Below are 55121 nucleotides of genomic sequence, written 5' to 3'. Positions count from 1 at the left end.
TGGCGGGGCTGGCCGCTTTTCTGAAAACGGCTCACCTTGAACATCCGAAGCTGTACGGCCAAGTCATCCAAGCCGATCCGGACGAGTCAGCATCATCGCTTCTTGCCAAGCTGAAAGAAAACCGGACGCATCCTGAACAAGCGGAAATCCGTTATGAAGACGGCAAACGTCTCGTCAGAAACTGGCGTCATCTGCCGGCGCCTCAAAGCGGCGCCGTTCCGTGGAAAGACGAAGGGGTCTACCTCCTCACAGGGGGAGCGGGCGGCATCGGCCTGATTTTCGCTGAAGAAATAGCCTCCCGCGTCAAAAATGCCGTCCTCGTATTAACGGGGAGGGCGGAAGCGCTTGATGAAGACCGCTCCGCCCGCTTACGGCGCTTGGAAGCGTCGGGTGCCCGCGTACTGTATCAACCGGTAGACGTGACAGACAGGGCGGCGGTCATCGCCCTCGTCCGCGGCATACAGGAGGAGCACGGAACACTCGACGGGATCATTCACGGCGCAGGCGTGATCGCTGACAACTACATTCTGAACCAGACAGAAAACGAACGGAAGACCGTCATGGCGCCGAAGGTGAAAGGGCTTATCAATCTTGATGAAGCAGCGAAAGATGTGCGGCTGGACTTTTTCATCCTGTTTTCTTCCTTGGCGGGAGGCATGGGAAATCCGGGGCAGGCCGGTTATGCGGCAGCCAACGCATTTATGGATGTTTATGCAGCCCGCCGGAACCGTCTCGTGCGGGACAACGAGCGGAGCGGGCAGACCCTCTCCGTCAACTGGCCGCTTTGGGAAGAGGGCGGTATGCGCGTGGACAAAGAGACAGAACGGATGATGTATGAACAGACCGGGATGAAAGCGATGCGATCGGCCTCAGGCATCCAAGCGCTTTACGCCGCTTTTGCCTCCGGAGAACACCAGGCCATGGTGGCAGAAGGCGACGAAAAACGGATTCGCAGCCATATTTTCGATCTGGGCGAAGAACAAAGCGCCGCCGGACAAGCTCCGGCAGTGGCAGATGCAAGAGATCTGAAAGATCAGGTTCAAGAGAAACTAAAGCGGCATGTATCAGATCTTTTAAAGGTAAGCATGAAAGATATTGAGGCTGACAGCGAACTGACGGAATACGGATTTGATTCGATCATTTTCACTGAATTTACCAATCTATTAAATCGGTCTTATCAGCTTGAGCTCAGCCCGACTATCTTCTTTGAATTTCCGACATTGCGCAAACTGAGCGGCCATTTGATATCTGAATGGAAAGAAGCATTCAGCGGCTTAGAAAGAGAGAGTTTAAAAACCGCTCCAAAAGCCGGAATAAGAAAAGCTGAAGCTCCGGCGGCCGTTCATGTCAAGCGGGAAACGCCCGTATCCGTAAAAGGAAAATCAGAAGAAAAAACCGAACCGATAGCCATTATCGGAATCAGCGGTATTTTTCCGCAGGCGAAAGACATAGATGAATTCTGGACACGTTTACAAAAAGGAGAGCATTGCATCACAGAAATTCCCCGAGATCGCTGGGATTGGCGCGAATATTACGGCGATCCGGCAGCGGATGCAAATAAAACGTCAATTAAATGGGGCGGTTTCATAGATGGAATCGCCGGGTTTGACCCGCTGTTTTTCGGGATATCTCCGAAAGAAGCTGAAATGATGGATCCTCAGCAGCGTCTATTAATGATGTATGTGTGGAAAGCCATTGAAGACGCGGGGTACTCAGCAAAACGGATTGCCGGAACAAAAACCGGCATTTTCACCGGCACACTGGGAAGCGGATATCAAACTTTAATCAATAAGGCGGGTCTTCCTGTCGAGGGGTATACGATGACCGGAATCGTGCCGTCCGTCGGGCCGAACCGGATGAGTTATTTTCTTGATATTCACGGGCCGAGCGAGCCGGTAGAAACCGCTTGTTCAAGCTCTTTAGTCGCCATTCACCGCGCGGTAAAAGCCATTGAAACGGGAGATTGTGATATGGCGGTCGCAGGGGGCGTCAACACGATCGTCACGCCTGAAGGGCATATCGGTTTTCAAAAAGCAGGCATGCTCAGTGAAGACGGGCGCTGCAAAACATTTTCCGATCAGGCTGACGGTTATGTCAGAGGAGAGGGTGCCGGCATGATTGTCTTGAAAAAGCTTTCAGAGGCTGAGCGTGACAGGGATCACATCTACGGCCTCATCCGCGGTACAGCGGAAAATCACGGCGGACGCTCAGCGTCACTTACCGCGCCGAATCCGCAGGCTCAGACGGATGTGCTGAAAAGCGCTTATCAAAAAGCCGGTATTCACCCGTCAACCATCACTTATATAGAAGCGCACGGAACCGGAACGGCACTCGGAGATCCGATTGAGATCAATGCATTGAAAAAAGCTTTCCAAACAGACGGGGCGCCGGGCGGATATTGCGGGATAGGCTCAGTGAAGACAAATATCGGACATTTGGAGCTCGCAGCAGGTATTGCGGGCGTTATCAAAGTATTGATGCAGCTGAAACATCGGACGCTCGCCAAAAGTCTGCATTGCGAGAACATCAATCCCCATATCAAATTGAAGGACAGCCCGTTTTACATTGTGACAGAAACAAAGGAGTGGGAAGCGCTGCGTGATGAAAACGGCCGGGTCCTGCCCCGCCGGGCGGGTGTAAGCTCATTCGGTTTCGGAGGTGTTAATGCGCATATCGTTATTGAAGAATACATGGGCAGAAGTGAGACGGAACAGCAGGAAACCAGTGAGAAAGCGTCATCTCTTTTTGTTTTGTCAGCTAAAAATGAAGAGCGGCTGAAAGAAAGAGCGCGTCTCCTTCGAGATTTTATCCAGAACGGATCATCCCGCGATATCGATCTTGCAGATGCCGCATACACACTGCAGACCGGACGGGACGCGATGGAAGCGAGGCTGGGAATCATTGCAGGCTCCGCAGAGGAACTGACTGAAAAACTGAACGCGTTTCTGTTGGGAAAAAACAGCGAAGATATCATCAGCGGCCGTAAAAAACGCGAGAATAACACGATTTCCATGTTCTCAGACGATGAAGACGCGGCTGACCTCGTCAGCGCCTGGCTTGAGAAAAAGAAATACAGGAAAGTGCTGCGGCTCTGGACAAACGGATTTGACACAGATTGGGAGCAGCTGTATACGGACAGGAAACCGCGCCGCATCAGCCTGCCCTCCTATCCGTTCAGATCCGACCGCTATTGGGTGCCGAAACGGGGACAGCTGCCGCTTTCGAATCAAAAAACAGTATTATTGCAAAAAACATGGGAACCGTGCGAGGCAGTGTCTTCATCCGAGCCGTTCAACAACAAAATAGCGCTCATCGTCTCTGAAGATACAAAAGACCTTGCCGCCGAGGTGAAAAAACAGCTGAATGATGCTGACATTGTGCAGGAAAATCAGCTCATCTCTTTCTTACAGGGTCCGAACGCGGCCATCTATTCCGGGTTTATTGACTTCACCGGCTGCGGCTCCCGACAAAAGCGGCAGGACATCAGCTGGGTGGCATCGCTGCAGCAGCTGATTGAATACGGCCGCGGACAAGGAAACATGAAAATGCTTTATCTTACAAAAGGGCTTGAAGCCTTCAAAAATAAGGCGGCCGTTATGCACGGTATTGAAAAAGCGGGGCTTTATCGCATGCTGCGGCATGAATACAGCCATATTCTCACCTGTCACGCCGATATTGATCCTGAAGAGCCGCTGGAGCAGACAGCTGCTTTTATTAAACAAGAAATTGAATCAGACTTAACGGAGTCTGCTGTTTGCTATAGGGACGGCATGCGCTTCAGCTATGTTCTTCGGCAGACTGATCAGATTGAACCAGAAGCCATGCAAACAGACCGGGCTGCGTTTCCAAAAGACGCCGTCCTGATGATAACCGGAGGAACGCGCGGACTCGGCGCTTTATGCGCCAAGCATTTCGTTTCCGCATACGGTGTGAAGAAACTGCTTCTGACAGGCAGAAAGGAGCTGCCGCCGAAAACCGAGTGGGATCTTGAGCAAACAGACCCTGTCGTTTCGGAAAAAATACAGCTTATCCGGCAGCTGGAATCACAAGGTGTAAAAGTGTGCGTCTCAGCAGTTGATCTGACGGATAAGCAGGCCGTCGGACGGCTTATAAAAGAGGTAACCACAACGCTCGGACCTGTCGGAGGCATTCTGCATTGCGCGGGAATTGCGGACCGTGAAAACCCTGCTTTTCTCCGCAAATCCAAAGACAGTATCGCGCGGGTGCTCGCGCCGAAAGCAGACGGCCTTCACAGTCTGTATGAGAGTGTAAAGGATGATGCGCCGGCATTTTTCGTCCTGTTTTCATCTGTCTCAGCAGCCGTCCCGATTCTTGCGGCGGGACAGAGCGATTATGCGATGGCTAATTCTTACATGGACTATTTTGCAGAAAACAATGAGAGCGGCATCATTAGCATACAATGGCCGGCATGGGATGAGACGGGCATGAGCAGGGATATAAAAAGCGGGATTTATGAGCAAACGGGATTGCTGCGGCACTCTGACGCTAAAGGTCTCAAGATGCTTGATTACATTTTAAGAGAAAGACCCGGAGCTGTCGTGCTGCCGGCACAAGTGAAACATGATTGGGACGCCAAAGCGCTGGAAAATGCCAAGCCAGCCGCCCATAAAGGAATGAAAGCAGCTTCCAAACCTCCTGAAACAAAAAAACGGGAACATAACCGGACTGATATTCAATCTTGGCTAAGGTCGCTTTTGGCAAAAGAGCTGAGTATCGATGAAACGCATATGGATATCGATGTGCCTTTTCAGGAATACGGAATGGATTCTATCTTTCTGGCGCAAGTGCTGACAAAGATCGATCAAAAACTGCCGTCCGTTTCAATTGATCCGACTGTCCTTCTGGAACACCCTACCATAGAACAGCTCGCGGATTATTTAGCCGTACATTGTCCGGAAGCTTTTTCGGCAGATGCAGCAGTTCCCGCGGAGAAGTTCCCTTTGCAGAAGACGCCGAAACGGGGCAAAAAAAAGGCAGATAAGCCTGGGAAACGGGGAAAGGTTGCGATCATCGGCATGGCCTGCCATTTTCCGAAAGCGGGAGATATAAAAGAATTTTGGAAGAATCTCCGCAGCGGAACGGATGCCGTCACTGAAGTTCCGCCGGACAGATGGAACGCCGGGGAACACTATCAGCCGGGTGAATATCAAGAAGGAAAAAGCATCAGTAAATGGGGCGGTTTTATTCACGATATTGATCAATTTGACCCGGAGTATTTTAATATTTCAGAAACGCTGGCACCGATGATAGACCCGCTGCAAAGGCAGTGGCTCGAGGTGAGCGCGGAAGCTTTGGCCGATGCCGGTTATCAAAAAGAGGATCTCTGGGGCCGCCGTATCGGCGTTTTTGCCGGTGCAAGGGCAGGTGCGTTTCATCAGAAATTCCAATATTTGCAAAAAGATGCGATTATTGGCGCGGGGCAAAATTTTATTACCGCACACATGGCGCACATTTATAACTTTACAGGGCCCAACCTGGTCGTAGATACGGCCTGTTCCAGTTCGCTAACGGCAATTCATTTGGCCGTACAGGCCATTCAAAATGGAGAAGCGGAAGCGGCCTTTGCGGGCGGGGTTGACATTTTGCTTGATGAAAAACCTTTTCTCACAATGAGCGCGGCGAGAATCTTATCGCCAAATGGCCGTTCAAAATCTTTCGATGCCGATGCGGACGGAACAGGAATCGGAGAGGGCTGCGGAGTGCTGATGCTGAAGCCGCTTGAAAAAGCGATAGAAGACGAAGATAAAATATACGGCGTTATTGACGGCTCTGCGATTAATAATGACGGCAGCACAATGGGCGTGACGACGCCGAATCCCCGGGCGCAGCAGGACTTGATTGAGCAGGCGGTTCAATCAGCGGAAATCGAGCCGGACACCATGACATACGTAGAGACGCACGGAACCGGTACATTGATCGGCGACCCGATTGAATTAAAGGGATTAACCAATGTCTTGTCTGCTTATTCCGATGAAAAACAATTTTGCGGTGTAGGAAGCGTCAAAAGCAATATCGGCCACTTGCTGAGTGCGGCGGGCGCGGCGGGAATCATCAAAGTTTTGCTGGCGATTGCCAATGAAGAACTGCCGCCGACTTTGCATTGCCATAAACCGAACCCCCGCTTCCAATTTAAAGATTCTCCGCTTTATCCTGTGCTAGAGCTGAAGCGATGGAACGGAAAAAAAGAGATACTCAGGGCCGGGGTCAGCGCATTCGGTTTGGGCGGGAATAACGCCCATATCATTGTCAGCAACGAAGGAATTCCGAAAGAGCGAAAAGCGGCCATGGAACCGAAAGGCGGCCAGACAGTATACCGAAAACAACGGTATTGGCCTGAAAAAGCACAGTTGTCCGAAGCGGAAGAAAATGAGGCGGGCACAGAAGCAATGTTTGAAATAAGCGAGGTGTGATAGATTGGCAGTTGCCACCGATCAAGTCAAAACGTTCCTGCAGAAAATCAGCCATACGAATTATATCGTCCGGGATCATCGCGTTCATCAAATCCGCGTCCTCCCGGGCGTGACTTTAATAGATATGCTGTATCGGCTCGCCGCCGGGTATCTCGGTGAACGGCCTATAGAATTAAGACAGATTATTTTTAAGCAGCCTGTTGTCACATCTGAAGAGTTTGATAAACACCTGTATGTGACCTTTACGCCGGCGCGTGACAGCTGGAAAGTTGAGATTACTAGCGAAAAAGCAAAAAACGGCACACCGCTTGGCGGAAACCGGGATGAGAATATGGAATGCCAGCTTTATTTGCAAGAAGACACGCCCCGGGCAAAAGAACTGAATATTGAAGCGTTCATGAAAAACGCAAGCCGAAAATGGGACATGCATGACATTTACGGAATTGCAAGAAGAAGCCATATTGAGCATGGCGAGTTTATGAAAAATGAAGGGGCCGTTTATCAGCTTCAGGATAAAGAAGAATTAATGGAGCTTACTCTGAGTGATTTGGCTGAAGGATTCCGGGAGAAATTTAAGGCGCATCCGGCTTTTTTGGATGCGTCCACCCTTGCCGGCTCTTCCTTTGCATTGTCGGCCCAAAAGCAGAATGACACACCTTATATTCCTTTTATGATCAATCGTTTTTGCATGTATCAGCCGTTTCCGAAAACGATTTACACTTATTCTGCGAAAAACAGCCGCACTGAAAGCGGCGTATCAGATAGCGAACCTGATGTTTATTCGGCCGACTTCACGATTTACGACAGGGCAGGGAACGTATTGGCCGAATGTGAGAAACTGACAGTAAAAAGGGTCAGACAAGCGAATATGATTACCCATCTGATAGACAAAGAGAAGCCGCCTCAGCAGAACAGAAGCGGCCGTGGTGAGTCGGAAAATTCTGTGGCCGCAGAAGACGTGTCTGAACAGCAAACGCCGGAACAAAACATGGTGACTTACATAAAGTCGGAAATCGCCAGGTTGATCAATCGTCCGGCACAGGATATTGATGTGCGGAAAGGCTTTTATGATATGGGGCTTGACTCGGCGCATTTGCTGAAGCTTGTAAAGATATTAGAGCAGACTTTTCAACAGCAGTTTTATCCGACACTGCTTTTTGAATATTCGTCTGTCCGCCGCCTTGCGGATTACCTTATCAATGAAGCGGGCTGTGTGCTGAAAGATTCGGCCGAAGAACGGCATACATCAGACGCTGACATTGCTGATGAGGTTCTGTTTTTTGAACCCGCCTGGAAAGATCATCCGCTGGAAACGGCGGTGCAGAACGGGCAAAAACACACCCGTCATCTCATTATCGCTGCCGATGCAGAACCCCGTCTCACCGGTGAACTCGGCGCACATTGCCCGGAAGCGGAAGTGATAGAACTGAAAAGGGAGCATGAGGCTGCAGATGAGCAGTTTGGAGCAGATGCCGAGCGCATATTTCGTATGCTCAAACGGGAACTGACAGACCATCCGAAAGAACATACATTGATTCAGCTTGTATGCGCCGTCGAGAATGGAGCGGCATTGTCTTCCGCTCTCGGGGCTATGCTGAAAACGGCACATCTTGAAAATCCGGCTCTTCGCACTCAGGTGATCACCTTCTGTGACAAGAATGAGAGATTGCCAAGTGAGACGGCCGCAATCATTAGAACAGAAGCAGACTGCTCTCATGCAGGCTGCACAGACATTCGGTATAAAGACAATATACGGCAGATCAGATTGTTCGAACGTATTGAGAAACTGGACGGGCAGACACAGTCTCCCTGGAAACAAAACGGCGTATATGTCATTACAGGAGGTCTCGGCGGTCTTGGATTTCTGCTTGCTTGTCACCTTGCAGAAAAAGAAAAGGTGAAGCTCGCACTCATCGGCCGTTCGCCGGAACAGTCTGAGAAGATCAGCAGACTGAAAGCATTGGGCGCAGAAGTTCTTTACGTTCAAGCGGACATCGGCAGCAAAGCCGAAACAGAGCGGGCATTTGCTCAGATTACAGAAACCTTCGGCCGGCTGACGGGTATTTTTCATTGCGCCGGTGTTTTAAAAGATCAATTTATCATCCAAAAAGACAGTTCTGACTTGAAGCAGGTGTTCCTGCCGAAAATCAGCGGCCTGATTCATGCGGACGAAGCTTCACGGAATGAACCGCTTGAGTTTTTCGCCGTATTTTCCTCATTCTCGGCGTTGGCCGGAAATGCGGGCCAAACAGATTATGCCGCAGCGAACGCTTTTATGGATGAATATATGAAATATCGCGATTGCAGAGCGGAAAAAGGCGAACGGACCGGGGCTTCTATGACGATCAACTGGCCGCTTTGGGAAGATGGCGGCATGCAGGTTGACAGCTTGATGAAAGAGATCATGAATGATGCAACGGGCACCAGCCCGCTTCCGGCCGGGGAAGGGATGGCTGCACTTGAATATATGCTGCGTCTCGGCAAGCTGCAATCTGTTATTTTATACGGGAAGGAGCCGGCTGTAACTGAAAGCATGGCCCGATTGGTTCCGATGGCAGACAAGAACCGCTCTTCATTATCCCATGCAGCTGTAAAGAGAAGGAGCGAAAAACAAGAGAGACATACAGAAGAGCACGATATTGCGGTAATCGGATTGGCGGGAAGATATCCGCAGGCGGGAAGCATCGAAGAACTTTACCAAAATCTGCGCTCAGGGAAAGATTGCATCACAACAATGCCGAAAGACAGATGGAAAGGTTATCCTTTCTCATATGAAGCAGATCAGTTCTACCGTTACGGAGGATTTTTAGATCGCATAGACAGCTTTGATCCGCTGTTTTTCAATCTGACTCCTCGCCAGGCTGAAATGATGGACCCGCAGGCGCGGCTGTTTTTAGAGACGGCTTGGGAAGCTTGTGAAGATGCCGGTTTTTATCAGGACAGAACGGCGCGCGGGCCATCTTCACAAAAAAGAAAACGCGTCGGGGTATTCGCAGGTGTGTTTTGGAGCCATTATGAGCTGTTCGGCGCTGAAATCACACAGCGGGGCACACCGCTGTCTATGGGCGTGACGCCTGCCTCTGTTCCGAATATCGTGTCTCACTGCCTGAACTTTACGGGACCGTCAATGGCTGTTGATACGATGTGCTCTTCTTCGCTCACATCCATACATTTGGCATGTGAAAGCATTAAAAGAGGGGAGTGCGAATTCGCCCTTGCCGGCGGTGTGAATGCGGTCACACACCCGCATAAATATGCGTTTTTGGCGAATGCCGGATTTCTGTCTTCAGAAGGCGTCTGCAAAAGCTTCGCCGACGGCGGTGACGGTTATGTGCCGGGAGAAGGCGTCGGCGCGGTGTTACTGACAACCGTTCAAGAAGCGGAAAGAATGGGCTGTCCGATATATGGCGTCATAAAAGGCTCCGCTTTAAACCATGTCGGAAAAACATCCGGTTTGACAGTGCCTGATCCGGCATCACAGGCGGAAGTCATTACAGATTCTTTTCAGAGTGCCGGCATTGATCCGGAGACATTGAGTTATATTGAAGCCCACGGAACAGGTACGTCTCTGGGTGATCCGATTGAAATTGAAGGGCTGAGCCGCGCATTCCGCAAATGGACAAACAAGAAGCGGTTTTGCGCCATCGGCTCTGCCAAATCAAATATCGGCCATTTAGAAGGAGCAGCCGGGATCGCCGGATTAACAAAGGTGCTTTTGCAGCTGAAGCATGGAGAAATCTTTCCGTCATTGCACGCGGACACGCTGAATCCCCATATTCCGTTTCCGGACACGCCGTTTTATGTGGCGGACCGGCTGGAAGAATGGGAACGGCCGTCACATCCTGACCAGCCGAGAAGAGCGGGTTTAAGTTCTTTTGGCGCCAGCGGGAGCAATGCCCATTTTGTCATAGAAGAATATCTGCCGCCGCAGGCTGAAAAGAAATCGGTAAATATACGGGAAGACGAGCCGGTTCTGTTTCTGCTTTCGGCAAAAAATGAAGAACGCCTATTAGAATATGTCAAACGGTATGACCGCTTTTTACGGGAAAAAGAAGTCAACCTTAAAGACCTGGCCTACACGCTTCAAGCTGGCAGAGAAGCGATGCCTGAACGGCTGGCATTTATCGTTACATCCGTTTGCGGTCTGCAAGCGAAACTGAAGGATGTGCTTGAACGGAAAACAGAAATTGAAGGATGTTTCCGCGGACGTGCTCAAGATGATATTTCATCAAGTGGAATGGCCGAGCTGCTGAAAAACAAGCAATATTCCAGATTGCTCACTGAGTGGGCAAAAGGAGCCGCCGTTGACTGGAGCCTGTTATACGAAGGAGAGAAGCCGAAACGGGTCAGCCTTCCTGTATATCCGTTCGCGAAGGAGCGGTATTGGGTGCCTGTGCCTGCGGATATCCGGAAACAGACAGACGAACCGGCGGAAAACCAAAAGATCATTCTTCAAAAAGACTGGAAGCAGCAAGATCCGGCGGAGTCTGAAGCATTATCAGGAACAGTAATGATACTTGCAACGGATAAGACGAGCCGATTGGCCGATGCTCTTTTTAAAGGAAACGGCCATATTGAAACGATCTGCTTCATCCATCAGGCAAAAGACGGCGCTGATTATTACGCCGCCGCATCGGGGCGAAACCTTTACGGCAGAGTGCGGGAGTCTCTTCAAAACAAACAGATACTCGGGGTCGTCGACATAACCGCATATGACGCGGAATATGAACGGCAGGAAGAGATAGAACACGGAAAGCTTGCCTTTTTACAGCAGGCTCTTGAATCATTCCGTCATAGCGGCGCTGTGTTCAGCCAAGTGACACACCGCCTCCAGCCTTTCAAGGAAAGTAAACCTCTGATGCAAGGGGCGAAAACGGCGGGGCTGTACCGGATGCTGGGCGCTGAGTATGCCAACATTCAATCTTTTACGATAGATAGCGATTGTGAGATTGAGCATACAGAAGAATTAAGCAGACAGATTGAGACTGAATTTTTACAGCCGCGGGCCAAAAGCGGCAGTGAATGCTGCTACAGGCTGAATCGCCGTTATGTGCCGTTTCTGAAGCAGGGTGTGAATGTTTCGGCGGCGCCTGAGCTTTCCTATTCGTCTGATGATGTGCTGTTAATAACGGGCGGATCGCGCGGGATCGGCGCAATTGCGGCGGAGCATGCCGTTTCACGCGGATGCAGGAAACTGGTCATCATGGGGCGGGAGCCGCTTCCCGATTCCTCAAAGTGGGCAGACATGAAAAAGGACGGCATTCTCCCGGAAAAAGCCGAGCGGATGCAGAGGTTAGCCGAGCGGGGCGCGGAGATCCGCTATTACAGCGTTTCTCTTACGGATCAAAAGGGGCTCCGGAAAATGACGGACAGCATCCGCTGCACGATGGGGCCGATTACCGGCGTTTTTCATTGCGCGGGCGCAATGGGAGAACACCCCGCTTTTTATAACAAAACCGAAACTGAAATAGAAAGCGTTTGCACACCGAAAGTAACAGGGCTTCGCGGTCTCTATGAAGCTGTTCAGAATGAGCCGCTGTCGTTTTTTATTTTGTTCTCATCCGTTTCGGGTCTGATCCCTTCGCTTGCTGCGGGGCAAAGTGACTACGCGATGGCTAATTCATTTATGGACTCTTTTGCAAATCATCAAGCAGGTAAAGGAAACGTGTTTGTTAAAGCCGTTCAATGGCCCGTCTGGAAAGAAACCGGCATGGCTGAAGGCCTGCCGGAAACACCTGCTTATCAAAAATCAGGACTTTCCAGGCTGTCTGTCGAAGACGGACTGAAGTTTTTAGATTACATCATCTTAAACGGACAAAGCTGCGGAATTCCTTGTGTTCCCGAAGACAGTGAGGCTGATTTTGGTGATCTTCTGAAGGTGAAGAAATCTGAAGCTCCCGTGAAAAAAAGCACTGCCGGTGACCAAAAGGTGAAGGACATGATTCGTCAATGGGTGCGCACCGTTTTCAGCGAAGAACTGAAAATGACGGATGAGCAGATAAAAGATGATATGCCGTTTGATGAATACGGAATTGACTCAATACTCTTTGCGGAATTGGTTCAATCATTGCAAAAACGGATCAGCATAAAGTTAACACCGTCCTTAATGCTTCAATATCAAACGATTACAGAAATGGTTGACTATTTCGCAGCGCATCATGAAGCCGATTTTGTGACAAAAGAAAATGGTTTCGTTCAAGACAGGGACGCAGAGCCTGATTTAACCGCCGCCGCTGAAGAGAGAACATCCACGAAGCCGAAAGCGGATACCGAAGACGATATTGCCGTCGTCGGCATGTCCTGCCGTTTTCCGGGGGCGGGCGGAACGGATGCTTTTTGGGAGCTGCTGATGAAAGGAAACACCGCCATCCGGCCTGTCCCCGCAACGCGCTGGCATGCAACAGCAAATGCAAAGGATTATGCGGGGTGGATTGATGATATCGACATGTTTGATGCGGGCTTTTTCGGCATCTCTGAAAAAGACGCGGCAATTATGGACCCGCAGGCGCGGATCATATTAGAAGAAGCGGTTCATTCCGTTTATGATGCCGGGTACGGCCAAAAGGATTTATCGGGCCGGAAAGTCGGCGTGTACATCGGCGGCAGGGCGCAGCCTTCAGCCGGTATGGAACATATCCTGCAGGCGCCTAACCCGATTTTGGGGGCGGGGCAAAACTATTTAGCGGCCAACATTTCACGATTTTTGAATGTCACAGGGCCGAGCCTTGTCGTGGATACAGCATGTTCCTCAGGGCTGATCGGGCTGTCCTTTGCAAAAGACGCCCTTTTGGCCGGAAGGATTGACGCGGCCTTAGTCGGTTCGGTGAGTCTGCTCTTATCTCCGTCCGCGCACCGGTTATTCGGAGCGCGCCATATTTTAAATGAGAACGGCGTGTTTCATATATTCGACCGTGAATCAGCGGGAGAAGTGCTCGGAGAAGGAGCGGGGGCGGTTTTTATCAAACGATTGAGCGATGCGGTGCGGGACGGAGACCGTATTTACGGCGTCATAAAAGCCGTCTCGGTAAACAATGACGGCCGGACGCTCGGTCCCGGTTCACCGAATATAAGAGCGCAGAGAGACGCCATTCAAACTGCGCTTGACATGGCGGAAAAGTCGCCCGAAGACATTGGATATATAGAAGTGAACGGAGGCGGTTCCCCAATCGTTGATTCGGTGGAAATCAAGGCGCTCTCAGATGTCTATCAGCTGAACCGGAAAACGCTTCTGCCCTGCCGGATCGGATCGGTGAAACCGAATGTGGGGCATTTGCTTCTGTCTTCAGGTCTTGCGGGCTTCATCCGATGTGTGCTGAGCGTCTATCATAAGCGGATTCCGCCTTTCTTATCAGCGCGTGAGCCATTTGAACATTATGACTTTGAAGCGTCGCGTATTCATTTTAATCGTGAACCCATTGATTGGCATTCAGAGAAGAAACCCCGCGTCGCAGCTCAGAGTTCATTTCCTGACGGCGGGACAAATGCTCATATCCTCGTTGAAGAATACAGAGGTGAAAGGCAGCGGGAACATCACCTGGCGCCTCAGCCGCCGGAATTCAGAAAAAAACACTACCCGCTTTTGGGCGGCTGGAACAGCACGGAGAATGAAGCGGAAAAAACAAGTAATGAAAAAACAGACATTGCGGATCTTTTAAAGAAATATGAGAAAAAAGCAGAGACAAGCACTGCACCTGCAGACTCGTTTTGGCAGGTGACAACGTGACGTTTTTAAAAGGGGACGAACCATGAAAAAAACAGTGAATCTGCGCCTGACGGCAGAACATCCCATTATGAAAAACCATCTTGTTCACGGAGAATCTGTCATGCCCGGTCTGGCCTATATTGATATGCTGTATCAGCTGGCAATGCAAAGCCTTGATCTTTCATTCCGTTCCATCTGTCTGAAACGGGTGACCATTTATCATCCTTTATCAGTGAAGCGGTCAGAGCGGCTTGATGTGAGTGTCATATTCAGCAAAGAAAAGGAGTTCTGGACTGCCTCGATTTGCGGGGCGGATTCCGGGACGGTTTTCTTATCAGCGGAGGTGCATGAAGGGGTTTTCTCATCAGATAAGCGCCTTGACGCGGAAGAGAAAAAACAAGTTGCGCTTCCATCAGTCTCCTTGCATACGGTTTACGAAGACGCGAGAAGCCGCGGACTGTCGCATGACGGGCTGATGAAGCCAGAGGGAGAGATCTATGCAAATGAAGAGGAATGTTTCCTTTATATTCGGCAGTCTGATTCATGCCAGGAAAATCTCCCCGGCGCTCTCTTTCATCCCGCGCTGATGGACGGTGCCGCCATGGCCTCCGGCGTATTGCAGACAGCTGCAGGCGCCGGTTTGTTTTTACCGATTTATTATGATTCGTTTATTGCCGCTGAAACCGTTACGGAGCGCTGTTACGCGGTGATTTCGAAAAAATCCGGAACGCCTTCTGAAATGGTGAAAATGGATATTGACTTTTACAACCTCAGCGGTGCGCATATTGCTTCACTGCTCGGCCTGACAGCCAAAAAGGTGCGGACAGACCGGCAGCTGATACCAGGCGTTCAGCAGATGGAGGAAACCTTATACCGCATTTTCTCAACATACGTAGGCCGTCCTGTCACAAGAAATGATGCGCACACCGTGTTTTTTGAATTAGGTCTTGAATCGTCACAGCTTCTGGCCATTATTAAAGACATCGAAGGGGCGTTTGATCTGCGGCTGAATCCGACTCTTTTATTTGAGTGCAGCAGCATATCCGAACTGCTTGAAGACATAAAAACAAAAGGAACAGGTGAATCTTCCGGCCTTGTCGCGGATGCAGCACCGGTCTCTGAAACGCAATCAGTCAGTCAGACATTTACTTTCTATGAACATGAAGCATTCCTTCAGGATCATCTGGTTTTCGGCAAACCGGCACTGATGGGTGTAGTGTATCCGTGTCTGGTGCTTGAAGCATCCGGAGCGTCTCATTCCGGCACGTATCCCGCCGAACTGAAAGATATCCGCTTTACGGGCGGGCCCGTCACGCTGGAGCAGGGAGAGGCCGCACAGATTGACATTTCATTTGCGGCAGAAAAGAGTGCCGAACGCTTTACCGCAAACTGCACTGTCTCGGGTAAAGAAAGCCGGAAGACGTGTGCCGAAGGAGAAATAAGCAGAGGTATAGAGGCACCCATAAAAAAATCGTATGACGTTGAACAAATGAAGGCGCATGCACAAAAGGTAGCACCGGATGTTATTTCCCGTCTGTACGATTCGGTTGCCGGCTTCACGATAGGCCCGATGCTGAAAACGGTAACGGCGGGATACAAAATGAGTGAGAGCTCCTTTTTATTGCAGCTGGACTTATCAAGAAAAAAAGAAAAAGGCGATCTGCGTCACTTTGCATTTGACCCGCTTATATTGAATTCTTGTTATATGTCGCTCGGTGAAGAAGAGTTGCAGCTGAAAAAGCGGATTCACGTCCCGCTCATGATTGAGAGGCTGACGCTTTACGGACCTGTCATGTCTGATACCGTTTATGTGGTGAATACAATCAAACATAAAAAAGACGGGTTTCTCTCATTTGATGCCGCAGTCCTCAGTCATACCGGGGAACAGCTGGCGGAATTGAAAAACGCGTCTGTGAAAGAAGTGCTTCAGCCAAATCGGCTTGAAAATGCGTCTTTTGCCCCGTCCGGGAATCAAAACCGTCCGAAAACGAAAGGAAAACCGCTGGATATTGCCATTGTCGGGATTTCCGGCAAGTATCCGCAGGCCGATGATATCAATGCGTTTTGGGAAAATCTCAAACATGGAAAGGATTGTATTACCGAAATTCCGAAAGACCGCTGGAAATGGGAACATTACTTTTCCGAGGACCGGACGGCGCCGGGAGCGATCTACAGCAAATGGGGCGGATTCATTGACGGGATCGCCGATTTTGATCCTGAGTTCTTTAAGATTTCCCCCCGTGAAGCGGAACACCTTGATCCTCAGGAACGGCTGTTTTTAATGCATGCGTGGATGGCCATGGAGGATGCGGGATATACGAGGACATCACCTGAACTTGGCCGTCAGGTAGGTGTGTATGCCGGTGTCATGTATCAGGAATACCCGCTATTCGCGGCTGAAGCGGGAGTGAAAGGACGGCATATCGGGCTCCCCGGCGGGATTTCATCCATTGCTAACCGTGTCTCCTATTTTTGTGATTTTCAAGGGCCGAGCATTTCGGTCGATACGATGTGTTCGGGTTCGCTGACTTCATTGTACATGGCGTGCCGGGATCTGCGGGATCATCGGATTCGCGCGGCGCTTGCCGGCGGAGTGAATCTCACCGTTCATCCTAACAAGTACTTCATGCTGAGCCAGGGGCAGTTCATCTCATCTAAAGGACACTGCGGGAGTTTCGGCGCCGGGGGTGACGGCTATATTCCGGCAGAAGGGGTCGGGGTGCTGCTGCTTAAACGTTTAGAAGACGCCGTACAAGACGGAGATCGGATTTACGGCGTCATTAAGGGAGCTGCCATTAATCACGGCGGAAGAGCGAGCGGTTACACCGTACCGAACCCCAAGGCGCAAAGCGAAGTCATTTCTCAAGCTTTACAGGAGGCGGGGGTATCTCCGGGCCAGATCAGCTATGTGGAAGCGCACGGGACAGGGACGAAATTAGGCGATCCGATTGAAATCCGGGCTTTAACCGATGCATTCGGTGATGTTCCTGAAACATGTCTCATCGGGTCTGTCAAATCAAATATCGGACATGGGGAATCTGCAGCAGGCATCGCCGCTGTCACAAAAGTGCTGCTGCAGATGAAGCACAAACAAATCGCCCCATCTTTGCATGCGGATGTTTTAAATCCGAATATCCAATTTGATGAAGGGCCGTTTTCCGTCTGCCGGGAATTAACAGATTGGAAACGGATTTCAGCAGACGGAGCAGAACAGCCGCTCAGGACGGGGGTCAGCAGCTTTGGTGCGGGCGGTTCTAACGCGCATATCATTATTGAAGAATATGAGGCTCCTGTCAAACAAGCAATCAGCAGCCAAGAGCCGGCTGTCATTCTGCTGTCTGCGAAAAATGGGGAGCGTCTGACAGAATATGCGGAGCGCCTTCTTGCTTTTCTTCAAAAGAAGCATACGGATAAGCCGGACTTATTTGATGTCGCATACACTTTACAAGCGGGGCGGGAAGCGATGGATGAGCGGCTGGCTTTCATGGCGGACTCTCTTAAGGAGCTAGAGGACAAGCTCAGATCGTATTTGGAAAATGAAAATGCACCGCATCTTTACAGGGGGCGGGCGAAGCGAAATCATGAGACAGTGGCTGTGTTTGAATCTGATGAAGATTTGCAGGAAGCCATGGTCAAATGGCTGAAAAAGAGAAAGTACGGTCATTTGCTGAACATGTGGGTGCAGGGAGTCGATGTGGACTGGAACTTGTTATATTCGGGACAAAAACCCCGGAGAATCAGCCTTCCCGCCTATCCGTTTGCAAAGGTCAGATGCTGGATTCAAGATGAAGCCGAGGCGGTTTCAAAAAGGGATGACGGCAAAACGGTGATCCATCCGCTGCTTCATGAAAACACATCCGATCTGTGGGAGCTGAAATTCACATCCGTTTTTACCGGACGGGAATTCTTTTTCAGTGACCACACAGTCAATGGGGAGAAGGTGCTCCCGGGAGCTGCCGTGATCGAAATGGCCAGGGCGGCCGTTGAGCGTGCCGCATGCGCTGTGCCGGACGGACGTAAAGGACTGTATTTGAAAGATCTCATATGGATGAGGCCTGTCGTTCATAAGGGGACGGATGTAGAAGTCCATATCAGCCTTATCCTTAAGGAAAATGAAGACATTGAATTTACGATTTACAGCCTATCGGAAGAACCCGGGGGAGAACGGATTATATACAGTAAAGGCACCGCGGTATCAGGAGAGATAGCAGCGGTTCCGTCAGTTCACTTAGAGGGCTGGCTGTCCGGCTGCAGCCAATCGGTTATGACGTCTGATGAGGTTTATCAGGCTTTCCGGCATGCGGGTATGATATACGGGCCGAGCCATCAAGGAATTGATCAGCTGATGATCGGAGAGAGGGGTGCTGCAGCCCGGCTGTCGCTGCCGGAAACGGCAGACAGTACCGCCGATCAGTTTGTCATCCATCCGAGTCTTTTAGATGCCGCGTTTCAGGCGTCACTGGGTGCCGGTTCAGATACTGCCGGAGACACTCCGATGCTGCCGTTTTCCCTGCGGCAGGCAGAAATATTTCAGCCGACTCAGAAAACGATGTGGGCGCTTGTCCGCAAACAGAGCGATCGGTCAGATAATGGAGCGCTGACGCTGGATATTGATTTATGTGATGAAAACGGCGCTGTTTGTATGAGGTTAACAGGCTTCTCCTGCCGGGCTGTCCGGCAGACAAACCAAACCGAAAGCAAACGGCAGGAAGTTCAGACGGCGATGCTTGCCCCTATTTGGGATAAAACTTTCTTTTCTCTGGAAGAAAATCGAGCGGTTGATCAAGAACAAATGCTGATCATCGGAAAGCCGGGAAATACAATAAAGGCTGCGGCAAAAATGTGGCCCCGCGCCCATCTGGCGGAGACGCCGGATCATTCAAGCGAGCAAACATTACGTGAATTGACAGCCGGGTATCAGGATATCCGCCATTTCTTATGGATTGCGCCGGATCGTTTCGCACCCGCATCCGTCAGTCAGGAAATGCTTGATGAGCAGGAGAATGGGGTGATTCAATGTTTCCGTTTCATCAAAGCGCTGCTGTCACTCGGGTATGGAAACCGAAACATCAGCTTTACGGCGGTGACCCGGCAGACACAGTCCGTGTATCCGGGTGATCTGCCGCAGCCTGAGCATGCAGGCGTACACGGTTTGATCGGTTCATTGGCAAAAGAATATCCGAACTGGGACATCAGGCTGATTGATGCGGAAGAAGGCAGTGATTCGTCTGAGATGAAAAACATCTGGCGCCTTCCTCCAGATCCGGACGGAAATGCTGCCGCGTACCGTAACGGAGCTTGGCACAAGCAAAAAACAGTCCGGGTGCTGACAAGTTCCGCTCCACGTATGTCGTACAGAGAAGGCGGCGTTTATGCTGTCATCGGCGGAGCGGGCGGCATCGGAGAAGCATGGAGCAAATACATGATCACCCGTTACAAGGCACGGATGATATGGATCGGCAGGCGGCCTAAGGATCAGGAGATTCAGAGCAAAATAGACAGGCTGGCGCTATCAGGCCCCGCGCCGCATTATATACAGGCTGATGCTCAAGATGCCGCAGCGCTTAAAGCGGCCGTCCGTTCCGTAAGAGAGCAATACGGCAATATAACGGGAGTCATCCATTCCGCGATAACGCTTGCCGACAAAAGTATGGCGAATATGGATGAAGCTTCTTTCAGAAACGCTTATTCAGCTAAGGTGAATACGAGCGTCCGAATGATCGAAGCTTTTAAGGGAGAACCGCTTGATTTTGTGCTGTTTTTCTCATCCGTTAATTCTTTCACAAAAAATGCCGGGCAAAGCAACTATGCGGCAGGGTGTACATTTCAAGACGCCTTTGCCCGCCATATCGCTTCCTTGCTTGATTGTGAAGTGAAAGTCATGAATTGGGGATATTGGGGCAGTCTGGGTGTTGTATCAGACCCGTCTTACAGAAAACGGATGGAGGCGTCAGGGATCGGTTCTATTGAACCCGATGAAGCAATGGAGGCGCTGGAAGTCTTACTATCAGAACCGTTCAGCCAAGCGGTATTCATCAAAGCTGCTCCGCACGGCTTAGCCGCGCTGACGGATCAAGATGCAATATCGGTTGTATCCGGCCCGAAGCCTTCATTTATGGAAAGCGTCAAGCGGCAAAATCCGGATCGGAATGACCGGCTTGAGACTTTAAAACGAGAAATGGAGTTGCGCATATGAACAGCCTTCTTTGCAAACTGCTCTTTTACCAATTACAGTCAATCGGGTTTTTCAGCGAGCCTGTCACCACACCTGCAGCATCCATGCGGAGCGCCGGCGTGATCGGCACATACGGCAGATGGCTGGAAGAAAGCTTGAATCTATTAAAAGAAAACGGATATATCGCGTATGACGGATACACGATCACTCTTCTCACGGATCAGCGCCCGGACGGCCGCACAGTCTGGAATGAGTGGAATGCCCATAAACGCCTGCTTCCCAATGGGGAGCTTGCGCAAGCTGAATTGGCCGAGGCGACGATAAAAGCGATGCCTTCCATTTTAAAAGGAGAACGTCCGGCTACGGATATCGTATTTCCCGATTCATCAATGCGGCTCGTTGAAGGTGTTTATAAGCATAATCCTGTCGCGGATTATTTTAATGAAGTGTTATCAGATTCCGCGGCCGCTTACCTGAAAGCCTATCTTACAGAACACCCCGATGCCCGTATCAGGCTGATAGAAGTAGGGGCCGGGACGGGCGGAACGAGCGCCATGCTGTTTACAAAACTGAAACCATTTGCAAAACAGATTGCGGAATATTGTTATACGGACGTTTCTAAAGCTTTTTTAATGCATGCCGAACAGGAATACGGACCTGATGTGCCGTATTTGACAACAGCCTTGTTTAATGCGGAGGAGCCTTGCGAATCACAAAATATCAAAACGGGTGTTTACGATATTGTCATCGCCGCCAATGTGCTTCACGCCACAAAAAATATCGGTTTGACACTGCGCCGTCTGAAAGCGCTCCTGAAATACAACGGGATGATTTTGATAAACGAAATCAGCGATCGTTCTGTTTTTACCCATTTAACCTTCGGGCTGCTTGACGGCTGGTGGTCCTATGAAGATGCTGAGCTTCGGATTCCGGGAAGTCCCGGCTTATATCCAAAATCGTGGGAGCGTGTGCTGCATTCGGAAGGATACAGAGCGGTCTGCTTCCCTGCTGAAACGGCTCATGATTTAGGCCAGCAGATTATCGCAGCTGAGAGTGACGGACTCGTCCGGATGCAAGGGATCAGAGACGGCAGAAAGCCATACGCCGCCCCGGCCGAAGTTTTCCGAAAGCCCGCGCAGCCTGCTTCCCGCAGCCGCGCGCCAGAGGAGCATCAAGCTGTTAAGGCTGATGGGGAATCGGTCGCTTCCCATGTCCGCTCAGTCATCAAAACAAGTATTGCCGATGTATTAAAAATGAAAGAAGAGGATATTCAGGAAGAACTGAATTTCTCTGAATACGGCATTGATTCCATTCTGGCCGTCAATGTGATTAACGAGATTAATAAGCGATTGAATCTTACACTGCAGACAACGATTTTATTTGATTACTATCATGTGAAACTGCTGACCCGTTATATCTCGGAAGAATACGAAACCATCATAGCCTCGTCTCTGAAGGCCGAAAGAGCGAAAATCCGCCCGGCGCTTCAGGAAGAACGGCCTGCTGAAAAACCTCTGCAGACGGAAAGAAAGGAAAACGGTTATCAGAAACCGAAACAAGAACGTATGCCGCCTTCTTTCGCAAAGTCCGATGACTCGGGAATGTTCCGGGTTGTGATTGACCGTCCGGGCGGCATTGAAGATCTGACGATTGCCCGCAGTGAAGTGCCCGAGACAAAAGATGACGAGGTTCAAATAGCCGTCCGCGCCTTTTCTTTAAACTTCGGAGACTTGCTTTGTGTCAGAGGGCTGTACCCGACGATGCCGCCTTATCCGTTCACTCCGGGATTTGAAGCAAGCGGCGTCGTGATCAAGACAGGGAGGCATGTAACATCCGTCATTCCAGGTGATGAAGTGATTGTCGGCATGGGAGAGGAATTTGGATCTCAGGCGAATCTCATCACATGTAAAGAACATCAAGTCTATCATAAACCGGCCCGGCTGACCTTTGAAAAAGCATGCGCTCTTCCCACCGTGGCGGTGACAATGATAGACGCCTTCCGGAAAGCCGGACTTAAAAAAGGCGAAAAAATATTAATTCAGACCGCGACGGGAGGAACGGGGCTGATCGCGGTGCAAATGGCCCGGCATATCGGCGCGGAAATATATGCCACGGCCGGATCACAGAAAAAAATTGAGTATTTGCATTCGCTCGGGGTCCGCAATACCATTTGCTATTTAGAAGAAGATTTTGAAACGGAAATCATGCGAATGACCGGCGGCCGGGGGGTGGATGTTGTCATTAATACCCTGGCCGGTGATGCCTTGCAAAAAGGAATGAATTGCCTGGCGCCGGGCGGAAGATATATCGAAATTGCCATGACTGCGCTGAAATCCGCTAAATCAGTCGACTTGTCCGTCCTTCATAACAATCAATCGTTTCACAGCGTGGATTTGCGGAAGCTGTCCCTTCAAAATCCGGATCAGGTCAAGGACTATCAATTGGAACTGCAGCGGCTGGCGGAAGAGGGAGTCATTCAGCCTGTCATCTCAAAAATCTTTTCCTTTGAAGACATAAAAGAAGCGTATCACTGTCTGGATGACCGCGGAAATATCGGGAAAATCGTCATCAGCGTTTCTGAACTGTATCAAATGACGTATCGCCCCGAACAAAAGGATCGGGTCGATACAGTAAAATCAGCAGCTGTGTTACCTGAAAAAGAACCGATCGCGATTATCGGGATGAGCGGGCGGTTTGCTGAATCGGAGAATCTCCATGAGTTTTGGGAACACTTAGCCGCCGGACGGGATCTGATTAAAAAAGCAGACAGATGGGATATCTCTGACAGCCAATGCCAGTATGGCAGTTTTATAGAGGACATTGAATGTTTTGACCCCGTTTTCTTTCATATATCGGGACGTGAAGCGACCTATATGGACCCTCAGCAGAGGCTGTTTTTGGAAGAATCATGGAAAGCGCTTGAAGATGCGGGATATGCGGGAGACTCGGTAAGAGGCCGGGAATGCGGCGTGTATGCCGGCTCCTGCGGCGGAGATTACCAGGCCATTTTTAAACAGCAGGGGCCCGCGCAGGCGTTTTGGGGCAATCACAATTCCGTCACTCCGGCAAGGATCGCCTATCACCTTAATTTACAAGGTCCGGCGATCACTGTTGATACAGCATGTTCCAGTTCGCTGACAGCCATTCATTTGGCATGTCAGGGGCTCTGGACGAAAGAAACAGAAATGGCGGTTGCGGGCGGGGTTTTCATTCAATCCACTCCCGCTTTTTATCAGTCGTCAAATAAGGCGAATATGCTGTCACCGACCGGACGCTGCCATACGTTTGATCAAAGCGCGGACGGGTTCGTGCCGGGTGAAGGCGTGGGAGCGGTGGTGCTGAAACGTCTTAGCGACGCCGTTAGTGACGGAGATCATGTGTACGGCGTCATAAAAGGATCTGCAATGAATCAGGACGGCGCTACAAACGGAATCACCGCTCCAAGCGCGCTTTCTCAAGAACGATTGGAACGGCATGTCTATGATACTTTTCACATTGATCCGGAAACCATTCAAATGGTGGAAGCTCACGGAACGGGCACTGCACTGGGCGACCCGATCGAATTCGGCGCCTTAACGCGCGCTTTCCGCCGCTATACGGATAAAAAAGGATATTGCGCCATCGGCTCTGTGAAAACCAATCTCGGACATGCCGCTGCGGCCGCGGGGATGGCCGGACTGTTTAAAATCCTGCTGTCGCTGAAGCATCGGCAGATTCCGGCTTCCCTGCATTTTCATCAAGCCAATCAGCATATTCAATTTGCGGACAGCCCGTTTTTTGTGAATGAAAAGCTGATACCGTGGGAACGGAATCCGGATGCACCGCGCAGAGCCGCCATCAGTTCATTCGGATTCAGCGGAACAAATGCCCATCTTGTGATTGAAGAGGCGCCGCAAACCGTGCGCCGGTCGCCGGCAAAACCAGCCTGCCTCATTCCTTTATCTGCGCGGACGGAGCGTCAGCTGGAAATTCAGGCAGAACGCCTGCTGGATTCACTCAGCAAGAACAAAGACAGCGATCTGGGAAATATAAGTTATACGCTCCTGCTCGGCAGAAAGCATTTACATCACCGGTTTGCCTGTATCGTCAGCAGTGCGGACGAACTGAAGCGGGTATTATCGGAGTGGCTTGTAAAAAGAGAGCTTCCGGGTGTGTTTGTGTCCAATTTGAAGGATCAGAAGCCGGCAGAAGAAGCCGGAATGAAAACATTCGGAATGGAATGCATTGAACAGTGCCGCTCGGCAACTTCGCCCGCGCAGTACAGAGAAAGCCTGGCACATATCGCTGACCTTTTTTGCAGAGGGTATGATCTTCCTTTTACACGGCTTTTTGACGGAGGACAATATTATAAAACGCCGCTGCCTGCCTACCCGTTTTTAAAAGAAAGGTATTGGGCGGCTGATGTAAACAGTTCTTTACCAGGACAGGCCATGAAAAAGTCTGAAACGCAAACCGTTCTCCCGTCTTCGCCACAGCCTGAACATGAAGGGCTGATTTCTCTGAGTCCTTTAACTGAGATCGAAATGACAGCGTTTGAACCGGAGACATTGCAAAAACCGATCGTGTTACAGCCTTTGGATTGTACTGTTTCTGTCCAGCAGCCAGAAAAAGCCGTTTCCGAAGACAATAGAACATTGCTTGAAGAATTGAGGATAAGCCTGGCAGATATTTTATTTTTATCACCGGAAGATATTGATGCTGATGAGCCTTTCATCGACATGGGGCTTGACTCCATTATCGGGGTTGAATGGATACAATCAGTAAATAAAACGTACCACACTGAGATTACTGCCAATAAGGTGTATGAACACCCGACGCTTGAAGAGCTTGCGGAATATATAGCGGGACAAATAAAGAAACCCGAGTATGCTGAAGCGGAGGAAACAGCTGTACGTCCGCAAATCCCGGAAGCAGAAACTCCCCTTGCCGGCATCTCTGACGGCACTTTGCGCAAAGAGCTCAAAGAAAGCCTTGCGGACATCCTGTTTCTGAAGCCGGAAGATATTGATGAGCATGAGGCATTCATTGAGATGGGGCTGGATTCTATTATCGGTGTGGAATGGGTTCAGTCCATTAATAAAACCTATCAAGCGTCTATTACGGCAAATCTGGTCTATGAATATCCGACAATCGCAACATTAGCCGGGTATCTGACCGGTTCTGTCCAAAAAGACACCGAGGAAGTACATGGGGAACATACGAAACAAAACGATATATCAGAAGAGACAGATGATCAAGAACCGCCCGAGCTGATCTGTCTTAACCCGGGTGGAAAGGGAAGACCGATTTTCTGGTTTCATTCCGCGCTGGGGGCAGTGGAGCTGTACCAGCCTGTTGCCGAACGGACCGGGCGTCCTTTTTACGGAATTCAGGCAAGAGGGTGGATGACAGACCGGGAACCGATCCGCGGCATTAAAAAAATGGCGGAATATTACGTTAAGCTCATACGTACCGTGCAGTCCCGGGGTCCTTACGATGTGGGCGGCTATTCATTAGGGGGCATGCTCGCTTATGAAGTCACCCGGCAATTGCAGCTGGCTGGAGAAACCGTTGAGTCAATCGTCATGCTCGACTCCTTTGACTCAGCGGGTGCGCGGGAAATAAACATTCCTGATGAATTATTTGATAAAAATATGATGCTACAGACGGTGAACATGGCTTTATTTGCACCAATCTATCAACATCCGGAACGCATTTCTGAAACCTTGATTCATCGTGATGAACTGAATGCCGATCTTCATGAAGACATATTTTTAGAGCAATTAATCGCAAAAGCCAAACAGCGGGGGTTAACGAAGACGGACGCGTTGGTGAAAAATCTGATCAGGCAGAATATAAATGTTCAGGACGCTTACGAAATCACTGATTACGAACTCCTGCCGCTTCCGGATCCGAACGGGGTGACATGCTATTATTTCCGAAATAAAAACGGTATTTTCTTGGGTGAGCTTGATCCGTATTTTACAATCAGGGCTGATATTTTATCCGCTGATTTCGTCAACTATTGGAGCCAGTGGGAAGAGCATATGACAAACATCGCCATCATGGATGTGGCCGTATCCAATCATATGACGTTATTGGCTGAAGACAGCGCAGCCGAAACGATTTCTGAATTTTGCGGCGTTTTATATTCGGCAGACGGAATGACAGAATACAGCTTTCTGCAGCTGCAGGAAAAGATACTGAATGTGCATGGTGAGATGCTGAAGCAGCCCGCCAAAACAAGACCGTAAATTCACATATCCGCCCGCCGGGTTTACTCGTAAGCTTTGGCGGGTCATTTCAAATCTTGATCACATCTTGGAGGAATGAAAATGACCAGTTTAACAAAAATCAGACAGCAGCAGCCGTACAAGTGGTACCAAACGATGAGAGAAACCTCTCCCGTTCATTACAATGAAAAGGAAGATTGCTGGGAAATCTTCACCTATGATGAAGTGAAGCGGGTGATTTCTGACTACAGTCATTTTTCTTCCGATCATAAATACTTAAGTGCGGACAAGCAGGAAAAAATGATCCGGCATATTAACAAAGACAGCCTTTTGAAAATGGACCCGCCCGAACACACCGTCTTCAGAAAATTGGTCAATCAGCCGTTCATGCCGAAATCGGTTGAGTCTCTTGCACCGCGTATAGCCGCTATCGCTGATGACCTGCTTCAGGCCGTCCGTTCAAAAGGCAGGATGGACATTATTGAAGATTACGCATTTCCGCTTCCGATTATCGTGATCGCAGAGCTTTTAGGATTTCCTCCGAAAGACAGAGATATCTTTAAAAACTGGGTCGACCAAAGCCAGAATGTAAAAGATGAAAAGAAAATGAATGAAGTGCAAAAGCAGATGATCGGATACTTCATGCAGTTTATTTTACAGCGGAGAAAACAGCCGCAAAATGATTTAATCAGCCATTTAATTTCAGCTGATTTAGACGGAGAGCCGCTGTCAGACAAGCAATTAATCGGTTTTTGCGGCTTGTTGATCGTCGCGGGGCACGTAACGACGGAAAATGTGATCGGAAATTCATTTCTCAGTCTCAAGGAGTTCCCGCACATTCTGCCCCGGCTGCTTGAAAACAAGGCGCTCCTTCCTGACTTTATTGAGGAAGTCATCCGCCTCAGACCTTCCATTCAGCGGGTAACCCGCTACACTGCGGTTGAGAGCGAGATTGGCGGAAAAACGATTCCGGCCGGAGAAAAAGTGTATGCGTGGATTGGATCGGCGAACAGAGATGAAAAGAAGTTTGAAAATGCCGATCAGATTGACTTGGGACGAAAACCGAATCAGCATCTGTCATTCGGTCAGGGCAGCCATTATTGTTTAGGAGCGCCGCTGGCCCGGCTTGAAGCGAAAATCGCGCTTTCCCACTTTTTTGAACAGATGCCCGCATGGCGTTTTACTGAGGATCAAGAGCCGAATCTGGTTCCGAGCCCTGTATTTCACGGCGTTGACAGGCTGCTTGTTGAGTTTTGAACGGAAAAATAAAAGAGGCTTCCACAGGAAGCCTCTTTACTCTGGGGGCTTGGAGAAATGAATGTAGGAATCGAAGCAATGAATGTGTTTGGCGGAACCGCGTATGTAGACGTCATGGAGCTTGCGGAACATCGGAACTTGGATAAAAAAAGGTTTGAGAACCTGCTGATGAAAGAAAAAGTGGTGGCGCTTCCGTTTGAAGATCCGATTACGTTCGCCGTAAATGCCGCAAAACCGATTATCGATTCTCTGTCAGAAGAGGAACGGAATCAGATTGAAATGGTCATCACCTGTACGGAATCCGGGATTGATTTTGGCAAATCCATCAGTACATACGTCCATGATTATTTGCAGCTGAAGCGGAATTGCCGGTTATTTGAGGTGAAACAGGCTTGCTATTCTTTAACGGCCGGGTTTCAAATGGGCGTGAATTTCATCTTATCGCAAACATCGCCGGGAGCGAAAGCGCTCATCATCGGAACGGATATTTCCCGCTTTTTAGTGGCTGAAGGCGGTGACGCGTTGACGGAGGAGTGGTCCTATGCCGAACCGAGTGCGGGGGCGGGAGCTGTGGCGCTTTTAGTCAGCAGCACCCCTCATGTCTTTTTGCTTGATCAAGGCGCAAGCGGGTATTACGGGTATGAAGTCATGGATACCTGCCGCCCGATTCCGGATAGTGAAGCGGGGGATGCTGATCTGTCGCTCATGTCTTATTTGGACTGCTGTGAAAAATCATTTCAGGAATACCGAAAGCGTGTGAGCGGGGCGGATTATAAGAATACATTTCAATACCTTTCTTTTCATACTCCGTTTGGCGGAATGGTAAAAGGAGCGCATCGGACGATGATGAGAAAATTGGCAAAGGCTAAGCCGCAAGACATTGAAGCGGATTTTCAGCAACGCGTGCTGCCTGGGATTCAATACTGTCAGCGCGTCGGCAACATCATGGGGGCCACCGTATTTTTATCTCTTGCCAGCACGATTGATAACGGCTCTTTTGAAACGCCGAAACGCGTCGGCTGTTTTTCATACGGTTCGGGCTGCTGCTCTGAATTTTACAGCGGTGTCGTTATGCCGCAAAGCCGTACGCGGCAGAATCAATTTCAGATCAGCCGGCATTTGGATGAACGCGTCCGTTTATCGATGGCTGATTACGACCGGCTGCTCCAAGACAGCGGTATCGTAAAATTCGGCACTAGAAATGCCGCGCCCGCAGCAGACATCCCGAATGCGCATCAAGGAAAAACGCGATTGGTGCTGACTGAAATAAAAGAGTTTCACAGAAAGTATGAATGGACGACCTAGTATCAGGAACACTCAGAGCCGGAAAGGCTTGAGTATTTTTAAAGAAACGGAGAATAAACATGAATCCAATGATTGATGTACAGGAAACAGAACCGGGCATTGTGCAGGTCACAATGCAGGATACGGCCGGGAAAAACGGGTTGTCAGAAGAGTTTGTCAGAGAGCTGCACCGGGTATTCCAAGACATCAATGCCCACCCGTCCTATAAAACCGTCCTTCTGACGGGTTACGGAAATTATTTCTGCACGGGAGGAACGCAGGAGGGGCTTTTGACCATTCAGAGCGGAAAGCTCCAATTTACAGATTTAAAGCTTCACAGTCTTTTATTGGATTGCAGGATCCCTGTGATTTCCGCCATGCAGGGGCATGCGATTGGAGCCGGCTTTACGATCGGTCTGAGCTCGGATTTTGTGATTTTAAGCAGAGAGAGTTTTTATTCTTGTAATTATATGAAGTACGGATTTACACCGGGAATGGGCGCGACGTATATTGTGCCTGAAAAACTGGGAATTGTCCTCGGGGAAGAAATGCTGTTTACTGCCGCGAATTTCAGCGGCGCCGCTCTGGAAAAACGGGGAGTTCCGTTTGAAGTGCTGCCGAAAAAAGACGTCCTTCAAAGAGGCCGCGAATTAGCCCGGCTGCTGGCGGATAAACCGAGAGCCTCACTGGTTGCGCTGAAAACCAATGTGACCGCACGGATCAAAAGAGAGCTGACAAAAGCGGTTGAGGAAGAGGTGAACATGCACGAAGCCACATTCCATCTTCCTGAAGTAAAAGAGAGAATCAGCCGCTTATACGGCAGTTAAATAGAATGAAAAAAGCATGGGAAGCCCCATGCTTTATCACTGGTCCGTCTTTTGCAGAACGGAGCCTGCGAATTGTTCTTTAATTTCGGCGCTCCGGGCTGCGGTTTCTGCGATGCAGTGCATGATGGCTTCTTCAAAGCGGCGCTCTTCTAATGCGCGAAGGCCTGCTTCAGTCGTGCCGCCCGGGCTTGTGATTTCCTTGCGCAGGCGTTCAGGCCGTTTGCTGCTTGTTCTGAGCATTTCCGTCGCCCCGGCCATGGTTTGTAAAATCAGCTCTTTTGCCGTTTCTTCCGGCAGGCCGGCTTGAAGGGCGGCCTTTTCCATTGCTTCGACATACCGGTACACATAGGCGGGACCGCTTCCGGCAATGGCTGTGACGGCGTCAAGGTGTTTTTCTTCAAAGCGCGTCGCTTCTCCGATTGTTTCCAGAAGCTCTTTTGCCGTCCGGATTTCAGCTTCACTCGCCTCGGAGCTTGCGGAAAAACCGGTCGCCGATTGCTGAATGGCCGCGGATGTATTCGGCATCGCCCGGATGATGGTGAGCTTTCTGCCGAAATATTGCTGAATCGTGTGAATCGTCAGCCCTGCGATGACAGAAATCACAAGCTGATCTTTCACGTATTCGCGAATGTTCTCAATGCTTTCTGCCGCATCTTTCGGTTTAAAGGCGAGAACGATAATGTCGGTATTGCTGAAAAACTCTTCTTTATCCCGGCACGGTTTCACTCCGTACGTTTTTTGGAGCTCTTCAAGCCGGCTGTCATTTGACCGGTTTGTCATATATATATGTCCGGGGGCTGTCATCCCGCTTTGCAGCAGTCCGTTCACCATTGCTTCCGCCATTGATCCGGCCCCGATAAAACCGATTTTCTTCATATAAATCCTCCTTCTTCTCAAAACACAAAAAAACCTTCCCGTCAAAAAGGACGAAAAGGTTTCGCGGTACCACCTTACATTAGCACGAATCAGCCGTGCTCAGCTCAAATCCCGTAACGAGGGGATACGTTTAGGTTTTCCTAACCGCTCTGAGGGCAGGTTCTGTAAACAAGAGGGCCGCAATGTCTTTCAGCCGGGGACATTGCTCTCTGCTGCCGTTGTTTATATACTAGTTCCTCGTCATCGCGTTCCGTGTTTTCTAGTTTGTTGTTCATTATGCTATGCGCAAGAGCGGGATGTCAATCTTTTTTTCCGATATGCGGCAATAATGACACAGTGAAAAGAAAACGCTAAAATATGATTATTCAGGAATGAAAAGAACGAAGGAGCGTAAACATGGCAGCGAGAAAGATCATTCCGATACGTGTGCCGACTCCGTTTGCAGTCGGCGACGTTATCGTTTATTTAGTAAAAGATGAAGCCCTAACCCTTATTGATTGCGGCCCGAATACAAAGGAAGCGGCTGAATCGCTCTCATTTCAGCTTAAGGAACACGGGGTTTCTGCGGCGGATATAGAACAGGTGGTGCTCACTCATCATCACGCAGATCATTCAGGTCTGCTGCACCTTTTTTCCGATGATGCGGAAGTAATAGGGCACTCGCTGAATGACAGGTACATTACTCAGGATCAGTCGTATATCGCCCGGCAGGAGGACTTTTTTCTGTCGCTTATGACTGAAATGGGCGTTCCTCTGACGCCTGAAGACATACATAAAACAGTTAAGCTGTCATACTTATTTTCTGCAAACCGTCCGTTAACGAAAACAGTGAGGGAAGGCGGAAAAATTGACGGGCTTAACGGCTGGACGGTGCTCGAAATCCCGGGTCATGCCGCTTCTCACATTGCGCTCTACCATGAAAAAAGCGGTGAAATGTTCAGCGGCGATCTGCTTTTGTCCAACAGCTCCACCAATCCGATTCTGGAAGCTCCGGAAAAGGGGGGCGTGCGCGCGGCCCCGATGCTCGACTACTTGAACTCAATGAAGCGGCTGTATGACGTAAACCCGTCCTTTTTATATCCGGGACACGGCGATCTGCTGACAGACGTAAAGCCTGCTTTTGACAGGCGGCTTGAAAAACTTAGAAGTCGGTCGGAATATGTGCTGCGCCTGTTGTCAGAGGAAACACTGACGGCTTTCCAGGTATGCCGGCGGCTGTTTCCGGCTGTGTATGAAAATGAATTGTTTTTAACGATGTCAGAAACGATCGGCCATCTTGACGTGCTGGCCGCCGAAGGGAAGGCTGTATCGTTTCAGTCGGGGAACACTCTGAAGTTTAAAGCTGTGAAGGGGTGAAGGAAATGAGCAGATTAACGGATAAGCGGATTTGGATCACCGGAGCATCAGGCGGACTCGGAGAACGGCTTGCATATTCTTGCGCGGCAGAAGGGGCTCATGTTTTTTTATCCGCCAGGCGGGAGGACCGCTTGCAGGAAGTGAAAAAGACGATTACCGCGCGCGGCGGACAGTGTGATGTCGTTCCGTTTGACGTCCGGCATGCAGAAGAGGCTGAAAACGTAAGGCGTTTGATCGGTCATGTTGACGTATTAATCAACAACGCCGGCTTCGGCATTTTTGAAACGGCCGCTGATTCATCTTTGGATGATATGAAGGCAATGTTTGAAGTCAACGTCTTCGGATTAATCGCCTGTACGAAGGCCTGTCTTCCTGTGATGCTTCATGCGAAAAGCGGCCATATTATCAATATCGCCTCACAGGCCGGCAAATTGGCGACGCCGAAATCAAGCCTTTATTCTGCAACGAAGCACGCCGTGTTAGGGTATTCCAATGCGCTGCGGCTTGAGCTGGCCGGTACGGGTGTAGCCGTGACAACGGTTAATCCCGGTCCGATCAAAACAGACTTCTTTACAATTGCAGATAAAGAGGGCGGTTATGTGAAAAGCGTCGGCAGATGGATGCTTGATGCCGACCATGTGGCAGAGCGCATTACATCCGTGATTCTGACGGATAAACGGGAAATGAATCTTCCGCGATGGATGAGCCTCGGGACGAAGCTGTATCAGCTTTTCCCATCGTTTACAGAAAAACTGGCCGGCCGCGCATTAAAGAAAAAGTAACAAGGGGGAAAAAGGAATGTCCGACCGGGATATACACAAGGCATTGATGGCAGAGCCTTTAGTCAGGCAAATGGCGGAGGCGCGTGAAGTATTTTGGATCAACCCGCATAAAACCGATGATCCAGTAAAGCATGGCGCTGAATGGAAAAAGGAGATTGCCGAAGCGGAAGAAAGGCTGCGCCGGTTTGCGCCTTATATCGCGTCGGCTTTTCCGGAGACGGAAGCGGAGGGAGGCCTCATTGAATCTCCGCTTGTCTTGATTAATGAAATGAAGAAGCATCTGGAACACAGCGCCGCTCAGGCTTTCCCCGGGCGTCTGCTTTTGAAATGCGACGACGAACTTCCGATTTCCGGTTCCATTAAAGCGCGCGGCGGGATTTACGAAGTGCTGAAGCATGCCGAAGATCTCGCGGTAAAAGCGGGAATGCTCTCAGCAGACGACGATTACAGCATATTGACTGAAGAACGGTTTACCGCTTTTTTCTCAAAATACTCTATAGCCGTCGGCTCTACGGGCAATTTAGGTCTGAGTATCGGCATAATCGGCGCGAAGCTCGGCTTTTGTGTGACCGTTCATATGTCCAGTGACGCAAAGCAGTGGAAAAAGGAGCTGCTCCGGGAAAAGGGGGTTCGCGTCATCGAATATGAAGCAGACTACAGTCTGGCTGTCAAAGAGGGGCGCATGCAGGCGAAGCAGGACCCTTATTGTTATTTTATTGATGATGAGCATTCCCGGGATCTGTTTTTGGGGTATGCCGTTGCGGGAAGCCGTGTGAAAAAGCAGCTCGATCAAATGAACATAAAGCCTGATGCAGATGAACCGCTTTTCGTTTATTTGCCATGCGGGGTCGGAGGAGGCCCGGGCGGCGTCGCGCTTGCGCTAAAGCTGATCTATGGCGAGCATGTCCATATTTTTTTCGGTGAGCCGACGCATTCACCGTGTATGCTGTTAGGACTGTTTTCCGGCTTGCATGACGGAATCAGCGTGCAGGATATCGGTCTTGATAATCAAACGGCCGCCGACGGACTCGCGGTGGGAAGGCCGTCCGGACTGGCCGGCCCTCTGATGGAACCTATACTCAGCGGCTGTTATACCGCCGATGACGGCACGCTTTTTTCGCTGCTTTATCAATTAAGGGCGGCCGAGAATAAGAGCCTTGAACCCTCTGCACTCGCCGGACTGGCCGGGGCCGTCAAGGTCGTTCAGACCGAAGCCGGAAACCGTTATATAAAAGAGCGGGGGCTTGAGATGGAAAATGCCGTGCACCTTGTGTGGAGCACCGGCGGAAGCATGGTTCCGGAGGAGGAAATGGAAGAGTACAGCCGGATCGGTTCCTCATTTTTGAAAAAAATGGGCAGACAGTGAAGCGGTTTTCCGTTACAATCTTTGTAAGCGTTTGTTTTTTTATCGGAAAGCCATACAGAGAGATTGGTGTGAATTGTGAAAAGTAAAGAATTGAACTTACATACATTGTATACGCAGCACAGCCGCGAGTCGTGGGCCGGATTCGGCGGCCATCTTTCCATTGCCGTTTCAGAGGAAGAAGCCAAGGCCGTAGAGGGGCTGAATGACTACCTGTCGGTGGAAGAAGTAGAAACGATTTACATTCCGCTTGTGCGCCTGCTCCATCTTCATGTCACGTCTGCCGCAAGACGGAATCAGCATGTCAATGTGTTTCTTAAACATCCGCATTCAGCGAAAATCCCGTTTATCATCGGAATCGCGGGCAGCGTCGCCGTCGGCAAAAGCACGACGGCGAGAATTTTGCAAAAGCTTCTTTCCCGTCTGCCGGACAGGCCGAAGGTGAGCCTGGTGACAACCGACGGTTTCTTGTATCCGACGGCGGAATTAAAAAGGAAAAACCTTCTGTCCAGAAAGGGATTCCCGGAAAGCTACGACGTGAAAGCGCTGCTTGAGTTTCTGAACGATATAAAGTCGGGGAAAGAGAGAGTGGAGGCGCCCGTATACTCCCATCTTACGTATGACAGGGAAGAGGGCGCCGTCGAGGTTGTCGAAGGTGCGGATATCGTTATTATCGAAGGAATCAATGTCCTGCAGTCGCCGACCTTAGAGGACGACAGGGAAGATCCGCGGATTTTTGTATCGGATTTCTTTGATTTTTCGATCTATGTGGATGCCGAAGAAAGCCGGATTTTCACGTGGTATTTGGAGCGTTTCCGTCTCTTAAGAGAAACCGCTTTTCAGGATCCGGCTTCTTATTTTCATAAATTTAAGGATTTGTCTGATGCAGAAGCGGATACCATGGCCGCCTCCATTTGGGAGAGCGTCAACCGTCCGAATCTGTATGAAAATATCCTGCCGACAAAATTCAGATCGGATTTGATTTTGAGAAAAGGTGATGGCCATAAAGTTGAAGAGGTGCTGGTAAGGCGGGTGTGATGTGAGGAGGAAGCGAATATTATGATGCATCATATTGAGTTGTATGTATCTGACTTGAAAGCCTCCGCCCGGTTTTGGGGATGGTTTTTAGGTGAGCTCGGTTATAGGGAATTTCAAAATTGGGACTCCGGCATCAGCTGGAAAAACGCAGGATTTTATGTTGTGCTTGTACAGACAGAGGAGCGTTTTTTAACACCGGAGTACCACAGATGCCGGGTCGGGCTGAACCATCTGGCTTTTCATGCTGCATCAAGAGAGCAGGTTGACGAGATGACAGAAAAGCTGCTTGCCAGAGGATGCCCCGTGCTTTACAGGGACCGCCATCCATATGCAGGCGGAAGCACGCATTACGCCGTATACACGGAGGACCCGGATCGGATAAAAATGGAGCTCGTTGCTCCTGCTTCTGAATGAACTATAACTTTTCGTTTTTTTCTTCGCGCAGCGCGTCGAGCTTCTTTTCGATTCTGTCCAATTGTATGCGGCGCTTGTTCAAGCTTCTGAATACGTATATCACGGCAAACAGGAAAAATGCGGCTGCAATAAATGAAATCAATTGAAAAATGACATCACCGATGTTCATCTTTTTTACCTCCGTGTGCGGCGGGCTTCTTCAGCCCGCCGTTTTTTCATTTTGACCGATGTGAAGACATGGGGGATGAATCATTTCTCTCTTAGCTTTGTTTTTTTCTGAGAATGAATAGTTTCTGCATGTGGCTTATGACCACTTTTGCGGCCGCATATCCCGGAATCGCCAGAAGCATCCCGGCAATTCCTGAGAATTTGCCGGCGGCAAGCAGAAGAAAAATAATGGTCAGCGGGTGAATGTCCAGCTTCCGTCCCATAATTTGCGGGGAAATCAGCTGGCTTTCAAGCTGCTGGACAATGACGACGACCGTAACCACCAGCACCGCCTCGGTCGGTGAATCGAACAATCCGACAATGACTCCGGGAAATGTGCCGATCCAAGGCCCGATAAACGGAATCAGGTTTGTCACCATGGCGAACGCGCCCAGAACGAGCGGATAATCGAGCCCGATTATAAAATAGCCGATTGTGACGAGAACGCCGACACAGAAACTGACGAGCAGCTGTCCTTGTATGTATGAACTGAGAGCTTCATCCATGTCCCGAACGATTTGTTTTCCTTCTTTTTGATGTTTTTCCGGAAGAAGCCGCAGCAGTCGCCGGGGGGCTTTGTTTCCTTCTTTTAACATGTAATACAGCGCAAACGGAATAATGGCTGCGGTGATGGCGGCATTGGCAGCCGTACCGGCCAGGCTGCTGAGAGAATCAGCGATTGAACCGGAATAATTTGCGGCTTTGTCTGCTAATTTTTTAAAGGAATCCCCATGCTGAAGCCGGGAAAACCATTTGCTGTCCTGGAGATGCCCGATCCAATTTTCAGCTTTTGCGGAAAGCTCCGGAATATGATCTGTGAAGGCTGTAAACTGTTTTTGAACGGCAGGGCCCGCCGTATAAAGGAAGAGGACAAAAAGGCCGGCTGTTCCCGCATAAATCGCTAAAATCGCGATTCCTTCGGGCAGCTTTAATTTCGCATGCAGCACTCTGACGAGCGGGCGGCACAAATAGTAAAGGACGCCCGATAATACAATGGGCGGAAACAAGGTTTTAACCGTAATCACAACAGGCTGGAACAAAAAGTCTATTAATGTTCCGAGATAAATGATGAGAAATAACAGAAGAACGGCATAGCCGATCCTGAAATAAGGCCCGACAGGCATATCCTGCACCACACAATCTTTAAGGGTTTACTCTCGGACATTTCCCTTATCGCCCGGTGCATAAACGTCCGTGTCAGGAAAACTGCCCTTGATTGGTGACGTAATCGTAGATAATATCTTCTACATGGGCATGGAGATCCTCATCGGGTTCTTCATTCCTTCTTTCTTCTAAAGCTTTTTTTAAACTCTGTTTTTCATAGGGGCTCAGCGGATCTGTCGACACATTCCGTCCATACTGGCGGAGGGCTTGTCCCAGCATTTTTTCTATAAATTGATCCATCATATATTCTCCTATTCTTGTCATTCATCTTTATTCTACTAAATATCATGTGATCCTCCCACTCTTCTATCATATTTTCTGTCAGGACAATTTAGGCTTTTATTCCAGTTCAGCCGAGAGAATACGATGAAACGGCAGCGTTAACGCATCTTCATCGTTTATGATTTTTAAACGCTTTTCGTCATGCATCACTTGTTTTACCCAGCCCCAAAAGCGGTGGGGGCCGTGTGCGGAAGCGTAGGTGACCGAAATGGCCCTGTCTTCTTCAATTGACGCCGCAATGATGCGGTTCATGTCGTTCAGTTGCTCTTCGCTCAGTTCCGGAGGCCGGAATTCCCGTTCTTTTCGTTTTTTCGCAAGCAGCTGCTCCCGGTGTTCGGGCAGCATCATCCGGCTTGATTCCCACATGACATTATACCCGGGTGTTAATTTGTTCGGATTCATGTATATCACCTCAAATTATTTGTAATGCCCGCCGATTTTTTCAGCCCGGTGAAAGGCTTGGCCGGCCTCTGTCAGTGAAGCGGCATGGAGGAGCGACGCAGGGCCGTACCGCTCATGAATATCATCCAATACTTTGCCGAGACTGATCTTTTTTTCCTGGGCATCGAACAGGCTCAGCTGAACATAATCACAAGGCTCCAGCTGGGAAAGGGAGACGCCGGCGCTGCGGACGGGCTCACCGTTCCAATGCTCTTTGAAGAGCTTGACCGCCGCTTTAAAAATATCCATTCCGAAATTAGTCGGAGACACCAGCTTTCTCTGTCTGTGAAAACCTGAAGGGAATTCAAAATCAGCGCCTCTGATGCTGACCGAAACCGTATGGCCGATGTATTGTTTGAAACGGGCGCGGCGGGCCACTTCTTCGCTTAACTCCAGCAGCACGACTTTGATATCCTCAAAGCGGCTGTAGTCTCTCGGGAGGGTCATGTTATGGCCGATCGCTTTTTGCCGGCTGTGCGTGTTGACGGTGACCGGAGAGGGATCGATGCCGCGGGCTGTCCGCTGAAGCAATTCGCCGTTAATGCCCCAGCGTTTTTTCAGCAATTCGGCGGGGTGTCCGGCAAGCCCGCCGATTGTGCTGATGCCCATCCGTCTTAAATGATGCTCCATCCGTTTTCCGATGCCGAATAATTTTCCGACCGGCAGCGGCCACAGATCCTGCCTGATATTTGACATATCCAATCTGTGGATGCCGGATGCGTTTTTTTTGGCAAAATGGTCGCAAGCCATTTTCGCGAGCGCCTTATTCGGCCCGATGCCGACACGGGCATAAATGCCGAATTCACGCATAATCGCTTGCTGAATGCTTTTGGAAATTGTAAAAGGATCACCGAACAGCCGCCTGCTTCCGGTCACGTCGAGAAACTGCTCATCGATGGAGTAGGGTTCTACAAGATCGGTATACCGTTCAAACAGTTCGGTAATCATGACGGATACATCAATATACCGCTGCATCCGCGGACGGACAATAACGGCGTCGGGACATTTGGCCTGCGCTTCCCCCAGCCGTTCGGCATTTTTTACGCCGTATCGTTTGGCGAGCGGACAAGCCGCAAGCACGACGCCGCTGCGTCTTTCGGGATCTCCCGAGACAATCACGGGCCGGCTTTTGAGATGAGGCGCTTCCGCTTTTTCCACAGACGCATAAAACGATTGCATATCTACAAGAAGAATATCAGCCATAAAAAAACCTCCGGGAACGTTTGTTCTGTTTTTCATTGTACCCGAACAATGATCACGTTTATACTGGTAAATCATTCCCCGGCTGGAAGACGTGCTGATTCGTTCGCTTGAAAAGAAATCATTTACAATTGCAAACAACCCACATATAATTTTTTATATTCCAATGAGAAGAGCTGACATTCATTTTGCCGGACGAAAAGGAGAGTCAATCGATAATGGATATTCGAACAATTACCTCTGAAGACTATGAAATGGTTACGTCTGTTTTGAATGAATGGTGGGGCGGCAGGCAGATGAAAGACAAACTGCCGCGCTTGTTTTTTGAACATTTTCAGGACACAAGCTTTATCACGTACGGGCCGGAGGGAATGACCGGTTTTTTAATCGGTTTTCAGTCACAATCAGACCCTGAGACGGCCTACATTCATTTTTCCGGTGTGCATCCGGATTTCAGAAAAATGCAAATTGGAAAACAGCTCTACGACCGATTTATGGAGACGGTGAAGAAAAGGGGCTGCACAAAAGTCAATTGCGTGACGGCGCCTGTCAATAAAGTATCAATCGCTTATCATACAAAATTAGGCTTTGAAGCTGAAAAAGGAACCAAAACCGTAAACGGAATCCCTGTTTTTGCGAATTATGACGGTCCGGGAGAAGACCGGATTCTGTTTGTGAAATATATGTAGAGGGGGATGAATATGAGTTTTTTAGCTGACACGCGCCCTATTATGCGGTCATTTTTTCATCAATAAAGGGAAAATATGATGAGGAATATGAACATACGGCAGAGCGCATGATGAATTTGGCAGGCGGACAGCCGGGCTTTTTAGGCGCGGAAAGCGTTCGGGAGGAAAACGGCTGCGGCATCACGGTTTCCTACTGGGACAGCCTGGAGGCGATTAAAAGGTGGAAAGATCATACTGACCACCAGGCGGCAAAACAAAAAGGAAAAACTGCCTGGTATGAAGCGTACGCGGTCCGCATTACGAAGACGGAGTCACAGCGGATGTTTGCGTCAAAAGGGGCGGAAGATTGATTACATTTTTACAGCATACACAAGAACAGACCGCGCGGGAAATTGCGGCGGTTCAGCGCTGCGCTTATCAAAAAGAAGCAGAGCTGATCGGCTTTTTCGGCATTCCCGCCCTGCATGAAACACCCGATGATATACAGCGGTCACGGGAGCCGTTTGCCGGTTTCAAGGAAAAAGATCAGCTTGCAGGCGTCATTTCGTATGAAAAAAAGGGATATGACCTTGTCATATGCAGGCTGACGGTGCACCCGTCCGGCTTTCGGAAAGGAATCGGACGGGCGCTTATTCAATTTGTGATAAATCAAAACCGGGACGCCCAAAAAATAGAGGCGGCTACCGCCAGCCAAAACGTTCCGGCAGTCTCTCTCTATTTAAAAACAGGTTTCACAGAAGCCGGACAGATAGAGACGCCGGAAGGGCTGACCCTCTCGTTTTTTCATCTTTATCCGAAGAGGAAAGCGGAAGTTGTTCCGTACAAGCCGGAATGGAAAGAAATATTTGAAAGAGAGAAGACGGACTTGATCCGAATCTTCGGCCCAGCACTTCATTCTGTCAGCCACATCGGCAGCACCTCCATCCCGCAGATGGCCGCCAAACCCGTCATCGATATACTGGCGGAGGTTAAAGATATTTCGGACGCTGACCGATTCAGTCCGCAGCTGGAAGCACTCGGCTATGAGGCGAAAGGGGAAAACGGGATAGAGAGCCGGCGTTTCTTTCAAAAAGGCGGCAACAGGCGCACACACCACGTTCACATATACGAAACAGGCCATCCGGACGTGAAGCGTCATCTGCTGTTCCGGGATTACCTCACCGCAAAGCCTGAAAAAGCGGCTCAATACATGGAACTGAAACGGCACCTCGCTAAGACGTACCCATACGATATGGCAAAGTATAGTGAAGGGAAAAATGACTGGATCAAGGCGGCTGAACAAGAGGCAAAGGTCTGGGAGAGCGGGCTGCTGTAAAGAAAGCAGAAACAATGCATACAGCGGCTCGGTATGCTACAATGGCGAAAATGAAAAACGGAGGATCATCTATGCAAATACATGTGACGGATGCGGCGAAACACACACTTCAGCAGGCGATGGACGCCAACCCGGGGAAAAAAGCGCAGCTCCGCTATGACGCAGAAGGCTGCGGGTGCGCGGTGAGCGGCGTGCCGACCATCTGGCTGGCGGACGAATTAACGGGACAATGCGAAGCCATTGAAACCAACGGACTTCCGCTTTACATCCAGACCTCACAAAAAGTGTTTTTTGACGAGGAAATGACAATCGATTACAATGAAAAGGCAAAAACGCTCGTCTTAAAAAGCCCGGCAGAGATGCTGAGCCCGAGAATGAGCATATTAGTAAAGCAGGGAGAAACGGAAAGTGAATCAAAAGCTGAAAGCCATTAAACAGACGGCACAGCATAAAACGTGGGTATCCTTTCTGAACAACAACCACCCGTACAGTCTGCTGCACTGGTCCATCGGAGGGGCTGAATCCGTTCAGAAGGATGTCTGGCTGCTTCAAGATGAGATGACCTTCAAAGCGCAGGAGTTTACGACAATCGACCTCGCCATTGACTGGATCGGAGAAAATATGGACGGGATTACCGACGTTTTATGACGGGAAAGCGAAAGAACCAGCATACGTTCTTTCGCTTTTTTACGTTTGCGTCATGGTATCTAAAAAGGTTTGAACGGCTTTACGGTAGCTCTCCGGATTTTTGGTGTACGACATGGCATGCCCGCCCGATTCGGCCAGATAGAGCATCTTAGGGCCGCGTTTTGTGCGGTGCAGCAATTCGGAACAAGCGGAGGGTATATAATCATCTTCCTTACTGTGAATAAACAGCACGGGCTGCCGGATGCGGCTGATAACCGATAGAGGAGATACATCACGGATACGGTAGCCTTCTCTCATCCGCAAAAAGAAATCAGCCAAAGGCAGAAGCGGCCACGGAGGCAGCCGGAACTCCCGTTTCAGCCTGTAGGCGAGCTGATCGCGAAAGCTTGCGAACGGACAGTCCGCAATATAAAAATCAGCGCCGTTTTCATCCTGATGCCCGCCCGCGTATAATAAGGCCGTCACCGCCCCCATCGATTCCCCGTGGATGCCGATTTGACCGCCGTCTCCGGTTTTGTGTCTCACCCAATTCACGGCTTCTTCCAAATCATCTTTTTCAAAATAGCCGTAGCTCGTCGTTCTGCCGCCGCTTTTTCCGTGCCTGCGGTGGTCATATACGAGCACATTCCAGCCTAAATCTAAAAATAAATCCATGTATTTCAATGAATTGAACGAATTTACGGTAACGCCGTGACAAATAATCATGGTGTTTGCCGTATGATGCGGGGCGACGTAAAAGCCTTTGATCTCATACCCGTGGCGTGACAGGATGACGGCCTCTTCTTTTTCCATGGCCTGAAAGGAATCAAATCTATCATGCCCGTCCGCCGTTTCTTTTTTCATGATATCTTCATCCGTCTTTTTCTTCATAAACATAATCAGATTCGTAAAAGCGAATCCGGCAGCCAAAAAGACTGCGCAAGCTGAACCGAACACCGCCAGCCATTTTTTCACACAGGCACCCTCCTTTCATATGGAAAATCCCTCCTCCGGCTATTCAGGACCGTGAACGTTGCCGGCCTCCGGCGCTCCGTGGTACACTTGCTTCACCATATTCAGATACGGGGGGCGTAATGATGAAAAAGCAGCTGCCTAAAGAAAAACACAGCTTAAAAGACGATCTGGAGGAAGATCTGAAGGCCAGGCTTTTGCAAATGAAAAGTGAGCTGAAGGAAGAAGACGAGAAAAAACAGGCGCAGCAAAAGGCGGAACAAATCAGAAAACGAAAAGAAAAAGAAAAACATAAAAGCTTTGAAGAGCTGCTGAATGAAAGCAGTCTCGATTGGCACAAATATAAATAAACCGGCATCTGAAAAGGTGCCGGTTTTATTATTTAAGAACGATGGGCTTCGTATACGTCCCGTTTTGTATGGTATTGCAGGGCTTTGATTTCCTGGCTGCTTAAACGCCGGGTCTCTGCAGCCGAACAGTTTTCTCTCAGCTGCTCAAGTGAGCTGGCTCCGGTGATGACAGAAGCGACGGCCGGCTGTGACAGCAAGTATTGAAGAGAAAGCTCCGTCATGCTCAAGTCAGGTGCGGCAGCGCTGATCGCTTTTTTGGTTTCTTCCAGTTCTGCAAAAGAATATGTTAAATAGCCGTTCTCTTTTACGCTTGCGGCCGCTTGATCAAGCGGTTTTTCCGTAAGAAGCCCTTTAGCGACAGGCCCTCTTGCGACTACGCTGATTCCGTTCTCCTCTAAAAGGGGAAGCCACTCCTCGGGACGCCGGTCCAGCAGGCTGTATTGCATCATAACGCTGGTGATATTTGATTTTTTCACATATTCTTTAATAACATTCGGACGAATCGAGGAAATGCCGTAATACCGGATGACACCTTCCTGTTTTAAGTCCTCAAATGCTTCGATCGTTTCGTCAATATGGTCTTCCATCGTGCCCCCATGCAGCTGATAAAGGTCGATATAGTCCGTTTTCAGCCGGCGCAGGCTGTTTTTGACCGCTTCTTTTATGTAGCCCTTGGAAGCGTCCCAATGCCAGCCGTCTTTATCATCATTCCAGCGGTTTCCGGCTTTCGTGGCTAAAATGATGTCGTGCCTGCGGTTTTTGACGGCCTCCCCGACAATTTCCTCATTTCTGCCGAAATCATAAAGATCAGCGGTATCTAAATAATTGATTCCAAGCTCGATCGCTTCATCCAAAATAGACAGCGCTTTAGCTTTATCCGTGCCCAGCGACATACAGCCGAGCCCGATTTCGCTTATTTCTAAATCAGAATGTCCCAGTGTGCGTTTTCTCATCGTTTCGCTCCTTTTTATAGTCTTTTATTGACCGTAATATAAAGGCGCGAAGTTTTCAACTGTTAAGGCCCGGTGATCCAATCTCCGACATAGCGGAATGCCCGTCCGTATTCTTTCAGTTTAGCCCGCACTTCCCACGCCTTTCCGACCAATACGATACTCTTATCCTTCCGGTACACCTTCAATCGAAAAGCACCTCCCTCTCATGCATGTATGATAAAATATATGAGGCATAATAGAGAGACAGAACGGGAGATGACATGATGAAACATTTAGAAGAAAAAACACTTGCGAAAAAAAAGCTGTATGACGGGAAAGTCATAGATCTTTACTTAGAGGACGTAGAGCTCCCGAACGGAAAAACAAGCAAGCGGGAAATCGTCAAACATCCGGGAGCAGTGGCCGTACTTGCGGTGACCGAGGAAGGAAAAATCATTTTGGTGAACCAGTTCAGAAAGCCGCTGGAACGGACAATCGTTGAAATTCCGGCCGGGAAGCTTGAAAAGGGGGAAGAGCCGGAACATACGGCGTTAAGAGAGCTCGAGGAAGAAACGGGATATACGGCGGAAACCTTGACGAAAATCACCGCTTTTTATACATCACCCGGGTTTGCTGATGAAATCGTGCATCTCTTTCTTGCGGAAGGGCTTTCGCCGCTGGAAGAAAAACGAGAGCTGGATGAGGATGAATTTGTCGAAGTCATGCAGGTCACGCTTGAAGAGGCCGTGAAGCTGATTGAATCCCGCAGGGTGTATGACGCAAAAACGGCGTACGCGATTCAGTATCTCCAGCTGAAAGAAGCGCTGAAGGAAAAATGATGAAAACCATCTATGCGGATCTGCATATTCATATCGGCCGCACCTATACGGGAAAACCGGTCAAAATCACCGGGGCCAAAACGTTGACGCTGCACCGGATTTTAGAAGAAGCCAGTGAGGGGAAGGGAATTGAACTATTGGGCATTATCGACTGCCATTCCCCGGAAGTCATAGAAGAAATCGAGCGCGGAATTGATGAAGGCAGATACCGTGAGCTGAAAGAAGGCGGCATCCGGTATCGGAATACGACGCTTCTGTTGGGCAGTGAGCTTGAAATCTATGATCACACATGCCGCGGGCCGATTCACGTTCTCGTCTTTATGCCGTCTCTTGCCGAAATGAAGATGTTTTCTGAGTGGCTTGCAAAAAGGCTTAAAAATATCCATCTCAGTTCCCAGCGCATTTATGAAACCGGTTTGAATCTTCAAAGGAAAACAAAGGAATTGGGCGGCCTGTTTATTCCCGCCCATATGTTCACCCCGCATAAAAGCCTGTACGGAAAAGGGGTCATATCTTCTTTGACAGAAGTTTTCGACCCGTCGCTCATTGACGCGGCGGAACTCGGGTTAAGCTGTGACACCGACATGGCTTCGCGGGTAACAGAACTTGATCCGTATACATTTTTAACAAATTCTGATGCGCATTCCTTAGGAAAAATCGGCAGAGAATATAATGAAATGCTTCTTAAAGAAGCGAATTTCACGGAATTTTCGCTGGCTTTAAAAGGGAAGGACGGAAGAAAAATCACGGCGAATTACGGGCTGAACCCGAAGCTCGGGAAGTATTACCGGACGGCTTGCGACCGCTGCGGCAGCCCGGTTGAAAAAGGAGCTACCGTATGTCCGGAGTGCGGGGGGAAAACAATGACAAAAGGGGTCAGTGAACGGCTGGAGGAACTGAGCGGTCCGAAAAAAAGCCGCGTGCCGCGGCCGCCGTATATTCATCAAATCCCGCTGCAGTTCATTCCCGGGGTCGGGCCGAAAACGTTAGAAAAACTGAAGCGGGCTTTCGGAACGGAGATGGCGATTCTACATCAGGCGCAAGAAGAGGAATTGGCGCGTGTCGTCCAGCCTAAAATAGCGGCTGTCATTCATAAAGCGCGCACCGGGCAGCTCGTCCTTGAGGCCGGGGGCGGAGGGACGTACGGCAGAATCAAGCCGTAAAAGCCGATTTTTAGCGGAGCTCCTCCTGCACCTTCTTTTTCGTGCGGACAAACGCAATCAATTCGATGATTTCATCCTGATTCAGCGGCTGTCCGTCAACGGTCAGTGTGCCGCGGCCTTGTGCGGCGTTTGTTAATTCGATGGTCTGGGCAAACGGCTCCGCCTTTTTTTCAGTGCGCCCGAGTAAATCGTCGCACGTCGTGTCAAACAGATCGGCAAGCGTGCCCAGCGCCTCGAATGACGGACGCCGGTATCCTGATTCATACCCGGCGTACGTGCTTTTGGCGATGCCGAGACGGTCAGCCGTATATTGAAGAGACCAATTTTTCTTTTTTCTCAGTTCAGTTAAACGATCTAAATTCATATTCAAAACCGCTCCTTTTCACTTGAGCAAATTATATCATATCGATATGCAAAAGTGTACGCGAATTGAATAATAATCACTTGATTAATTTCATTCGTCTGTCTATAATTTGATTAAAAGTATGCGAAAAGCGAATGCTTAACACATCTTGAGAAATGGATGAAGAGGTGCAGGGTATGAAAAAATTATTGCTGTTAACAACCGGAGGAACAATCGCCTCAGTCGAAGGAGAAAACGGGCTTGCACCCGGGGTGAAAGCAGACGAATTGTTAACCTACGTATCAAAACTTGATAACGATTACACGATGGAAACCCATTCGTTAATGAACATCGACAGCACAAATATGCAGCCTGAATACTGGGCCGAAATCGCAAATGCTGTCAAAGAAAAATATGACGCATATGACGGGTTCGTCATTACGCACGGAACAGACACAATGGCCTATACATCAGCGGCACTGTCTTATATGCTTCAGCATGCTGATAAACCGATCGTCATTACGGGTTCGCAAATCCCGATTACATTTCAAAAAACCGATGCCAAAAAAAATATCACGGACGCGATCCGCTTCGCATGTGAAGGGGTGGGCGGCGTATACGTCGTATTTGACGGCAGAGTCATTCAAGGCACACGCGCCATTAAATTAAGAACGAAAAGCTATGATGCATTTGAGAGCATTAACTATCCGTATATCGCGTTTATTACCGAAAACGGAATTGAATACAACAAACAAGTGCACATGCCAAAAGACGATGCTTTTACGGTCAATACTTCACTTTGCACGGACGTGTGCCTGCTCAAGCTACACCCGGGGCTGAAACCGGAAATGTTTGACGCATTAAAGGGCATGTACAAAGGAATCGTCATTGAAAGCTACGGCAGCGGCGGCGTGCCGTTTGAAGGAAGAGACATTCTCGCCAAAGTCAATGAAATGATTGAAAGCGGCATTGTCGTCGCCATTACGACACAATGTCTTGAAGAAGGAGAGGACATGAGCGTCTATGAAGTCGGCCGAAGAGTCAATCAAGATCTCATTATCCGCTCCAGAAATATGAACACGGAAGCCATCGTGCCGAAATTAATGTGGGCGCTCGGCCAGTCTCACAACTTGGCTGAAGTCAAAAACATTATGGAGACACCGATCGCAGACGACGTTGTACTGTAAAAACATGACTACCACAAAGAGAAAGTAGGGTTTTAGCATGACAAACGCGCAAAAAGAATATCGTCAGGAAAAAGATTTCCTCGGAGAAAAACAAATTGAAGCTGATGTGTATTACGGAATACAAACGCTGCGCGCGAAAGAAAACTTTCCGATTACCGGCTACCGCATCCACGAAGAAATGATTAATGCGCTCGCCATCGTCAAAAAAGCGGCGGCGCTTGCCAACATGGATGTAAAACGGCTGTATGAAGGAATCGGAAATGCGATTGTACAGGCCGCAGATGAAATTCTTGAGGGAAAATGGCATGACCAATTTATCGTCGATCCGATCCAAGGGGGAGCCGGAACGTCCATGAACATGAATGCCAACGAAGTAATCGGCAACAGGGCCCTTGAAATCATGAGCCATAAAAAAGGTGAATACATTCACCTCAGCCCGAACACACACGTCAACATGTCACAATCGACGAACGACGTGTTTCCGACGGCAATCCATATTTCAACCTTGAAACTTTTGGATAAGCTCCTTGATACGATGGCGCATATGCTCAGTGTCTTTAAAGATAAAGCGAAACAATTTGATTCTGTCATTAAAATGGGGCGCACACACCTTCAGGACGCTGTGCCGATCCGTCTCGGACAGGAATTTGAAGCATACAGCCGCGTGCTTGAGCGTGACATAAAGCGAATTAAACAATCCCGCCAGCATCTGTATGAAGTAAACATGGGGGCAACGGCCGTAGGTACGGGACTTAACGCCGATCCGCGCTACATAGAACAGGTTGTGAAGCACCTGGCTGACATCAGCGGACTGCCGCTTGTCGGCGCCGGCCATTTGGTTGACGCCACACAAAACACTGATGCGTATACGGAAGTTTCAGCCGCGTTGAAAGTATGCATGATGAACATGTCGAAAATCGCCAACGATCTGCGCTTAATGGCTTCAGGTCCGCGCGCGGGACTTGCGGAAATTTCATTGCCCGCCCGTCAGCCGGGATCATCCATTATGCCTGGGAAAGTCAACCCTGTAATGGCAGAGCTGATCAACCAAATCGCCTTCCAGGTCATCGGGAATGACAATACGATCTGCCTCGCTTCAGAAGCGGGCCAGCTGGAGCTTAACGTAATGGAGCCAGTACTCGTATTTAACCTGCTTCAATCCATCAGCATCATGAATAACGGGTTCCGTTCATTTACCGATCATTGTCTGGCGGGAATTGAAGCCAACGAAAAACGTCTGAAGCAATACGTGGAAAAAAGCGTCGGCGTCATTACAGCGGTCAATCCGCACCTCGGGTATGAAGCGGCTGCGCGAATTGCCCGTGAAGCAATCATGACGGGGCAATCTGTAAGAGATCTTTGCCTTCAAAATGATGTACTGACAGTAGAAGAATTGGATATCATTTTGAATCCATATGAAATGACAAAACCGGGAATTGCCGGGAAAGATCTATTAGAAAAATAAATTTTAAAGCAACAACAACCGCCTTTTCACGTTTTTTAGTGAATAGGCGGTTGCCATACAAAGGGATGAGGCAGTATAGTATAATTTGTTATATCATTTGATGAAAGCGTTTTAGCTTTTTTCTTCTAGGGGGATTTTCTTGTGAAAGAGGCCAGATTGCCAAATTTATTGGAAATTATTATTTTATTATTCGGGTTTTTAGCACTTGTCTTATCGTTCACAGTGTTTTTAGACCTGCCGATCCAGCTAGCTCTATTAATATCCTGGTTTTTCGCTATTATTCTTGGAGTCAGGCTGGGATATTCATATAAAGACTTGCAGGCTTCGATTGTCACCGGCATATCAAACGGTCTTGAAGCGGTATTGATTCTCGTTTCGGTCGGTGCGCTCATCGGGACATGGATTGCCGGCGGCGTTGTGCCGACGTTAATTTATTATGGTTTAGAGTTTATTAATCCTCATATTTTCCTTCTGGCTACACTGGTGATTTGTTCCGTTATGTCCGTTGCGACCGGAACGTCGTGGGGAACCGTGGGAACCGCGGGGATCGCCATGATTGCCATCGGAGAGGGAATGGGTATACCGCTTCCGATCGTAGCGGGAGCCGTTTTGTCCGGCGCTTACTTCGGAGACAAGCTTTCACCGCTGTCTGACAGTACGGTGCTTGCCTCCACGCTTTCTAAGGTGGATGTGCTGTCACACGTAAGAGCGATGATGTATCTGTCAATTCCGTCCTATATTATTACGGCCATTCTGTTTACCGTAACGGGATTTATATACGGCGGAAAAAATATTGATCTCGACAAAGTGGAATTTTTAAAATCTTCATTGCAGAAAACGTTTGACATTCATATATGGATGCTCATTCCGGCTGTTGTCGTCGTTGTCCTTCTGATTTTGAAAAAGCCGTCTATGCCCGTTATTATCATCGGTGCTTTGCTTGGCGCAATCTGGGCTTCCGTCTTTCAGGGAATGAATTTTGCCAGTGCCCTCGCGACTGCTTATAATGGTTTTTCTATTAAAACGGACGTCGAATTTTTAAACGGCCTGTTAAACCGCGGAGGCATTACCGGTATGCTGGATACGTTAGTCGTTATCCTGTTCGGTCTCGGTTTTGGAGGAATTCTTGAGAAGCTCGGCGTATTAAAAGTGATTGTCTCAACTTTTGAGAAAAAGCTGACTACACCGGGAAATGTGACGCTTTCGACATTGATCGTCGCCCTTTTAGGAAACATTTTCGGGTGTGCGATGTACGTGTCATTGATCCTGACGCCGAAAATCATGGAGAACAGTTATGATAAACTGAAACTTGACAGAAGAGTTTTATCCCGGAACGCAGAGGTGGGCGGCACGCTTACTTCAGGGATGGTGCCGTGGTCTGATAACGGCATCTATATGGCCGGCATTCTCGGCGTATCCACATTTTCTTATCTGCCGTTCATGTGGCTCAGTTTTGTATCTATCGGACTGGCAATATTGTACGGATACACGGGGAAATTCATTTGGTACACGAAAGAAAAATCCTTGCAATCTCAAAAATTGGGTTAGGAGGTTCATTTCATGATTACAAAGCATATGATTCGGACGTTAATGATTGAAACGCCGACTGTTCCCGGAAATCTCGGAAAAGTGGCAACCGCCATCGGAGTGATGGGCGGAGATATCGGGGAAGTTGAAACCGTTAAAGTCGGCCCGAACTACACAATGCGCAACATTACGGTGCAGGCCGAAAATGAAGAGCAGCTGCAGGAAATCATTCAAGCCATTGAAGCTCTCGGTGAAGGCATCCGGCTTCATACAGTCTCAGATGAAGTGCTCTCTGCTCATGAAGGCGGCAAAATTCAGATGAAAAGCAAAATGCCGATCCGGACACTGGCTGAGCTTGGCCGTGTTTATACGCCGGGTGTCGCCGATGTGTGCAGACTGATTGAAAACGAGCCTGAAAAAGCGTCCATCTATACGACAATCAGCAATTCTGTCGCCATTGTCACCGACGGAACGGCGATTCTCGGTCTCGGCAATATCGGCTCTGTCGCCGGAATGCCCGTAATGGAAGGGAAAGCCGCGCTTTTTGACCAGCTGGCGGGTATCAGCGGAATTCCGATTTTGCTCGATACCTCTGATCCGGAAGAAATCATTCGCACGGTAAAACATATTTCCCCGGGGTTCAGCGGAATTCTGCTTGAAGATATCGGTTCGCCCCACTGCTTTGACATTGAAGACCGCCTGAAAGAAGAACTGGACATTCCGGTTATGCACGATGACCAGCACGGCACGGCGGTCGTCACGCTCGCCGCCGCCATTTCCGCTTGTAAAAGCGCCGGTCTTGATTTAAAAGAAGCGAAGGTCGGTCAGATCGGTCTCGGCGCGGCAGGCGTCGCCATCTGCCGCATGTTTATGGCATACGGAGTCAAAGCGGTCTGCGGAACGGACAAGTCAGAAGACGCAATGAACCGCCTCGCTCAGTACGGAGGTCAGCCGCTTGGAAGCATCAAAGAATTAATGGACACGTGTGACATTGTGATCAGCACCACAGGAGTTCCGGGTCTCATTAAAAAAGAGGATGTCAGAAAAGGACACGTCATTCTGGCTTTATCTAATCCGAAGCCGGAGATTGAACCGGAAGAGGCATTACAAGCCGGAGCCGCTTATGCAGCTGACGGCCGTTCGGTCAATAATGTTCTCGGCTTCCCGGGGATTTTCCGCGGCGCGCTGAACGCCAAAAGCAAGAAAATCGACCATGAAATGCTTGTGGCGGCCGCAGAAGCCATCGCCTCTTGCACAAAACACGGCGATCTCGTGCCTCAGCCTTTGGATGCCGACGTGCATCAAGCCGTATCAGCAGCCGTAGAACGGGCCGCGGCAGGGAAATAAACAACTCTTACAGTACCGGACATGTGCCGGTGCTGTTTTTTTATCATGAATAGGAAGCGGAATTCTTAGGCAGGCTAACAGATAGCAAAAGACGGAATAAAGAGGTGACGATGTGGATTATTTTCCGCTGATCCATACAAATATTTGGGATGCTGTGATCGGCGTGCCGGTCGTCTTATGCGTCACACAGCTGATCAAAGTGTTCTGTCGGGTTCCGGGCATATTCGTTCCCACGATTGCCCTTGCTGCCGGAAATGTTGTGTCTATCGTTTTCGGTCATCATGAACACGTGTATGCGGGGATTTTCATGGGGTTTTTTTACGGATACGCCGCAATGGGGAGCTATTCATCTGCCAAAACGTCTCTGCGCGCTTACCGGTCGAAACAAGAGCCGTATTCATGAACACATCTGGATTTTTTTGTTATGATAAAGAAAAGGGAAAAAGGAGCGATTGGCACATGGCGAAGAGCAAAACGAAAAAAATGCGGGAGCATCTCAAAAGAAACGGGATGCGTGACGCAGTCCTGTCAAGGGGGACGGCGCCGTCTTTCAGCACCCATGAAAGAGTGACGAAAACCAAAAAAGACAGGCTTGAAAGAATAAAGCATAAAAAAAGGAACCCCTATGATCACCGGAGTGATGACGGGGTTCTTTTTTTATGCCCGAATCTCGCGCCTTTCTATGATTTCTCTGTCATGTTTTCTCTTTTCTTTCATACAATCTACTAAATCAAGTCAATAGATTAGCGGGAGGAAAGCGGTATGAGAAAACAATCGTACAAAGAACTGTTTTTTCGCCATGTAAAGGATCATCTGTCACTTTATATATTTGTGTTCGTCTTGTTTTTAATGGGGGTCATTTTCGGGGCGATCATCGTCAACAGCATGACCATCACGCAGAAAGAAGATTTGTATTACTATTTAAGCAAGTTTTTCGGACAGCTGTCTGACGGAAAACATGCCGGCGCTTCAGAAATGTTTTGGCAGGCCGTCTTTCATGATGTAAAATATTTGGGGCTGATGTGGATCCTCGGTATTTCCGTGATCGGTCTTCCGGTTATTTTCATTATGGTGTTTTTGAAAGGAATCGTCGTCGGCTTCACGGTCGGTTTTTTAGTGAATCAAATGGGGATGAACGGGTTTTTCCTGTCATTTATATCGGTTCTGCCGCAAAACATCGTTCTCATTCCGGCATATCTTATCATGGGGACATGCTCCATCGCTTTTTCGCTGAAACTGATCCGGCAGCTGTTTGTCAAACGCAGCCTTCATGACGCGCCGATCCAATGGTTCGGACGCTACGCCTTCGTGCTGATTCTCATCGTTTTCTTCTCGGTCATCGCCTCGCTGCTCGAGGCGTACGTGTCTCCGCTGTTTATGGAAAAGCTGTCATCACGCATATTTTAGAATGATTATCATAAAATAATACTTTTATTTATCAGTTTATAATAATTATAGTTGGAACTCTGCGCGTATTTTGTTATAATGAGTCATGGAATGCGGCGTAGGAGGGAAAGACATGGAAAACCGTATTGATCGAATTAAAAAGCAGCTGCACTCGTCAAGCTACAAGCTTACGCCACAGCGGGAAGCAACGGTAAGAGTGCTGCTTGAAAACGAAGAAGACCATTTAAGCGCAGAAGATGTATACCTCCTCGTAAAAGAGAAATCTCCTGAAATTGGTCTCGCTACAGTATACCGTACATTAGAATTATTAACAGAATTAAAAGTCGTTGATAAAATTAACTTCGGGGACGGCGTATCCCGCTACGACCTTCGCAAAGAAGGCGCGGCTCACTTTCATCACCATTTGGTGTGCATGGAGTGCGGAGCCGTCGATGAAATTGAAGAAGATCTGCTTGAAGACGTTGAAGAAGTGATTGAACGTGATTGGAAATTTAAAATTAAAGATCATAGATTGACTTTTCACGGAATCTGCCACCGCTGCCGCGGGGATGAAACAGAGTAAAAGCCTACGAACCTTTTCTGCCAGGAAAGGGTTTTTTGCTGTTTTTATGTATAAAAGCCTTTGAAATTGGCATAAGGTGTACTAACAGCCGCCAAAGAAAGGGTCGATCGAAAGATGGGCAGATTCCTGAAAACAGCCGCGGATACGATCAAAGTGTTTATTCTGTTCACAGGTTTTACCGCGCTGTTCTATTATGCTATGATATGGGTGAATTCAGAGTATGAAAACTATCATCGGTACGATAAACCGGAAGGCTCCGCCGTCAAAGTGGCCAAAACGGAACATGAGGAAAAAGACGGCTGGTTCGGCCGATTGATCTTTTTTTACCAAAACGGGGAGTAGATCAAGAGTGAAGGATCAAATTAAGGATTTCATCCATTATGTGAGGGTTGAAAGAGGGCTGTCCCAAAATACGATGATGTCCTATGAGCGTGATCTGAAAAGTTATTCTCTCTTCTTAACTGAAACCCTTCAGATCACTTCATGGAATGATGTGACCCGTCTTCATATTATTCAATATTTAAAGCATATAAAGGACTCCGGGAAATCCGGCAAGACGTCTGCGAGGCATTTGGCGTCAATCCGGTCTTTTCATCAATTTCTGTTAAGGGAAAAAGCCGCGGATAAAGATCCTTCGGTACATATTGAAACACAAAAAACAGAGCGGACGCTTCCAAAAGTATTGGCGCTTCACGAAGTTGAGCGGTTATTGGACACGCCTAAGCTTGACAGCCCGTTCGGTCTCAGGGATAAAGCCATGCTTGAACTGCTGTACGCGACCGGCATCAGGGTCAGCGAGATGATCGAGCTGAAATTATCCGACGTCCATTTGACGATGGGATTCGTCCGCTGCTTCGGAAAAGGGCGGAAAGAGCGGATTGTGCCGATTGGTGAAGCCGCTTCCCATGCGATAGAAGCATACATTGAAAAAGCCAGAGGGAAATTATTAAAGAAAAATGTAACCGAAGCGCTTTTTCTGAATCATCACGGCAGGCAGATCAGCCGTCAGGGATTTTGGAAAAACCTGAAAAAAATCGCACTTGAAGCGGGGATTAAAAAAGAGCTGACACCGCACACGCTCCGGCACTCCTTTGCAACGCACCTGCTCGAAAACGGGGCGGATCTGCGCGCCGTGCAGGAGATGCTCGGACATGCCGATATTTCCACGACGCAAATTTATACGCATGTGACGAAAACAAGGCTGAAGGACGTGTACAAACAGTATCATCCGCGCGCTTAGGAGCCGCTGCCAGAGGGGCCGCGGCTTTTTTGCCGGATTGGCGGAATACAGAGAAGGTTCTAATTATTTGAATCGGCATTGTCAACAAGAATGTAAACGGTTTATACTTGAGTTGTCTGACCTCTGTAAGCTACAATGGACAGAT

At 49.2% G+C, this 55121-nt stretch carries 39 protein-coding genes and 1 pseudogene; 30 read left to right on the top strand and 10 right to left on the bottom strand.

From position 1 onward, the window contains the following. From G9F50_RS10660 to G9F50_RS10630, 7 genes are all read left to right on the top strand, one after another. Positions 1-6431: SDR family NAD(P)-dependent oxidoreductase (locus tag G9F50_RS10660; protein WP_165417732.1), on the top strand; the 6431-nt coding region annotated here is incomplete at its 5' end. A gap of 4 nt (positions 6432-6435) precedes the next feature. Then, entirely contained in the window at positions 6436-14154 is a 7719-nt protein-coding gene (locus G9F50_RS10655) for a type I polyketide synthase (protein WP_060562009.1), read from the top strand. A gap of 22 nt (positions 14155-14176) precedes the next feature. Then, positions 14177-20329: a type I polyketide synthase gene (locus tag G9F50_RS10650; RefSeq protein WP_060562010.1), complete on the top strand. Its 6153-nt coding sequence runs from the start codon at positions 14177-14179 to the stop codon at positions 20327-20329. Then, a complete protein-coding gene (locus tag G9F50_RS10645) occupies positions 20326-26541 on the top strand; it encodes a beta-ketoacyl synthase N-terminal-like domain-containing protein (RefSeq protein ID WP_165406541.1) in 6216 nt (2071 codons plus the stop codon). The genes G9F50_RS10650 and G9F50_RS10645 overlap by 4 nt, the downstream gene beginning before the upstream one ends. Positions 26542-26622: 81 nt before the next feature. After that, positions 26623-27777, top strand: coding sequence for a cytochrome P450 (locus tag G9F50_RS10640; RefSeq protein ID WP_060562012.1), 1155 nt, complete (start codon positions 26623-26625; stop codon positions 27775-27777). Between the two features lie 57 nt (positions 27778-27834). Then, on the top strand, positions 27835-29082 hold the full coding sequence (locus tag G9F50_RS10635) for a hydroxymethylglutaryl-CoA synthase family protein (RefSeq protein ID WP_007409381.1): 1248 nt from the start codon (positions 27835-27837) through the stop codon (positions 29080-29082). A 59-nt stretch (positions 29083-29141) separates the two neighbouring features. Continuing rightward, positions 29142-29888, top strand: a complete 747-nt coding sequence (locus tag G9F50_RS10630) for a polyketide synthase (protein ID WP_015240152.1) — start codon at positions 29142-29144, stop codon at positions 29886-29888. 36 nt (positions 29889-29924) lie between these two features. Here G9F50_RS10630 and proC read toward each other — a convergent pair whose 3' ends face one another. After that, entirely contained in the window at positions 29925-30764 is an 840-nt protein-coding gene (gene proC, locus G9F50_RS10625; RefSeq protein WP_012117916.1) for a pyrroline-5-carboxylate reductase, read from the bottom strand. Positions 30765-31160: 396 nt separating this feature from the next. Between proC and G9F50_RS10620 the strand changes: the two genes are divergently transcribed. From G9F50_RS10620 to G9F50_RS10600, 5 genes are all read left to right on the top strand, one after another. Continuing rightward, a complete protein-coding gene (locus tag G9F50_RS10620; RefSeq protein WP_060562013.1) occupies positions 31161-32120 on the top strand; it encodes an MBL fold metallo-hydrolase in 960 nt (319 codons plus the stop codon). A 5-nt stretch (positions 32121-32125) separates the two neighbouring features. After that, a complete protein-coding gene (locus tag G9F50_RS10615) occupies positions 32126-32902 on the top strand; it encodes an SDR family NAD(P)-dependent oxidoreductase (protein WP_032870129.1) in 777 nt (258 codons plus the stop codon). A 16-nt stretch (positions 32903-32918) separates the two neighbouring features. Next, a complete protein-coding gene (gene dsdA, locus G9F50_RS10610; RefSeq protein WP_038464056.1) occupies positions 32919-34268 on the top strand; it encodes a D-serine ammonia-lyase in 1350 nt (449 codons plus the stop codon). Between the two features lie 75 nt (positions 34269-34343). Continuing rightward, a complete protein-coding gene (coaA, locus tag G9F50_RS10605; protein WP_003153290.1) occupies positions 34344-35303 on the top strand; it encodes a type I pantothenate kinase in 960 nt (319 codons plus the stop codon). A gap of 24 nt (positions 35304-35327) precedes the next feature. Continuing rightward, positions 35328-35717 (top strand): VOC family protein, encoded by a 390-nt coding sequence (locus G9F50_RS10600; RefSeq protein ID WP_098081984.1) that lies wholly within the window; start codon positions 35328-35330, stop codon positions 35715-35717. 1 nt (position 35718) lies between these two features. On the opposite strand, the gene G9F50_RS10595 is transcribed toward G9F50_RS10600, so the two are convergent. The 5 genes from G9F50_RS10595 to G9F50_RS10575 all read right to left on the bottom strand — a co-directional run bounded on the left by G9F50_RS10595 (position 35719) and on the right by G9F50_RS10575 (position 39014). Continuing rightward, positions 35719-35886, bottom strand: coding sequence for a DUF4083 family protein (locus tag G9F50_RS10595; protein ID WP_007409388.1), 168 nt, complete (start codon positions 35884-35886; stop codon positions 35719-35721). 91 nt (positions 35887-35977) lie between these two features. Further along, positions 35978-37048 (bottom strand): AI-2E family transporter, encoded by a 1071-nt coding sequence (locus G9F50_RS10590; protein ID WP_060562015.1) that lies wholly within the window; start codon positions 37046-37048, stop codon positions 35978-35980. A gap of 73 nt (positions 37049-37121) precedes the next feature. Further along, positions 37122-37328, bottom strand: coding sequence for a YqzH family protein (locus G9F50_RS10585; RefSeq protein WP_003153294.1), 207 nt, complete (start codon positions 37326-37328; stop codon positions 37122-37124). Between the two features lie 99 nt (positions 37329-37427). Beyond that, entirely contained in the window at positions 37428-37772 is a 345-nt protein-coding gene (locus tag G9F50_RS10580) for a YolD-like family protein (RefSeq protein ID WP_060562016.1), read from the bottom strand. Positions 37773-37787: 15 nt separating this feature from the next. Then, a complete protein-coding gene (locus G9F50_RS10575; protein WP_060562017.1) occupies positions 37788-39014 on the bottom strand; it encodes a DNA polymerase IV in 1227 nt (408 codons plus the stop codon). A 215-nt stretch (positions 39015-39229) separates the two neighbouring features. Between G9F50_RS10575 and G9F50_RS10570 the strand changes: the two genes are divergently transcribed. The 5 genes and pseudogenes from G9F50_RS10570 (at position 39230) to G9F50_RS10550 (ending at position 41663) form a co-directional block, all read left to right on the top strand. Further along, positions 39230-39700, top strand: coding sequence for a GNAT family N-acetyltransferase (locus G9F50_RS10570; protein ID WP_012117908.1), 471 nt, complete (start codon positions 39230-39232; stop codon positions 39698-39700). 50 nt (positions 39701-39750) lie between these two features. Next, positions 39751-40050, top strand: a complete 300-nt coding sequence (locus tag G9F50_RS10565; RefSeq protein WP_060562018.1) for an antibiotic biosynthesis monooxygenase family protein — start codon at positions 39751-39753, stop codon at positions 40048-40050. Further along, positions 40047-41012 (top strand): annotated as a pseudogene (locus G9F50_RS10560) (GNAT family N-acetyltransferase); the annotation flags it as partial. The gene G9F50_RS10565 and the pseudogene G9F50_RS10560, both read left to right, overlap by 4 nt. 74 nt (positions 41013-41086) lie before the next feature. Further along, positions 41087-41449, top strand: coding sequence for an iron-sulfur cluster biosynthesis family protein (locus tag G9F50_RS10555; protein WP_014305346.1), 363 nt, complete (start codon positions 41087-41089; stop codon positions 41447-41449). After that, on the top strand, positions 41424-41663 hold the full coding sequence (locus G9F50_RS10550) for a DUF2552 family protein (protein WP_003153307.1): 240 nt from the start codon (positions 41424-41426) through the stop codon (positions 41661-41663). Before G9F50_RS10555 ends, G9F50_RS10550 begins: the two co-directional genes overlap by 26 nt. Positions 41664-41702: 39 nt before the next feature. Here G9F50_RS10550 and G9F50_RS10545 read toward each other — a convergent pair whose 3' ends face one another. Continuing rightward, a complete protein-coding gene (locus G9F50_RS10545; RefSeq protein WP_060562020.1) occupies positions 41703-42617 on the bottom strand; it encodes an alpha/beta hydrolase in 915 nt (304 codons plus the stop codon). A 122-nt stretch (positions 42618-42739) separates the two neighbouring features. Here G9F50_RS10545 and G9F50_RS10540 point away from each other — a divergent pair, with 122 nt between their 5' ends. Beyond that, positions 42740-42964 (top strand): YqkE family protein, encoded by a 225-nt coding sequence (locus G9F50_RS10540; RefSeq protein WP_007409396.1) that lies wholly within the window; start codon positions 42740-42742, stop codon positions 42962-42964. A 32-nt stretch (positions 42965-42996) separates the two neighbouring features. Here G9F50_RS10540 and G9F50_RS10535 read toward each other — a convergent pair whose 3' ends face one another. Together G9F50_RS10535 and mciZ are read right to left on the bottom strand one after the other, a co-directional pair. After that, positions 42997-43917, bottom strand: coding sequence for an aldo/keto reductase (locus G9F50_RS10535; protein ID WP_060562021.1), 921 nt, complete (start codon positions 43915-43917; stop codon positions 42997-42999). A 62-nt stretch (positions 43918-43979) separates the two neighbouring features. After that, positions 43980-44102 carry a Z-ring formation inhibitor MciZ gene (gene mciZ, locus G9F50_RS10530; protein ID WP_060562022.1) on the bottom strand — a complete coding sequence of 41 codons (123 nt, stop codon included), beginning with the start codon at positions 44100-44102 and terminating at the stop codon, positions 43980-43982. A gap of 78 nt (positions 44103-44180) precedes the next feature. Between mciZ and G9F50_RS10525 the strand changes: the two genes are divergently transcribed. Both G9F50_RS10525 and G9F50_RS10520 read left to right on the top strand, forming a co-directional pair. Next, complete coding sequence (locus G9F50_RS10525; RefSeq protein WP_003153317.1) at positions 44181-44735, top strand: NUDIX hydrolase; 555 nt, start codon at positions 44181-44183, stop codon at positions 44733-44735. Beyond that, positions 44735-45898, top strand: a complete 1164-nt coding sequence (locus G9F50_RS10520; protein WP_060562023.1) for a TIGR00375 family protein — start codon at positions 44735-44737, stop codon at positions 45896-45898. Before G9F50_RS10525 ends, G9F50_RS10520 begins: the two co-directional genes overlap by 1 nt. 10 nt (positions 45899-45908) lie before the next feature. Here G9F50_RS10520 and G9F50_RS10515 read toward each other — a convergent pair whose 3' ends face one another. Then, positions 45909-46262: a helix-turn-helix domain-containing protein gene (locus G9F50_RS10515; protein ID WP_007409399.1), complete on the bottom strand. Its 354-nt coding sequence runs from the start codon at positions 46260-46262 to the stop codon at positions 45909-45911. 176 nt (positions 46263-46438) lie between these two features. Between G9F50_RS10515 and G9F50_RS10510 the strand changes: the two genes are divergently transcribed. The 10 genes from G9F50_RS10510 to xerD all read left to right on the top strand — a co-directional run bounded on the left by G9F50_RS10510 (position 46439) and on the right by xerD (position 54976). Further along, a complete protein-coding gene (locus G9F50_RS10510) occupies positions 46439-47428 on the top strand; it encodes a type I asparaginase (RefSeq protein ID WP_060562024.1) in 990 nt (329 codons plus the stop codon). A gap of 37 nt (positions 47429-47465) precedes the next feature. Then, positions 47466-48893, top strand: a complete 1428-nt coding sequence (aspA, locus tag G9F50_RS10505) for an aspartate ammonia-lyase (protein WP_165417731.1) — start codon at positions 47466-47468, stop codon at positions 48891-48893. Between the two features lie 141 nt (positions 48894-49034). Then, positions 49035-50441, top strand: a complete 1407-nt coding sequence (gene nhaC, locus G9F50_RS10500; RefSeq protein WP_060562026.1) for a Na+/H+ antiporter NhaC — start codon at positions 49035-49037, stop codon at positions 50439-50441. 12 nt (positions 50442-50453) lie between these two features. Beyond that, positions 50454-51767 (top strand): NAD-dependent malic enzyme, encoded by a 1314-nt coding sequence (locus G9F50_RS10495; RefSeq protein ID WP_007409402.1) that lies wholly within the window; start codon positions 50454-50456, stop codon positions 51765-51767. Between the two features lie 112 nt (positions 51768-51879). Continuing rightward, positions 51880-52170: a hypothetical protein gene (locus G9F50_RS10490; protein WP_060562027.1), complete on the top strand. Its 291-nt coding sequence runs from the start codon at positions 51880-51882 to the stop codon at positions 52168-52170. Positions 52171-52226: 56 nt separating this feature from the next. Further along, positions 52227-52496, top strand: coding sequence for a hypothetical protein (locus tag G9F50_RS10485; protein WP_032862885.1), 270 nt, complete (start codon positions 52227-52229; stop codon positions 52494-52496). 33 nt (positions 52497-52529) lie between these two features. Next, positions 52530-53174 (top strand): stage II sporulation protein M, encoded by a 645-nt coding sequence (gene spoIIM, locus G9F50_RS10480; protein ID WP_007409404.1) that lies wholly within the window; start codon positions 52530-52532, stop codon positions 53172-53174. A 112-nt stretch (positions 53175-53286) separates the two neighbouring features. Further along, positions 53287-53736, top strand: coding sequence for a ferric iron uptake transcriptional regulator (gene fur, locus G9F50_RS10475; protein ID WP_003153330.1), 450 nt, complete (start codon positions 53287-53289; stop codon positions 53734-53736). A gap of 114 nt (positions 53737-53850) precedes the next feature. Continuing rightward, positions 53851-54078 (top strand): YqzK family protein, encoded by a 228-nt coding sequence (locus tag G9F50_RS10470; protein WP_003153331.1) that lies wholly within the window; start codon positions 53851-53853, stop codon positions 54076-54078. A gap of 7 nt (positions 54079-54085) precedes the next feature. After that, the gene (gene xerD, locus G9F50_RS10465; RefSeq protein WP_012117897.1) at positions 54086-54976 is read left to right on the top strand and encodes a site-specific tyrosine recombinase XerD; all 891 of its coding nucleotides are present in this window, start codon (positions 54086-54088) and stop codon (positions 54974-54976) included. Positions 54977-55121 lie beyond the last annotated feature (145 nt).

This window comes from Bacillus sp. EKM206B, assembly GCF_011066015.1.
Classification (GTDB): Bacteria; Bacillota; Bacilli; order Bacillales; family Bacillaceae; genus Bacillus; species Bacillus velezensis.
The sequence above is the reverse complement of the archived record's forward strand: the minus strand, read 5'-3'. Positions and strand labels throughout refer to the sequence as shown.

Bases quoted from the DNA above. Each gene is read 5' to 3' on its own strand.
- G9F50_RS10650 (WP_060562010.1), top strand. From the start codon at position 14,177: ATGAAAAAAACAGTGAATCTGCGCCTGACGGCAGAACATCCCATTATG.
- G9F50_RS10645 (WP_165406541.1), top strand. From the start codon at position 20,326: ATGAACAGCCTTCTTTGCAAACTGCTCTTTTACCAATTACAGTCAATC.
- G9F50_RS10640 (WP_060562012.1), top strand. From the start codon at position 26,623: ATGACCAGTTTAACAAAAATCAGACAGCAGCAGCCGTACAAGTGGTAC.
- G9F50_RS10635 (WP_007409381.1), top strand. From the start codon at position 27,835: ATGAATGTAGGAATCGAAGCAATGAATGTGTTTGGCGGAACCGCGTAT.
- G9F50_RS10630 (WP_015240152.1), top strand. From the start codon at position 29,142: ATGAATCCAATGATTGATGTACAGGAAACAGAACCGGGCATTGTGCAG.
- proC (WP_012117916.1), bottom strand. From the start codon at position 30,764: ATGAAGAAAATCGGTTTTATCGGGGCCGGATCAATGGCGGAAGCAATG.
- G9F50_RS10620 (WP_060562013.1), top strand. From the start codon at position 31,161: ATGGCAGCGAGAAAGATCATTCCGATACGTGTGCCGACTCCGTTTGCA.
- G9F50_RS10615 (WP_032870129.1), top strand. From the start codon at position 32,126: ATGAGCAGATTAACGGATAAGCGGATTTGGATCACCGGAGCATCAGGC.
- dsdA (WP_038464056.1), top strand. From the start codon at position 32,919: ATGTCCGACCGGGATATACACAAGGCATTGATGGCAGAGCCTTTAGTC.
- G9F50_RS10600 (WP_098081984.1), top strand. From the start codon at position 35,328: ATGCATCATATTGAGTTGTATGTATCTGACTTGAAAGCCTCCGCCCGG.
- G9F50_RS10595 (WP_007409388.1), bottom strand. From the start codon at position 35,886: ATGAACATCGGTGATGTCATTTTTCAATTGATTTCATTTATTGCAGCC.
- G9F50_RS10590 (WP_060562015.1), bottom strand. From the start codon at position 37,048: ATGCCTGTCGGGCCTTATTTCAGGATCGGCTATGCCGTTCTTCTGTTA.
- G9F50_RS10585 (WP_003153294.1), bottom strand. From the start codon at position 37,328: ATGGATCAATTTATAGAAAAAATGCTGGGACAAGCCCTCCGCCAGTAT.
- G9F50_RS10580 (WP_060562016.1), bottom strand. From the start codon at position 37,772: ATGAATCCGAACAAATTAACACCCGGGTATAATGTCATGTGGGAATCA.
- G9F50_RS10575 (WP_060562017.1), bottom strand. From the start codon at position 39,014: ATGGCTGATATTCTTCTTGTAGATATGCAATCGTTTTATGCGTCTGTG.
- G9F50_RS10570 (WP_012117908.1), top strand. From the start codon at position 39,230: ATGGATATTCGAACAATTACCTCTGAAGACTATGAAATGGTTACGTCT.
- G9F50_RS10555 (WP_014305346.1), top strand. From the start codon at position 41,087: ATGCAAATACATGTGACGGATGCGGCGAAACACACACTTCAGCAGGCG.
- G9F50_RS10540 (WP_007409396.1), top strand. From the start codon at position 42,740: ATGAAAAAGCAGCTGCCTAAAGAAAAACACAGCTTAAAAGACGATCTG.
- G9F50_RS10535 (WP_060562021.1), bottom strand. From the start codon at position 43,917: ATGAGAAAACGCACACTGGGACATTCTGATTTAGAAATAAGCGAAATC.
- G9F50_RS10525 (WP_003153317.1), top strand. From the start codon at position 44,181: ATGAAACATTTAGAAGAAAAAACACTTGCGAAAAAAAAGCTGTATGAC.
- G9F50_RS10520 (WP_060562023.1), top strand. From the start codon at position 44,735: ATGAAAACCATCTATGCGGATCTGCATATTCATATCGGCCGCACCTAT.
- G9F50_RS10515 (WP_007409399.1), bottom strand. From the start codon at position 46,262: ATGAATTTAGATCGTTTAACTGAACTGAGAAAAAAGAAAAATTGGTCT.
- G9F50_RS10510 (WP_060562024.1), top strand. From the start codon at position 46,439: ATGAAAAAATTATTGCTGTTAACAACCGGAGGAACAATCGCCTCAGTC.
- aspA (WP_165417731.1), top strand. From the start codon at position 47,466: ATGACAAACGCGCAAAAAGAATATCGTCAGGAAAAAGATTTCCTCGGA.
- G9F50_RS10495 (WP_007409402.1), top strand. From the start codon at position 50,454: ATGATTACAAAGCATATGATTCGGACGTTAATGATTGAAACGCCGACT.
- G9F50_RS10485 (WP_032862885.1), top strand. From the start codon at position 52,227: ATGGCGAAGAGCAAAACGAAAAAAATGCGGGAGCATCTCAAAAGAAAC.
- spoIIM (WP_007409404.1), top strand. From the start codon at position 52,530: ATGAGAAAACAATCGTACAAAGAACTGTTTTTTCGCCATGTAAAGGAT.
- fur (WP_003153330.1), top strand. From the start codon at position 53,287: ATGGAAAACCGTATTGATCGAATTAAAAAGCAGCTGCACTCGTCAAGC.
- G9F50_RS10470 (WP_003153331.1), top strand. From the start codon at position 53,851: ATGGGCAGATTCCTGAAAACAGCCGCGGATACGATCAAAGTGTTTATT.